At 34.8% G+C, this 57671-nt stretch carries 44 protein-coding genes, 1 pseudogene and 1 CRISPR repeat array (1 of these 46 running past the window's edge); of the genes and pseudogenes, 31 read left to right on the top strand and 14 right to left on the bottom strand.

The annotated features are described in order from the left end of the window. Nucleotides 1-1047: 1047 nt before the first annotated feature. Both LNP19_RS12935 and LNP19_RS12930 read right to left on the bottom strand, forming a co-directional pair. The gene (locus LNP19_RS12935) at nucleotides 1048-1890 is read right to left on the bottom strand and encodes a hypothetical protein (RefSeq protein ID WP_230062328.1); all 843 of its coding nucleotides are present in this window, start codon (nucleotides 1888-1890) and stop codon (nucleotides 1048-1050) included. Nucleotides 1891-1901: 11 nt separating this feature from the next. Beyond that, nucleotides 1902-2753 carry a hypothetical protein gene (locus LNP19_RS12930; protein ID WP_230062327.1) on the bottom strand — a complete coding sequence of 284 codons (852 nt, stop codon included), beginning with the start codon at nucleotides 2751-2753 and terminating at the stop codon, nucleotides 1902-1904. A gap of 261 nt (nucleotides 2754-3014) precedes the next feature. Here LNP19_RS12930 and LNP19_RS12925 point away from each other — a divergent pair, with 261 nt between their 5' ends. From LNP19_RS12925 to LNP19_RS12890, 8 genes and pseudogenes are all read left to right on the top strand, one after another. Beyond that, nucleotides 3015-3410, top strand: coding sequence for a helix-turn-helix transcriptional regulator (locus LNP19_RS12925; protein WP_230062326.1), 396 nt, complete (start codon nucleotides 3015-3017; stop codon nucleotides 3408-3410). 591 nt (nucleotides 3411-4001) lie between these two features. Beyond that, nucleotides 4002-8264 carry a type II CRISPR RNA-guided endonuclease Cas9 gene (gene cas9 / locus LNP19_RS12920; protein WP_230062325.1) on the top strand — a complete coding sequence of 1421 codons (4263 nt, stop codon included), beginning with the start codon at nucleotides 4002-4004 and terminating at the stop codon, nucleotides 8262-8264. A gap of 410 nt (nucleotides 8265-8674) precedes the next feature. Next, nucleotides 8675-9586: a type II CRISPR-associated endonuclease Cas1 gene (cas1, locus tag LNP19_RS12915; protein ID WP_230062324.1), complete on the top strand. Its 912-nt coding sequence runs from the start codon at nucleotides 8675-8677 to the stop codon at nucleotides 9584-9586. Beyond that, on the top strand, nucleotides 9579-9926 hold the full coding sequence (gene cas2 / locus LNP19_RS12910) for a CRISPR-associated endonuclease Cas2 (protein WP_230062323.1): 348 nt from the start codon (nucleotides 9579-9581) through the stop codon (nucleotides 9924-9926). The genes cas1 and cas2 overlap by 8 nt, the downstream gene beginning before the upstream one ends. A 126-nt stretch (nucleotides 9927-10052) precedes the next feature. After that, nucleotides 10053-15113: a CRISPR direct-repeat array (repeat unit 46 nt; unit sequence GTTGGGAATTATAAGCTAAAATACAATTTTGAAAGCAATTCACAAC). Nucleotides 15114-15922: 809 nt separating this feature from the next. Then, the gene (locus LNP19_RS12905) at nucleotides 15923-16444 is read left to right on the top strand and encodes a hypothetical protein (RefSeq protein WP_230062322.1); all 522 of its coding nucleotides are present in this window, start codon (nucleotides 15923-15925) and stop codon (nucleotides 16442-16444) included. 11 nt (nucleotides 16445-16455) lie between these two features. Further along, nucleotides 16456-16863: a helix-turn-helix domain-containing protein gene (locus LNP19_RS12900; protein ID WP_072943183.1), complete on the top strand. Its 408-nt coding sequence runs from the start codon at nucleotides 16456-16458 to the stop codon at nucleotides 16861-16863. Further along, nucleotides 16853-17308: a hypothetical protein gene (locus tag LNP19_RS12895; RefSeq protein WP_230062321.1), complete on the top strand. Its 456-nt coding sequence runs from the start codon at nucleotides 16853-16855 to the stop codon at nucleotides 17306-17308. Before LNP19_RS12900 ends, LNP19_RS12895 begins: the two co-directional genes overlap by 11 nt. 179 nt (nucleotides 17309-17487) lie before the next feature. Next, nucleotides 17488-18072: pseudogene (locus tag LNP19_RS12890) on the top strand (ATP-binding protein); the annotation flags it as partial. Nucleotides 18073-18780: 708 nt separating this feature from the next. Here LNP19_RS12890 and LNP19_RS12885 read toward each other — a convergent pair. The 3 genes from LNP19_RS12885 to LNP19_RS12875 are packed head-to-tail and all read right to left on the bottom strand — an operon-like array spanning nucleotide 18781 to nucleotide 20369. Continuing rightward, a complete protein-coding gene (locus LNP19_RS12885) occupies nucleotides 18781-19314 on the bottom strand; it encodes a PIN domain-containing protein (protein WP_230062320.1) in 534 nt (177 codons plus the stop codon). Beyond that, nucleotides 19298-20041 carry an ImmA/IrrE family metallo-endopeptidase gene (locus LNP19_RS12880; protein ID WP_230062319.1) on the bottom strand — a complete coding sequence of 248 codons (744 nt, stop codon included), beginning with the start codon at nucleotides 20039-20041 and terminating at the stop codon, nucleotides 19298-19300. Before LNP19_RS12880 ends, LNP19_RS12885 begins: the two co-directional genes overlap by 17 nt. After that, nucleotides 20031-20369, bottom strand: a complete 339-nt coding sequence (locus LNP19_RS12875; RefSeq protein WP_230062318.1) for a helix-turn-helix domain-containing protein — start codon at nucleotides 20367-20369, stop codon at nucleotides 20031-20033. The genes LNP19_RS12880 and LNP19_RS12875 overlap by 11 nt, the downstream gene beginning before the upstream one ends. A 177-nt stretch (nucleotides 20370-20546) precedes the next feature. On the opposite strand from LNP19_RS12875, the gene LNP19_RS12870 reads away from it, so the two are divergent. Further along, complete coding sequence (locus tag LNP19_RS12870) at nucleotides 20547-21623, top strand: hypothetical protein (protein WP_230062317.1); 1077 nt, start codon at nucleotides 20547-20549, stop codon at nucleotides 21621-21623. A 245-nt stretch (nucleotides 21624-21868) separates the two neighbouring features. On the opposite strand, the gene LNP19_RS12865 is transcribed toward LNP19_RS12870, so the two are convergent. Continuing rightward, entirely contained in the window at nucleotides 21869-23287 is a 1419-nt protein-coding gene (locus LNP19_RS12865) for an FAD-dependent oxidoreductase (protein WP_230064240.1), read from the bottom strand. Nucleotides 23288-23788: 501 nt separating this feature from the next. On the opposite strand from LNP19_RS12865, the gene LNP19_RS12860 reads away from it, so the two are divergent. From LNP19_RS12860 to LNP19_RS12795, 14 genes are all read left to right on the top strand, one after another. Further along, on the top strand, nucleotides 23789-25171 hold the full coding sequence (locus LNP19_RS12860; RefSeq protein ID WP_230062316.1) for a sensor histidine kinase: 1383 nt from the start codon (nucleotides 23789-23791) through the stop codon (nucleotides 25169-25171). A 6-nt stretch (nucleotides 25172-25177) separates the two neighbouring features. Next, nucleotides 25178-26056: an AraC family transcriptional regulator gene (locus LNP19_RS12855; RefSeq protein ID WP_230062315.1), complete on the top strand. Its 879-nt coding sequence runs from the start codon at nucleotides 25178-25180 to the stop codon at nucleotides 26054-26056. Between the two features lie 352 nt (nucleotides 26057-26408). Then, on the top strand, nucleotides 26409-27530 hold the full coding sequence (locus LNP19_RS12850) for a muconate/chloromuconate family cycloisomerase (protein WP_230062314.1): 1122 nt from the start codon (nucleotides 26409-26411) through the stop codon (nucleotides 27528-27530). 11 nt (nucleotides 27531-27541) lie between these two features. Beyond that, nucleotides 27542-27832, top strand: a complete 291-nt coding sequence (gene catC / locus LNP19_RS12845) for a muconolactone Delta-isomerase (protein ID WP_072945105.1) — start codon at nucleotides 27542-27544, stop codon at nucleotides 27830-27832. 47 nt (nucleotides 27833-27879) lie between these two features. Continuing rightward, nucleotides 27880-28806 (top strand): catechol 1,2-dioxygenase, encoded by a 927-nt coding sequence (gene catA / locus LNP19_RS12840; RefSeq protein ID WP_230062313.1) that lies wholly within the window; start codon nucleotides 27880-27882, stop codon nucleotides 28804-28806. 127 nt (nucleotides 28807-28933) lie between these two features. After that, entirely contained in the window at nucleotides 28934-30292 is a 1359-nt protein-coding gene (locus LNP19_RS12835) for an SRPBCC family protein (RefSeq protein ID WP_305070139.1), read from the top strand. Then, nucleotides 30285-30770: a benzoate 1,2-dioxygenase small subunit gene (gene benB, locus LNP19_RS12830; RefSeq protein ID WP_230062312.1), complete on the top strand. Its 486-nt coding sequence runs from the start codon at nucleotides 30285-30287 to the stop codon at nucleotides 30768-30770. Before LNP19_RS12835 ends, benB begins: the two co-directional genes overlap by 8 nt. Nucleotides 30771-30779: 9 nt before the next feature. Continuing rightward, nucleotides 30780-31799, top strand: a complete 1020-nt coding sequence (gene benC, locus LNP19_RS12825) for a benzoate 1,2-dioxygenase electron transfer component BenC (RefSeq protein ID WP_230062311.1) — start codon at nucleotides 30780-30782, stop codon at nucleotides 31797-31799. 16 nt (nucleotides 31800-31815) lie between these two features. Further along, nucleotides 31816-32604, top strand: coding sequence for a benzoate diol dehydrogenase BenD (benD, locus tag LNP19_RS12820; protein WP_230062310.1), 789 nt, complete (start codon nucleotides 31816-31818; stop codon nucleotides 32602-32604). 15 nt (nucleotides 32605-32619) lie between these two features. After that, the gene (pcaD, locus tag LNP19_RS12815) at nucleotides 32620-33399 is read left to right on the top strand and encodes a 3-oxoadipate enol-lactonase (protein ID WP_230062309.1); all 780 of its coding nucleotides are present in this window, start codon (nucleotides 32620-32622) and stop codon (nucleotides 33397-33399) included. 10 nt (nucleotides 33400-33409) lie between these two features. Next, nucleotides 33410-34756 carry a 3-oxoacid CoA-transferase gene (locus LNP19_RS12810; RefSeq protein ID WP_230062308.1) on the top strand — a complete coding sequence of 449 codons (1347 nt, stop codon included), beginning with the start codon at nucleotides 33410-33412 and terminating at the stop codon, nucleotides 34754-34756. 52 nt (nucleotides 34757-34808) lie between these two features. After that, nucleotides 34809-35327 carry an FUSC family protein gene (locus LNP19_RS12805; RefSeq protein WP_230062307.1) on the top strand — a complete coding sequence of 173 codons (519 nt, stop codon included), beginning with the start codon at nucleotides 34809-34811 and terminating at the stop codon, nucleotides 35325-35327. Nucleotides 35328-35343: 16 nt separating this feature from the next. After that, nucleotides 35344-36552: a 3-oxoadipyl-CoA thiolase gene (gene pcaF, locus LNP19_RS12800; protein WP_230062306.1), complete on the top strand. Its 1209-nt coding sequence runs from the start codon at nucleotides 35344-35346 to the stop codon at nucleotides 36550-36552. 36 nt (nucleotides 36553-36588) lie between these two features. Further along, entirely contained in the window at nucleotides 36589-37131 is a 543-nt protein-coding gene (locus LNP19_RS12795; protein ID WP_230062305.1) for a TetR/AcrR family transcriptional regulator, read from the top strand. A 134-nt stretch (nucleotides 37132-37265) separates the two neighbouring features. On the opposite strand, the gene LNP19_RS12790 is transcribed toward LNP19_RS12795, so the two are convergent. The 3 genes from LNP19_RS12790 to LNP19_RS12780 form a co-directional block, all read right to left on the bottom strand. Beyond that, nucleotides 37266-37820 carry a toxin-antitoxin system YwqK family antitoxin gene (locus LNP19_RS12790; protein ID WP_230062304.1) on the bottom strand — a complete coding sequence of 185 codons (555 nt, stop codon included), beginning with the start codon at nucleotides 37818-37820 and terminating at the stop codon, nucleotides 37266-37268. A gap of 184 nt (nucleotides 37821-38004) precedes the next feature. Further along, nucleotides 38005-39195 (bottom strand): sensor histidine kinase, encoded by a 1191-nt coding sequence (locus LNP19_RS12785; RefSeq protein ID WP_230062303.1) that lies wholly within the window; start codon nucleotides 39193-39195, stop codon nucleotides 38005-38007. 151 nt (nucleotides 39196-39346) lie between these two features. After that, entirely contained in the window at nucleotides 39347-40696 is a 1350-nt protein-coding gene (locus tag LNP19_RS12780; protein ID WP_230062302.1) for a sigma-54-dependent transcriptional regulator, read from the bottom strand. A 140-nt stretch (nucleotides 40697-40836) separates the two neighbouring features. Between LNP19_RS12780 and LNP19_RS12775 the strand changes: the two genes are divergently transcribed. The 5 genes from LNP19_RS12775 to LNP19_RS12755 all read left to right on the top strand — a co-directional run bounded on the left by LNP19_RS12775 (nucleotide 40837) and on the right by LNP19_RS12755 (nucleotide 49048). Then, nucleotides 40837-42075: an efflux RND transporter periplasmic adaptor subunit gene (locus tag LNP19_RS12775; protein ID WP_230062301.1), complete on the top strand. Its 1239-nt coding sequence runs from the start codon at nucleotides 40837-40839 to the stop codon at nucleotides 42073-42075. A 105-nt stretch (nucleotides 42076-42180) separates the two neighbouring features. Continuing rightward, nucleotides 42181-42894, top strand: coding sequence for an ABC transporter ATP-binding protein (locus LNP19_RS12770; RefSeq protein WP_230062300.1), 714 nt, complete (start codon nucleotides 42181-42183; stop codon nucleotides 42892-42894). Nucleotides 42895-42898: 4 nt separating this feature from the next. After that, nucleotides 42899-45328, top strand: coding sequence for an ABC transporter permease (locus LNP19_RS12765; protein ID WP_230062299.1), 2430 nt, complete (start codon nucleotides 42899-42901; stop codon nucleotides 45326-45328). Between the two features lie 2 nt (nucleotides 45329-45330). After that, nucleotides 45331-47751: an ABC transporter permease gene (locus LNP19_RS12760; RefSeq protein ID WP_230062298.1), complete on the top strand. Its 2421-nt coding sequence runs from the start codon at nucleotides 45331-45333 to the stop codon at nucleotides 47749-47751. Next, a complete protein-coding gene (locus LNP19_RS12755; protein ID WP_230062297.1) occupies nucleotides 47744-49048 on the top strand; it encodes a TolC family protein in 1305 nt (434 codons plus the stop codon). Before LNP19_RS12760 ends, LNP19_RS12755 begins: the two co-directional genes overlap by 8 nt. 45 nt (nucleotides 49049-49093) lie before the next feature. Here LNP19_RS12755 and LNP19_RS12750 read toward each other — a convergent pair whose 3' ends face one another. The 4 genes from LNP19_RS12750 to LNP19_RS12735 are packed head-to-tail and all read right to left on the bottom strand — an operon-like array spanning nucleotide 49094 to nucleotide 54393. Beyond that, the gene (locus LNP19_RS12750) at nucleotides 49094-50596 is read right to left on the bottom strand and encodes a fibrinogen-like YCDxxxxGGGW domain-containing protein (RefSeq protein WP_230062296.1); all 1503 of its coding nucleotides are present in this window, start codon (nucleotides 50594-50596) and stop codon (nucleotides 49094-49096) included. 28 nt (nucleotides 50597-50624) lie between these two features. Beyond that, a complete protein-coding gene (locus LNP19_RS12745) occupies nucleotides 50625-53291 on the bottom strand; it encodes a beta strand repeat-containing protein (protein WP_230062295.1) in 2667 nt (888 codons plus the stop codon). A gap of 2 nt (nucleotides 53292-53293) precedes the next feature. Further along, nucleotides 53294-53914, bottom strand: coding sequence for a hypothetical protein (locus LNP19_RS12740; RefSeq protein WP_230062294.1), 621 nt, complete (start codon nucleotides 53912-53914; stop codon nucleotides 53294-53296). Continuing rightward, nucleotides 53911-54393, bottom strand: coding sequence for a T9SS type A sorting domain-containing protein (locus LNP19_RS12735; RefSeq protein ID WP_230062293.1), 483 nt, complete (start codon nucleotides 54391-54393; stop codon nucleotides 53911-53913). The genes LNP19_RS12740 and LNP19_RS12735 overlap by 4 nt, the downstream gene beginning before the upstream one ends. A gap of 878 nt (nucleotides 54394-55271) precedes the next feature. Here LNP19_RS12735 and LNP19_RS12730 point away from each other — a divergent pair. The 3 genes from LNP19_RS12730 to LNP19_RS12720 all read left to right on the top strand — a co-directional run bounded on the left by LNP19_RS12730 (nucleotide 55272) and on the right by LNP19_RS12720 (nucleotide 56830). After that, a complete protein-coding gene (locus LNP19_RS12730; protein ID WP_230062292.1) occupies nucleotides 55272-55868 on the top strand; it encodes a helix-turn-helix domain-containing protein in 597 nt (198 codons plus the stop codon). Between the two features lie 242 nt (nucleotides 55869-56110). After that, nucleotides 56111-56599 (top strand): DUF2975 domain-containing protein, encoded by a 489-nt coding sequence (locus tag LNP19_RS12725; RefSeq protein WP_230062291.1) that lies wholly within the window; start codon nucleotides 56111-56113, stop codon nucleotides 56597-56599. A 3-nt stretch (nucleotides 56600-56602) separates the two neighbouring features. After that, complete coding sequence (locus tag LNP19_RS12720) at nucleotides 56603-56830, top strand: helix-turn-helix domain-containing protein (RefSeq protein ID WP_230062290.1); 228 nt, start codon at nucleotides 56603-56605, stop codon at nucleotides 56828-56830. 109 nt (nucleotides 56831-56939) lie between these two features. Here LNP19_RS12720 and LNP19_RS12715 read toward each other — a convergent pair whose 3' ends face one another. Next, nucleotides 56940-57671, bottom strand: the final stretch of a protein-coding gene (locus LNP19_RS12715) for a cation-translocating P-type ATPase (RefSeq protein WP_230062289.1). Its footprint extends 1863 nt past the window's final position; only the last 732 of its 2595 coding nucleotides appear in the window; its start codon lies beyond the right edge, outside the window — the gene reads right to left on this strand; the stop codon is at nucleotides 56940-56942.

Raw genomic sequence — 57671 nt, 5'->3', positions numbered from 1 at the left:
AAGATCAAGCCTGATCCCGATATCTATCGGGATTAAAAACTTAAAAACTACCTCAAAACTATGTTCCGCAGCCCGAGCCGTTCGCCTTTCAGGCTCAACTCGCGGACTGCTGCCACGTCGTTTTTTCGTTGTTTTTCTATGTTTTAATTTAAGGGCGGGGTGAGAAGTTGTGAGATTTGAGTTATGAGTTGTGAGATGGTTGAGTTCTTTGAAGGCTGCGCTCGGGTTAGGTATTCTTCAAACATTTGACGCTCGACTGCGGAAGCTAAGGACAATTGAATCCCAGAAATAACAGCAATTTGAATTTAATTGAGTAGAAGTATAAAAGGTCATTTAATATTGCTACCATTGATGTTTTTGTTAAAAGAAAAAATTAAGGTTACCAATTTTCTTTTTTGCTTGATCAAAAAAGAAACAAAAAAATCAAGTCTGAGCTTCCTCGTCGGTCAAATTAGTTTTTGAATCCTAAAAGAAAAGAACTCGCTTCGCTCAAACAGCTTTTCTTTTTACGTATTCTTCAAACATTTGACGCTCGACTGCGGAAGCTAAGGACAATTGAATCCCGGAAATAACAGCAATTTGAATTTAATTGAGTAGAAGTATAAAAGGTCATTTAATATTGCTACCATTGATGTTTTTGTTAAAAGAAAAAATTAAGGTTACCAATTTTCTTTTTTAGCTCGCTTAATTTTTGTTTTTTTTAGCGGTGCTCACTGACCCAAGCCTGAAAGGCGAACAGATGAAATAATCTTCGATTTGTCTTGATCAAAAAAGAAACAAAAAAATCAAGCCTGAATATTTTTATCCCGAAAATCTCGGGAATATTTATCTCACTAATCCCTTATTGTTATTGGTGTTCGATGAAGCTCACTTCGTTTCGGTTTCGCTATCGCGACCCCAGCCGCTCGTGTTTCACACTCGACTCGGGGGGCACTCCCGGCGGCCAACGCTTAAAATTCTCCCGTGATTTTATAATTAAAAATAGTAGGGCGATACTAAAATAGAAGGCCTGATTTTTTATCTTTACTTTTTTAGCTCACTTACCTTTTAATTGACACTCACTAAATCTTCTAATTTTATTTTTACTCTTTTTATATATTTATCGAATACTCTCCTGACCTCTTCCTTAAGTATTGCTAATTTTTCATAAGCTATATCGATAGTTTCTTTAGTAATTGGCTCTATTTCTTTGTTACATTGAATTGCTGTACGGGCTTCATCTAATTGCTTTAAAACAAACCACTCTTCTTTTTTTTCGGGGTCAAATGTATTAGCCAGCACAATGGAAAACTTACGAAGATATTCTTCCTGCTCTTCAAGACTTTCTGTACCTGTATAATCTCCTGCCAAAAACCAAGAAATATTTATAAACAAGTATCGAAATTGCTGATGCATATTATATGCAGCAGATAAATGTCTTCCATCGGTATTGTAGTATTTCAAATCCCGACCAATAATATTAATTTCCAAATTGTGTCTCTTAAATCTTTTCGTGACCTTCTTTATCAATTTTTCAGGTTTTATTTTTTTGAAATCAACTACACTCGTGAAATTAGAAGCGCTATATAGGAGTTGACTATCATCGCAATTCATAATAGCATAAAGATTACCTTCTTCTAGTTCTGCTTTTAACCATGCTTCATCATAAAAGGAAAACGAAAATTCAGGGTAGGACTTCATAATTTTCCATGAAAAATCATAAATCTCCTCGTAATAATGCGGATTGGATTTACTTACAAGAACCGTAATAATACCATTATTAGACGGCTCTTCCAAGTGCTTTGAAAAATAAATCGCATCGATTTTGATGAACGCCCTCAGTAGCTTAATTACCTTTTTTAATGGATCATATTCTGGACAATCTTGCTGAGTTAAAATATTGTGATACATAATGTTTTTTTTTAAGTTTCTTTAATATACAGATCTCCTAAACGCTCTAATTCGGATGCTATCAATTCGCTGGCTCTTTTGTGGAAAAGATTGCTTCTCTTTTCTAAAACCTCAGTATCTAGTCTACATGATAATTTTGGATTTGCCCAGCGAAGTTCGCTTGGATGTGCTTTTAATAACTTAAATAACCTTTTGTCTTCAGGAGAAGTTCGTGGAAATATATCCGAGGTTAGTGGTGTGACTATTTCACAGAGTTCAAACAAATAAGGCAATGAAAAATGATCAGGACGATAACCCAAGAATACATCTATAAGTCCAAGGCAGGTCTGTTCTACAGCTATATGTATCATGGATTCCTGAACAAATCCGTAATCGGTATAGTCAGTATGAGCTAAGTTTCCTAGGAAAGTTTCTGCAACTGTATTTCTGTTTTTCCAATGGGAATGGATGGACTTTATGTTGCGTTTTGGAGTTTCATCAAAAGGGATGTTTGGAGGTACGGTTACATTTTCGTAAACTTTATATCCTTTGGTTAAAACCTGATGATAGAAGTATAATTGATGTGGGGTGAAATTCCGTACTGATGTTGCTTTGTGCAGCAACAAAGTAACGGTATAACGACCTCCTAATTTGATCTTTATAGTATGACTAATATCTGCTATGGCATTGATTACATATTCATTGGTAAAAACCAACAAATAGAAATGCGTACGCTTTTGCTGAACAGAAGCTGTAGCTTGAAATGGATTTTGAACGGTTTGACTTTGCCTTTTTTCTCCGAAACAGTAAATACCACTTGTACTAATACTCTCCTTAATGATATTGCTTATCATTTGTAATCCTGTGTTATCAATTGTACTCATAATTTTAATTTTTTAATTGATACTTGTTTGAAAATTTGATTTTTGTTTAATACCCTGCCAAAAAAATTAATTGTGAAGGATATTTTATTCTTTTTCATATGTAGATAATGTTAGTATTTATTAGAAAAATTGTATTTTTGTTTAGGTCATAGCAAGTTCCGAACAGTTCCAGCCGTACCCAACCAATTGGTATTGTATTACACAATTCATCATTAGTATTTTACCAATAAAAATTTCGCAACGATTTAATACCTTTGAATTATGAACACAGCAACAAAACCAAAACATATTGGCAGAAATATCAGCCGAATCAGGGAATTACGCGAGATGAAGCAAGAAGCATTGGCAATTGCATTAGGTGTGAGTCAGCAAACGGTTTCTAATATGGAAAATAGTGAAACTATTGAAGATGAAAAATTACTTGAAGTTGCAAAAGTTCTTGGAGTTACATCTGAAGCTATAAAGAATTTCTCCGAGGAAAGTGTTTTCAATTTCTTCAATAACTTTTATGATAACAGTGCCAGTAATGGACAAGGTGCTTTTGGTCCGGTTTATAATTTTAATCCTATTGATAAACTTGTGGAGCTTTATGAACGATTAGTTCAGGCTGAAAAAGATAAAATAGCTTATTTAGAGAAGTTGTTGAAGGATAAATAATTTACAAAAGACATAATTAATTATAAAAGAGACTTTCTAGGTCTCTTTTTTGTTTTTAGTATTTTAGGATAATTTACTTTTTTTGATTGCTGTATATTGAAGTTATGATGTGCCATCAATTTTTTCAAATGATTCACAAAAAAACTCTTCCTGAAAGTAGTCAGAATTTTGTGAATTTAAAATAACATTGATTAGAAAAAGTAATCTTCCTGATGTAAAATATAATAATCGCTTGCAATTTTTTTTGAGATTTATAAAAATTCGTAGGAATAATATGTTATATTTAACATATCGAATAAAAAAAATCCCACGGAGTACGCAGGATTTAAGAATTTCTTCGGCTTATAGCCTTATTGTGAATTGCTTTCAAGTTACAAATATATAAAAAATCAATTCACAACACATACATTATTTAAAATATAGTTATGTAAAAAAGGCTAAGTCGAAAAAACCAGAAATTAGTTTTGGAAGCTAACTTCAACACATCATGCATTATATGTTTTTACCTTTCTAAATCAAAGATATAAATACTTTTTTATAATGTATGTAGAACCTTAATTTATTTTTATATTTGAATTAAAATATTAAGTTATGAGCAAAACAATCGGAATCGATCTAGGCACCAATTCAGTTGGTTGGTGTATCAGAAATACTTCTATGGATGACAACCAAATAACTGATTATGGGGTTTTGACTTTTGACAAAGGGGTTGCTTCTGAAAAGGGAAATGAGTTCCCTAAAGTTCAAAAACGTACCGAAAGTAGAGGAAAAAGGAGAAATTATCAGGCAGAGAAGTACAGAAAATGGAAGTTACTGGAATATCTTATTGAAAAAGAACTTTGTCCCTTATCCATAGAAGATTTAGATAAATGGCGAAAGTATGAAAAAGGGGGGAGACGTGAATATCCTCAATCCAATAGATTTATCCAGTGGTTGCGTTTTGACTTTAATGGAGATGGAAAACCTGATTTTCATTTGTTCGAAAAGGATGATACTGAAAGCTACTATGTTTTTAGGGCTTCTATAATTGAAGAGAAACACAAGCGTGTATTTCAAAACAATCCTCATGTTTTAGGAAGAGTTTTATATCAATTAGTACAAAGGCGAGGCTTTAGAGGAAGAGATGAAGAGGAAGCTAAAACGATGCTAAATGGCAGTGAAAAAACAGGAACACAAGGCAGAAATGTTATTGCAGATTATATCATTGAACATAAAACATTAGGAGCCGCTTTATTTTATTATCAAAAAGAAAATGGAGGCAGAATACGTCAGCGATATAATTTAAGAAGGGATTATGAAGACGAACTTAAGGAGATTTGCAAAATTCATAATATTATAGAAAAAGATTACCAACTTTTGTGGAAAGCGATTATCTGGCAGAGACCTTTAAGAACTCAGAAAGGACTTGTTGGGATTTGTATTTACGAAAAAAATAAAAAAAGAGCTCCAATAAGCCATCCCTTGTATGAAGAATATAGGACTTGGGTTTTTATCAATAATTTAAAAATTGAAGTCCCTGAAGGGATGGATAGAAATATATATTTGAAAGAAAAAATCTATCCTATTTTTTATAAATCCTCTAATGAGTTTGAATTAAGTTCAATTTTAAAACAATTAGCAAAGGATGGAGCTGTTATAAACTCCAAATTTCATTCAAAAACTAAAATTATTTCTGCTAAGTTGTTAAAATCTTTTGATGATATTTTAGGAGAAGATTGGAAAGAAAAATTCCAATGGAAATCCATTCATAACAGGGAATCTCAACCTAAAAAGAAAACAGACAACAAATTTACTTTTGAAGACATTTGGCATGTTTTAAATACATTTGATGGACAAGAAAACCTTCAAAAATTTGCATTAGAAAAATTAAATTTAGATGAAGAAAAAGCAACTAAATTTTCTAAAATAAAATTAAACCAAGGATACGCAACTTTGAGCTTATCCGCTATCAAAAAAGTTTTACCATTTCTTCAGAAAGGTTTTTTATATAGTCACGCCATATATTTGGCGAATTTATATAAAGTTTTAGGTTCGGAAGAAATTACGGAAGGATTGTCTCTCTACTTTGCCGATGAAGTTGATAAAATAATAAGAAACAACAAAGATCAAAAAACATTAAATGATATAGTAAACAATCTTATTCAAACTGAATTAAACGAAGAACACCGGTATTCAATAGAAGTCGACAGAGGACTTGACTCCTCTGAATTAAAAAGAATAAACAATAAGATTATAGAAGTCATTGGAGAAAAGACGTGGAATGATTTTGAAAATGATAGGAAATTAGAAACTACAAACTATATATACAATAAGTTTAAAGAGTTTTTAAGAAAATCCGTCCTATCAAAAAAGAATATATTTGTAGAGCAACCCCGTTTACACAACCAAATATTTGAATTTTTACAAGACACATACGATATCCCTCTCGAAAGAAAAAAATATTTATGGCATCCGTCTGAACAAGAAAACTATGCCGCTGCATCAGAATATCAAGAATACAAAATAAAGGATAATAGTATTTTTTTAACAGAAAATAAAATTCAACAATTTTTACAGAGAAATCCAAATGCGGAATATCAAGGTCGCTCATTGAAGTTATTGGGAAGCCCTGAACCAATTAGCAAAGGTTTTAAAAATCCTATGGCATTAAAATCGCTCCAGAAACTCAAACAATTATTAAATTACTTATTACAAACGGACAAAATAAATGATGATACTCGTGTAGTTATAGAAATCGCTCGTGAATTAAACGACGCCAATAAAAGAAAAGCTATTGAAAGATGGAATAACGAAAGAGAAAAAGAAAATGAAGTTTTTAGAAAAAAGATTAGAGAAATCAACGAAGAATGCAAAACGACTTTTGATGAGAACGATAAAACTTTACTAAAAAAAATCAGACTTTGGGAAGAGCAAGCCAGAAAGTGCCTTTATACAGGAAAAACGATTAATAGTTCCGATATTTTTAATGGAAGTTATTATGATATAGAGCATACTGTACCTGCAAGTATTTCATTTGATAGTGAATTGAAAAACCTAACTTTAACAGATACAAACTTCAATAGAATAGTAAAAGGAAAACTCTTTCCAACGCAACTTTCAAATTATAATACAGAAGCAATTATTAACGGTAAAAGCTATAATCCAATCATAAAAAATATCGAAATTATTTTTGGTAAAAGGACAGTAACCATTAAGAAGATTAAAGGAAAAGAAGTTGAATCAGTTGAATGGAAAAAGATTGAAGAATTGCAAAATTCATATGATGAATGGAAGAAAAAAGCATCATACGCATCAACTAAAGATGTAAAGGATGCTTGTATCCAACGTTATCACATGATTAAATTTGATTTGGATTATTTAAAATCCAAATTACACACTTTTACATTAGAAGAATACAAATCTGGTTGGAAAAATAGTCAATTGAGAGACACTCAAATTATAACGAAATACGCATTACCGTATCTAAAAACGGTATTTAAAAAGGTCGCTGTAGAAAAAGCAGAAGTTGTAAATTGTTTTAAAGAGATTTATGAAATCAAGCTACCTTTTGCAAAGAAAAATCGAAATGTACATAGTCACCATGCAATTGATGCCGCAATTTTAACTTTAATTCCACCATATTACGAAAGAGATAAAATTTTACAGAAATACAATGATGAAAAAGATAGAAAAACTGGCAAAATTTATCATGAAAAACCGAAAGATTGGGAAAATTTTTCAGCCTCTAAAGTTTTATTTATCGAGAAAGAAATTTTGATAAACAACCTTTCAGAAAATAAAACCTCATTATCGACATATAAAAAAGTCAGAAAAAAAGGAAAAATAGTATACTTAAAATATAAGGATAATCTGGGGGAATGGCATGACCGATTAGACAAAAATGGCAAAAAAACTCCAAAAATTGCTAAAGGAGATACGATTAGAGGTCAATTACACGGAGAATCCCTATACGGAGCTATAAAACAGCCATTGAGAGATCAGGACAATAAAATTTTATTTGATGAAAATAAAAAAATGATTCTACAAGATGAAACATTCGTAGTGATTCGTAAAGATTTGATTTATAAAAAGGATGCTAATTCGCCCGGCTTTAAAACATTGGAAGAAGTTGAAAAAATAATTGTGGATAATGCTTTGTTTGAAATGATAAAAAAACAAGTTAATGAATCTGATTTTAAAACCGCATTAGCAAATGGAGTTTGGATGTTTGATAAAAAAGGAAACATAGTCAATAAAATTCGTAGAATAAGATGTAAAGAAACCATTAAATATAGCACTGCCGTCAAAATTCATACTCATAGTTATAAATCCGACAAAACATATAAGTTACAGACTTTGGCAAAAAACGGGGAAAACACGTTGTGTTTATTCTATAAAAATGAGAAAGCTAAGGTTATGAATATATTAAGCATCGGACATGTAGCAGCGTTAAAAATTAAAAACGAAAAAGAATATTTTGGAATTCCATTATACAATCAAATTGAAACTGGAAAGGGAAAAAGCAAATCAACAATTCCACTTTATGCTATATTAAAATCAGGGCAGAAAGTTTTGTTTTACAAGGAAAGCATAGAAGAATTGAAAGAGTTAATGAGAGAGAAAAAACATAAGCAACTACTTTCTGACAGAATGTATAAAATTTACCAGTTTGAAGGCGATGGTAGAATAAAATTTAAGCATCATTTGGCTGCTGGTGTTGATACCGATTTAAAAAAAGAAAACAAAGAATATGCATATTTTGATGTAAGCGAAAAACCAGTTTTTTTACGCTTAAGACAAGCTAATTGGAGTTTTGCAATCGAAGGAATCGATTTTGAAATGGAATTAGATGGGAGTATAGTGTTTAAATCTTAACTTGATAAAGTTCGGAATTACATTAAGAACCAAGAGGAGCATTATAGCAAACAATCATTTGAAAATGAATATAATGAATTTATTGACAGATATAAATTCAGAAAAGAATAGGATTGGGCTAAAGCCATATAGTATTGTCCTATTTTCTCCTGTAGCTAAAGCTGGAGGCAATTCAAAAGCTTGAGGCAATTCATAAAAATGATTATAACATAATATGAATAGGATTGGGCTTAAGCCCATTCCATTAATAAAAAAATAAAAATGGGGCGATTCAAAAAATAATTGCAATTCAAAATCAATAGGATTGGGCTTTGCCTCATTCAACAAAAAAAGAAATTGGGTGCAGAAGTCTTTAGCCAAAATATTTTGTGGGTCATTAAAAGTAATTATGGATTTTTAAATTAAAAAAAATGATTAAGAGAACCCTTTTCTTCGGTAATCCTGCTTATTTGAGCACCAAAAATGAACAAATAGTCATTTCTTATCCTGACAAGGAGCAAGAAACTAAGACGGTGGCTATTGAAGACATTGGTGTAATCGTATTAGAAAACCAGCAAATCACAATTACCAATGGTTTGCTGGAAAAACTCATTCACAACAACGTGGCGTTGATTAATTGTGACCATCAGCATTTGCCTATTGGATTGCTTATGCCGCTAGACGGACATACCGAACAAAGCGAACGGTTCAAAAATCAGATTAATGCATCTGCACCACTCAAAAAGAATTTGTGGCAACAAACCATTAGTGCCAAAATCATGAATCAGGCGGGATTACTCAAAGAAAAAGGCATCCCGATGCGAAAAATGGAACTTTGGGCAAAGGAGGTCACTTCTGGAGATGCACTCAATCACGAATCTAGGGCAGCGGTTTTTTATTGGCAAAGTCTGAGCCCGACTCTTTGTAAGGGTGAGGAAACTTTCAATAGGGGACAAAAAGGAGTTCCTCCCAACAATTTACTCAATTATGGTTATGCTATTTTGAGAGCCATTACGGCACGAGCTATCGTAAGCTCCGGAATGTTGCCCACGATGGGTATTTTTCACCGAAATAAATACAATGCCTATTGCTTAGCCGATGATATTATGGAACCTTATCGTCCTTATGTCGATTTAATTGTTTGTCACATCATGGAAACCGAAGATGTAGTTGACGAATTGACCATTGCCATGAAAAAACAGTTATTGAATATTGCCACCATCGATGTATTTATAGACGGAAAAAACAGTCCTTTGATGGTCGCCATGAGTAGAACCACGCATTCGTTGCAAGCCTGTTTCGAAGGTTCGGCAAGGAAAATTTTATACCCCATTTATGTATGATGATCATTACACCCGCTTAAATCAATATAGAAGTTTGTGGATATTAGTCTTTTTTGACCTGCCTACTGAAACCCGTAAGGAACGTAAAATAGCTTCTGGATTCCGGAAGAAGTTATTAGACGATGGGTTTTCCATGTTCCAATTCTCCATCTACATGCGTTTTTGTGCAAGCAGGGAAAATGCCGAAGTACACTCCAAAAGAATAAGAAACAGCCTGCCCGAACATGGCAAGATTGGTGTGATGCAAATAACTGATAAACAATTTGGGATGATGGAGCTTTTTTATGGAAAAAAGCAAGTCGAAACGGATAAACCCTCCCAACAATTGGAATTGTTCTAGTCAGAAGATTTAGGACAGGATTTTAAAAAAGCATAACTAACTGTAAAACAATATACAAACGCCACTTTTTTTAATTTCAAAACTAACCTATAACTACCAATATACCAGACAATTAAGTCGTGGTATGTTGGGAATTATAAGCTAAAATACAATTTTGAAAGCAATTCACAACTTTGGTTGCATTGTGGTTTATGGAGTTTATGTTGGGAATTATAAGCTAAAATACAATTTTGAAAGCAATTCACAACAAAAGAGCTGTTTAAGTTCATAAGAAGCATGTTGGGAATTATAAGCTAAAATACAATTTTGAAAGCAATTCACAACTGTTCGTTTCCTTGAAGCAAAAACAGCTCCGTTGGGAATTATAAGCTAAAATACAATTTTGAAAGCAATTCACAACTTGTGTATGATCAGCGTATTCTAAGCTTTAGTTGGGAATTATAAGCTAAAATACAATTTTGAAAGCAATTCACAACTCAATGGGTTTAAGTACTCAAAACCAAGAGGTTGGGAATTATAAGCTAAAATACAATTTTGAAAGCAATTCACAACAATAGTGTAGCTATAAGTATAAATAATACAGTTGGGAATTATAAGCTAAAATACAATTTTGAAAGCAATTCACAACATGCTGGTTTAGATCTTTCTACAACAATCGGTTGGGAATTATAAGCTAAAATACAATTTTGAAAGCAATTCACAACGAGTGTCTGAGGTGATTAATCTTTTAATCTGTTGGGAATTATAAGCTAAAATACAATTTTGAAAGCAATTCACAACAACCAACGCTTTCAAAAGCCAATTCTACACGTTGGGAATTATAAGCTAAAATACAATTTTGAAAGCAATTCACAACTAAATAGCACAAAACCTATTATGCTCTATGGTTGGGAATTATAAGCTAAAATACAATTTTGAAAGCAATTCACAACGGATCAACAGGTATGATGTTTTTAGCCAATGTTGGGAATTATAAGCTAAAATACAATTTTGAAAGCAATTCACAACTCATTTCCGTTTGCAGTTCAATGTGTTTGCGTTGGGAATTATAAGCTAAAATACAATTTTGAAAGCAATTCACAACACCAAGTTACCACTTCCGGATCCTGATACTGTTGGGAATTATAAGCTAAAATACAATTTTGAAAGCAATTCACAACTCCAGTAGCCAGCATTGCACCGGCGAAGCTGTTGGGAATTATAAGCTAAAATACAATTTTGAAAGCAATTCACAACACCATGTAGGAACTATTACAGTTACTACTGGTTGGGAATTATAAGCTAAAATACAATTTTGAAAGCAATTCACAACTGCACGTTATGGCCATATAGCACACAACAGGTTGGGAATTATAAGCTAAAATACAATTTTGAAAGCAATTCACAACTAAGAGTTTAACGAAGTATGAAAAACTTGAGTTGGGAATTATAAGCTAAAATACAATTTTGAAAGCAATTCACAACTGATGGAAGACAACTTTATATTAAAAATAAGTTGGGAATTATAAGCTAAAATACAATTTTGAAAGCAATTCACAACCAATAAAATCATTTGGTGTGGGCGTAGCTGGTTGGGAATTATAAGCTAAAATACAATTTTGAAAGCAATTCACAACAAACCTTTTGATAAGTTGACAAAGGATCAGGTTGGGAATTATAAGCTAAAATACAATTTTGAAAGCAATTCACAACCAGTAACAGACAATTTATAACGGTCCTGATGTTGGGAATTATAAGCTAAAATACAATTTTGAAAGCAATTCACAACTGCGGGTGCTCTATAAAGTCATTTAAGAAAGTTGGGAATTATAAGCTAAAATACAATTTTGAAAGCAATTCACAACCTAAATCATCATTTGATTTAAAAATTCAAAGTTGGGAATTATAAGCTAAAATACAATTTTGAAAGCAATTCACAACTCATCTGGTAAAGAGAAAAATAGGAGGTAAGTTGGGAATTATAAGCTAAAATACAATTTTGAAAGCAATTCACAACTAAATCTATATGGATTTACTAAATTCATTGTTGGGAATTATAAGCTAAAATACAATTTTGAAAGCAATTCACAACAATACAGAGATAGAATTTGTACCGCTAATAGTTGGGAATTATAAGCTAAAATACAATTTTGAAAGCAATTCACAACAAAGCAATTATTTTAGAATTGGGAAATTTTGTTGGGAATTATAAGCTAAAATACAATTTTGAAAGCAATTCACAACGTTAAGGTAGAACCTTTATACAATGTGTTTGTTGGGAATTATAAGCTAAAATACAATTTTGAAAGCAATTCACAACCAAAGAATTTTACAAACAATTAGCGGATGAGTTGGGAATTATAAGCTAAAATACAATTTTGAAAGCAATTCACAACAACAATATCACAAACGGGTACGTCCGCACCTGTTGGGAATTATAAGCTAAAATACAATTTTGAAAGCAATTCACAACATAGGATGAGGAGTATTAGTAGCCGTTTCAGTTGGGAATTATAAGCTAAAATACAATTTTGAAAGCAATTCACAACTCTAACCGCAATAACTATCCTGGACATCAAGTTGGGAATTATAAGCTAAAATACAATTTTGAAAGCAATTCACAACCATATAAACGAACATTATAAGTATCAGTTAGTTGGGAATTATAAGCTAAAATACAATTTTGAAAGCAATTCACAACCCGCTTACAGTAGATGTTGTGTTCGAGCCAGTTGGGAATTATAAGCTAAAATACAATTTTGAAAGCAATTCACAACCAAAAGAAGAGTGTATAGCCAACGCAAAACGTTGGGAATTATAAGCTAAAATACAATTTTGAAAGCAATTCACAACTGGTGTAAGCTTCGAATTTATTTTTATTTTGTTGGGAATTATAAGCTAAAATACAATTTTGAAAGCAATTCACAACGAGGTTTTGACGTTAATAAATAATCATAGAGTTGGGAATTATAAGCTAAAATACAATTTTGAAAGCAATTCACAACCATGATGGCGATTTGAAAGAAATTGGATTGGTTGGGAATTATAAGCTAAAATACAATTTTGAAAGCAATTCACAACAAAGAGCCAGATGCCCAATAAATCTCTCCGGTTGGGAATTATAAGCTAAAATACAATTTTGAAAGCAATTCACAACTAGATTCTTGCGTAAACATTATATTTATTAGTTGGGAATTATAAGCTAAAATACAATTTTGAAAGCAATTCACAACGCGGTGAAAGGAGTTCCAATCTGCGTATCGGTTGGGAATTATAAGCTAAAATACAATTTTGAAAGCAATTCACAACAGTTATCATAGATAAGTCCTATTTATATTTGTTGGGAATTATAAGCTAAAATACAATTTTGAAAGCAATTCACAACCGTTATCCTTTCAACAAAACACCTTATAGGTTGGGAATTATAAGCTAAAATACAATTTTGAAAGCAATTCACAACTTAACGATAGAGGTACATGGGATGCTTCTGGTTGGGAATTATAAGCTAAAATACAATTTTGAAAGCAATTCACAACAACGCTTACAGCTCTACGCCTTACTTGCCTGTTGGGAATTATAAGCTAAAATACAATTTTGAAAGCAATTCACAACAGTCTAAACCTTTGGTAGCAATCCACGTTTGTTGGGAATTATAAGCTAAAATACAATTTTGAAAGCAATTCACAACGTTAGAAGTTGGAAAATGGTATAAAAGACCGTTGGGAATTATAAGCTAAAATACAATTTTGAAAGCAATTCACAACTTAGGTAACAGTGTTTTGACCCAATCAGGTGTTGGGAATTATAAGCTAAAATACAATTTTGAAAGCAATTCACAACTAATATTCAATCTTAGTAATGCTGTCATTTGTTGGGAATTATAAGCTAAAATACAATTTTGAAAGCAATTCACAACTTATATCAGCACGCAACAACACATTGATATTGTTGGGAATTATAAGCTAAAATACAATTTTGAAAGCAATTCACAACATAGCTGTGGTTTCTACTTGCTGTATTCCAGTTGGGAATTATAAGCTAAAATACAATTTTGAAAGCAATTCACAACACCATACCTAAAATTCAAAGATAATCTTTTGTTGGGAATTATAAGCTAAAATACAATTTTGAAAGCAATTCACAACAAAAGGCTTTGCAGTCTTTAAATCCTGTTGGTTGGGAATTATAAGCTAAAATACAATTTTGAAAGCAATTCACAACTGGTTGAAAAGGCAACGAACATCATCATCTGTTGGGAATTATAAGCTAAAATACAATTTTGAAAGCAATTCACAACCTCAGCAAGATCTAAGTGGGTTGAAATTTTGTTGGGAATTATAAGCTAAAATACAATTTTGAAAGCAATTCACAACTCTAAGAAAAGCACAATAACCATGGAAAAGTTGGGAATTATAAGCTAAAATACAATTTTGAAAGCAATTCACAACCAACTGTTGACATACAGAAAACTCCGTCTTGTTGGGAATTATAAGCTAAAATACAATTTTGAAAGCAATTCACAACCATTTTAATGATTTCCAATTCTGTCTTTTGGTTGGGAATTATAAGCTAAAATACAATTTTGAAAGCAATTCACAACTCTATACTAGAACAAGGAGTTGACGCTGGCGTTGGGAATTATAAGCTAAAATACAATTTTGAAAGCAATTCACAACTGAGCAATAAGATTAAAAACACCATTAAACGTTGGGAATTATAAGCTAAAATACAATTTTGAAAGCAATTCACAACGGCATCGATAAGCTCGATTGTTGATCCTCCGTTGGGAATTATAAGCTAAAATACAATTTTGAAAGCAATTCACAACGTAGCCGCTTTGTAGTTTTCGCGGGCTACTGTTGGGAATTATAAGCTAAAATACAATTTTGAAAGCAATTCACAACACGAATACCGATGCATTACCTGAAGGAACCGTTGGGAATTATAAGCTAAAATACAATTTTGAAAGCAATTCACAACACCTATGATGTGATTTACACGAGTTATTATGTTGGGAATTATAAGCTAAAATACAATTTTGAAAGCAATTCACAACCAGATCATTCTACTTCATCAGCTTTAAGAAGTTGGGAATTATAAGCTAAAATACAATTTTGAAAGCAATTCACAACTGCTTTTAATATGTTTAATTCGGAACAGTAGTTGGGAATTATAAGCTAAAATACAATTTTGAAAGCAATTCACAACAATATGGGTTTTCAAAATCGCCAGCATAAATTATTGTAAAGCATTTAATGAAGTTAGCTTTGTCATTCGCAGAGAATTTTTTAATTCTTCCAAGAATTGCATCAAGTTCGGTGACTGATAATGTTTTCGTTGATGGCGCGACACCCTTGAGGTAAATAAAGAGAATGAATTTTTTTGTGTTGTTCTTTATATATTGTTCAAAGAGTTGAACTAATGGTTTTTTTATTTTCTGCTTTTGCTGAGATGGATTGTCGGTATTATGATATTTTACCTGAACTAAATAGTCGTCATAACTGTAATCTTGAAGTTGCTCTATTTAAATCGTCTTGGTCGAATTATTAAATATTTCCAAGATAGTTCTATCAAACTGAAATTTATATCCTCTAAGTGCTATATATGCTCCGTCCATTCGTTAAATATTTTAGTCTATAGTTTCTGTTTTAGCACTGTTCTCATAGATTGACGCACAATTTGTACATAGTCGCTATTTTAATATCATTCGTTGTTTTCTCAAATATATAAATTAATACCGAAAAAACTGATAAAAAACATTTAGTCTTAGATCTATTTTCAAAATTAACTTCTTTTAATTCAGCGATGTTACGGGAAACCGTAAGGGCGTTTTTTTTTTAGTATATTCTTTATTGATTCCGGTAGCTGCAGGAAGCCTTTGAGTATGGAAGAGTGTTTTTCTCGTAGGAGGAAAGTTGACCAACAGCTAGCTCTTAATCAAGAAATAAAAAAAAAGTATACTAAATAATCATAAAATACACTTAAAAGTGTATTTTTGTTTGTAAAATGCTAGTAAAGTGAATATATTTGCTCTAGAAATATGGGATGATGAAGGTGCAAAGTGCACTTTTTACAGCGTGAGATATGATGATCTTCAAGTCAATGAAACCGATTTATTTTTCGAGAAGTATGATTCCTTAGCAGAGTACAAACAAGCCAATCAGGAATTATTGTCATTTATAATATATGCTATTGGAGAAGAACATGGCGCTATTAATGAATTGTTCAACAGAAATGAAAACGAAGTAAAAGGATTGCCTGTTCAAGGTAAAGTGGTACTCGACGAAATCAGCTATCACTATCCCAATTTTCCCTTACGAATATATGCCTTAAAAATCACAAATGATATTGTTATTCTTTTTAATGGAGGTGTTAAAGATGAACAAACAAATCAAAAAAGTTCACTACACTTGATCTGGAGAGAAGCATGTGAATTTGCCAAACGAATTCTCGAGGCTATTCGTAACGAAACAATTATTGTAGATAAAGAAAACAGAAAACTTACTAATTATGATGGTTCAGATGAAATCATCCTCTAAAAACCAAAATTATGAGAAGCAAAGTAGCCCAAAGAATTTTAGCAGAAACAGCCGAAGAAACAAAAATCTTCGCTAAGTTATACGCTGACATTGTGGTACGTGTAAATCAGTTATTAAAAGAAAAAGGATTCAGCCAAAAAGATCTGGCTGAAAAATTAGAAAAAAGACCTTCGGAAGTGAATAAATGGTTAGTGGGAGAACACAATTTTACTTTGCGTTCGCTTGCAAAATTAGAAGCAGAATTAGGGGATACCATTATTACTGTTCCTCATAGAAAGCCGGTGTCCTCTTTGATAGGTGGTAAGAGGTATATTACTGTTTATAAGAATGCACATGTTACTACCAAAGATGTTGCTTACACCCATGTGTGGAAAAAATCAAAAACCAAACCTAAAACACCATTAGCCAATGTCAGCTAATATTTTACAGCCTGAAAAAATACAAATTGTAGATTTCAAAATCATTAAAGGGCAAATCAACAGCCCTTTTGATTTTGAAAATGAAAAAGTGGTCGGCCATACTTTTAATGTTGATTTCGAATTGGGATTTAATCTTGGAGACAAATTGGTGCGAGCTGATTTTTCTGTGTATGTGGAGACTAAAAGCGATATCGACACTATTGAGGAAGCCGTCGGAAATTTCAGTTTTGTCTATGTTTTTTATGTGGATAATCTAGAGGAACTGACCACTCTGGAAAAAGAGGAAACCATTACTGTTCATCCTGCTTTAGGAAACGCATTGGCTTCTATAACGTATTCCACATCAAGAGGGATTTTAATGACGCGTTTCCAAGGAACCGTTTTAAGTGATTTTATTCTGCCTGTTATTAATCCCAATGACTTATTGGAAAAAGGAAGCAAATAAAACCCGATAGCGCGGATTTACTTCGTCCGTTCGCTATCGCTGGAGTGCAAGCAGTGTCCATAAAGAGTAGTCATTTCAATTTTATAAAAAAGCTAGAGGAATTATTTTCTTGTAGCTTTTTTTTGTGTTCACTTTATGGGGTAATGTTGCGGGCAAGGATTGCAAATCCGTGCTATCGGGATGCTATTGTTTTGCGTGAAGCAGTAATAAATGCAATCATTCACAACGATTACACCAACGAGGTACCACCAAAATTTGAAATTTTCGATGATAGAATTGAAATCACTTCTGCAGGCGGATTACCTGACGCATTAAATAAAGAAGAATTTTTTGATGGAGTTTCTATTCCTAGAAATAAAGAACTAATGCGAGTTTTCAGAGATTTAGATATGGTAGAACAATTAGGTTCGGGTGTGCCAAGAATTTTAGAAAGTTATCCTAAAGAATGTTTCAAATTCTCTGAAAATTTTTTACGTATGATTTTTCCAGTAGTGCAAGCAGAGAATCAAAAAGGAGAAGATGGTGCTGATACTTCAGGTGGTGCAATAGGTAGTGCAATAAAAGATTTAACAGATAGACAAAAAGAAGTATTAGCTATTATAAAACAGGATAATAAAATTAGTTATCGTGCTATTGCTGATAGATTAGAAATTAATGAATCAGCTGTATCTAAAAATATAGAATTATTAAAAGACAAAGGACATATAGAAAGAGTTGGAGGTACTAGAGGTTATTGGAAAGTAACTACTTCTAATTTAGATTAAAAAGAAAATATTTAAACTGCCCATAAAGAGTAGTCATTTCAATTTTATAAAAAAGCTACAGGAATTATTTTCTTGTAGCTTTTTGCCTGTGTTCACTTTATGAGGTATTGTTGCGGGTAAGGATTGCAAATCCGTGCTATCGGGTACAAATTAGGAATTTACAAATGGGTATTAAAAAAAAGACATGGAGTTGAGAACGGTAGGAGAGAGAGTCAATGCGAGGTGCCGAATAAATTCATTTTACTATGTCCGTTTCAATGATTTTTTAGGGTTTGCTTTTGATAGTGAGGTTGCTTCGTTCCTCGCAAGGACTTAGATTGAAGATTTGTATTGTTTGCTTTGCGTGTGTGGTGAGCCCGATATCGCGGATTTACTTCGTCAGCTGCTACCGCTCAGTTGTAAGCGATCCCCACAACGATTAGTAATTTCAATTTTATAAAAAAGCTAGAGGAATTATTTTCTTGTAGCTTTTTGCCTGTGTTCACTTTATGAGGTATTGTTGCGGGTACGGATTATAGCCAAGAATAGCGAATTGATAAAGTAAATCCGCCATAGAACTCGAAGAAAATATCCGCGTGATCTGGTGAATAGCTTTTATAAAATATAGAGTGTAGCAAGCTAGAATAAGCGCTACATTCCAAATTACTCATAACAAATAAATTACTTTTCTTAGCAAACTCCTTTAAACAGAGTACTATCTTGCTTCGGTTATTTTTTTTCTCTTTGTTCGTATTGCTTAATAGTATCAATCCCATCTATTAACTTACTGTCTTTTGTTTTCACTTCTCGGATAAAAATATCGCATTCAGCTTCAGTCAATATTTTCTTTTGATAGGCCTCTAAAAGAATATCCATGGTTGTCAAATAAACAATTCCATAATGATTACAGTACTCTTTGATATCTTTTAAATTACTGCTCGCAATATAGTCTTTGGTATGTTTAGCAACAGCCATGCAGGCTGCTTCACCATCACCCATATTATACTTCAACTTAGCATACTCTTTTATTATAGCGATATCCTTTGGAAAAGGAATCACTTCAATTTTTGACCATTCAATAAAATTATCTAACGCAACTATACTTTTTTTTCGCTTATCCAATTCGGCTTTTATTTTATCCAAAATAACAAATCGGTTAGGGAATATTTTAGACAAAAGCAATTGCTGTCCAGCTTTAGTAAAATGGATAATAACATCACAATCCAGTAATATTCTTGGTTCCGTATTAGTTTTCTTTCCCATCATCATTAAATTTTGGGTCATCCATATCTAAACCTATATCCATCATCAAAGAATGATAATGACTTTCAGAAATTTTACCCACATCAAATAATGCTTTAACTTTAATTCCATAATCCCCAACGACTTTCTCTTCATCATTTCTTTGATAGAGAGCAGCAGCATATCCATGCTCAACAGCGCTTTTAATAACACCTTTTAAATAAGGTTTGTAATCATCATAATGGATATACTTCGCTTTGCTTAATCGAACCAAAAGGGCGGCTCTTGAAACTCCAAAATACTGCTCCATTTTTATAATGGTGGCCAAAGAAAGAGTTTCTCCCCATCCTAATTCCTTTTCAGGTATCTGTTTGATTAATGCTGCCTCTGGCATTAAAAAATAAGAGCTAAAAATATCAGCGTTATATTCTTCTCTGTCTTTTTTATCAAATTGACCGGCATTGCACATTTGAAAATTAAAGTTCTCTTGTATAAAAAGGTGGTACAATTCGTGGCCTATAGTGAAATTTTGTCTTCCTACAGGTAAAGCAGAATTAATCAGCATGAATAAATTTTCATTAGTTTTAAGTGCCATCCCAGAAAATTCACTTTCCAAAGGCATATATACCGTCAGAACACCTAAAGTCAATAATAGTTTTTCTAAATCTATTGAGGTCTCGGTACCTAATCCTAATTCTCTTCGGAATTTATTTGCCTTGGCTTCTAATATTTTCTCGTTAAATGCCATGATACAAACGATTTATCTTAATATAATTTTTTACAATTTTACCAAAATCAGAAAGTTTTTCCATATCACTTTCATTGACAGAATCTTTTCTAAATGCAAAAACAACTTCTGCCATGGCTTCTTCTACTGTTTCACTAAAAAAAACTGCTAATTCCACACCAAACAAATCCGATAGTTTTTCTAAAACTTCTAAAGAAACCTCTCTTTCATTATTTTCATAGAAACTGATCATTTCTCTTTTTACATCCAGAAAACCAGCTAATTTTTCCTGTGTATATCCATATCTTTCGCGCAATCCTTTTATTACCAATCCTGTAGTTGCTTCCATGATTTCTTGAGTTTTGATTTAAATGTATTCTTTTAAGGAATAATTTCAAGTTACAAAAGTAATCAAATTTTATAAATTACAATAAAATGTACAATATTGAAATAAAAATTTTTCCATTATGACTTTTCATAATTATGTAAATTTGTTTTTTAAATTTTAATGTAAAATATTAAAAACATGAAAACTACAGAACTGACAAGAAAGGAATTATATGATATGGTATGGTCAATGCCCGTTTCTAAATTGACACAACAGTTTGCACTTTCAAATGACGGGATAAAAAAAATCTGTAAGCAATTTGAAATACCAATGCCAGATGGAGGATATTGGATGAAATTAAAATTCAATAAAAAAGTTAATATCCCTAAATTTAATCCCATCTCCGGAGGTGTGGGTAAAATCGTCTTAACACTAAGGGAAGAAGGGAATAGTGTTACTATAGACCAAACTCCATTAACCATTAGAACCAAAGAAATTGAGAATGATCCTAATGCTCCTTTAATTGTTTCCGATAAAATCACAAAACCCGATATTATAACTATTCAAACCCAAGAGTATTGGAAAGAAAGTAAAGGTGATGCTTTTTATGGAAAATATAAAAAGTTACGATATCCTATCAGAGTAGGCGAAAAACACAAACAGAGAGCCTTATGTTTTATGGATGCACTAATCAAATTACTTCGATACAGAGGCCATACATTGGGAGAAGAACATCAAAACACCTGTATTTTAATTGATACCATTTACATTGATTTTGATTTAAGGGAAGCTTCCAAAAGAGTACCCGCAACAACTACTTATGGTACTTCCGAATATATTCCAACTGGGGAATTTATTTTAAAAATAGGTCGCTACTCAGGAGAAAAAGAATGGCGGGATGGTAAAGTAAAAATCGAAAAATTATTAGCTCGTATTGTTGCCAAACTTGAAATCTATGCTCAAGAAGAAAAGAAACAACAAGAAGCATCACGCTTATGGAGATTAGAATCCGATGCCGAAGTAAAACGTAAGGAAGAAATCAAAAAACAAAAAGAGAAAGAAGTTGCTAAATTTAATAAATTGGTTGCTCTTTCGGAACAATACAATAAATCCCAATTAATTCGGCAATACATTCAAGCCGAATACCAAAAAGCTATTGAAACCAAGACATTAACTACCGAGCTTCAAGAATGGATAAACTGGGCTAATGATAAAGCAGATTGGTATGATCCTACAATAAACAAACCAGATAACATACTGGATGCTAAGATTTAAAGACACTGTCCCATAAAGTGTGTAAGTTGAAAAGTTGAAGCTTCGATTTTATAGTCGGAGCCTTTTTTCAAATATAAGGGTAAATTGGTTTAAAACAATTCTCCAATTTCTTAAAGGCATCGTCCATTTTTTAGTTACTTCTCTTAATAGCAATTCACAACAAGCATAAATAATTGCCGCCCGCTGGCCCGCCCTCAGTGGAGGGGAATTTTTGTAATGGGGTGTAGGCTGAGTCTCTTTTAATGTTAGGCGTCTTTTTTCTTTAGGCAGCGTCCTCTCGGCTCATCACCTTCATGAAGCACAATTTCGGAATGGAGGAAGTTGGCGGCGGCGGCTGAATCTTTCACTTTGACAGCAGAGCGTGCCAGCATTTCGGCTTCAAATTCCGTTAATACATCTGCTCTTAGTCCCGCATTTCTCCATTGAGATGCAACTCTGCATCCTTTTGTGATGGCACGAGCCAGTGTAAGTGCGTCCAATAGCGCTTGGTTTGCGCCCTGTCCTTTGAACGGACTCATAGGGTGCGCCGCATCTCCAATTAGCGTCACTGCTCCCGCTTTTTCCAACAATGCGGAATCGAGTAATTCCCGGTCATAGACGGGATAGCCTGAAATTTGAGTCTCTAATGTAGCCGCTAAAATCTGAGGAATAGGATTGTGCCACTGAGTTCTGCGGCAGCCTTCTTCCTTAAGTGCTTGTGGTCCTTGAGCACTTAAGGCCTTAGCCTCATTTTCTGCCATTGGAAAACTAAGTTGCCACATGATCGAATCTGCGGTATAAGGCATCATGTAAATGCGCTCGTTGCCATTGGCGGTTTGAAATACAGTGGCTGAATCCAGTAAAGAACTATCAAGCCCTTCGAGAGCCTTTAAAGGGCAAATACCCAAGATCACAATACAACCCAGGTAACGCAAAGGGCTGGTGTCCTCAGCAATCAGCAAACTGCGCACGGCGCTACGAATACCATCAGCACCCACTACAAGATCTGCCTTGGCATTCTTTATTTCTCCGTTGACTTGAAAACGCAGATCGAGGCCTTCACCCTCAGATTCTTTAAAATGGACTAATTGATGACCCCATTGCACAGCATCATGTTCGCCGAGTTGTTCCAGTAGTGCCAAGCGCAAAGACTGTCGGGCGATATGTATATTGGAACGTTTTGTAAATGTTTTTGTATCGGATGGTATCCACTTTCGAACGCCCCATTCCCCGATCACTTTTCCTTCTGTAGTATGAACCAGATGTCTTGTTGAAATTACCCCTTCTTTTAGCGAGAAGATACCCAATCCTTCAATTGCCTTACTGGCTTGTTGCAAGGTGAGTCCGTAGCCCTGAGATCGAGCCTCAAAGTTGCTGTCGCGCTCATAAAGAGTAAAAGGGATTCCGCGGTGTAAACAAGCCACAGCCAGAGCCACGCCTCCGATACCGCCACCAATAATAGCCAGATGTGGGTAATTTCCTTTATCGGCTATAGGAGGGCTAGCTGAAGGGATTAAGCCGGATCCGCCACAATGTGAGCAGGAGTAGAGGTGCGCCTTAGGACGAACCGGAGCTGTTCCTTCTTGCGTTTTTTGAAATTGTTCGACTGCCATCTGGTAGCTGCGTCGCGCTTTATCGCTAAGCCCACGGCTTTTTTTACCGCGTCCCTGACATTCCTGACACATAGCCCAAGTTGTTTCTTCTTTTTTCAATTTTTTTCTGTATTTAGCTTGCTCTTAAATCCCCTCTATAAGAAAAAAATTAGTCGATACAATGGATGCTGAGTTAATCATGTTCTGCTGTTTGAGACAGTGCTGCAAATTTAAGGCAAAACATTAGCAGTACAAAACGGCTTTATAATTTTTGGAGGAAACGCTATAATCGGTTCTGAAATCACTGTCGAAGGATACTTTCTAATTGCAACACCCAGAAAATTACTTTTTTGCCATGTATTGTTCTTTTAAACCACAAATCCACCTCATTTTATAATCCAATGAAAAAAAGCAGAGACTATTCTATTTTAACAAAGAAAGCAGCAAAGCACTTCGTGGAGGTGCAGCATTGGTTGTCAAAGTGATTTGCCGGATTCCTAAAAATAGAATTATGCACTTACAGCACTCTTGATTGTATCCTAAATTTGTATATTTGAAACATGCTTTTTTTTCTTTAACACACTAAAATCTATAATGTTTCAATTTTTACCGTTAGATCCAAAAACCGTTTTTCAACTCTATTTTTGGGCAAACTTGTTTATCAGTATTCTTATTTTTAGTTATTCCTTTTCGTATGCTACCACAGAGAACAGAAAAGTCTTAAAATGGTTTGCTTATGGAAAACTATTAATGACCTTAGGATGGCTCATGCTGCTTTTACGAGGTATAGTTCCTGATTTTGTCTCTATCAATATAGCCAATATGATTATTTTATCGTCAGCTTGTTATGAAACGATAGCGATAACAGCGATGCTCAAATCAAAATTAAGAAAACGGTATCGTTTACAAATAGGGATTACTCTTGCAGCTGCCTTGCTTTTCAATATGGCAACCTTATTAGAGAGTACGGTTAACACGCGCATATTAGTTGTGTCTATTGGATTGTTTGCCATTTATTTGCCACCAACCATTGGCTATTTTATGGAAAAGAAGCACAATTTTTTCCGGCTTTTATACGGGCTTTGCTATGCCGGATTTGAAATACTGATTGTTTTAAGAATGATTTATATTTATTTGAATCCACAGAAATACTTTTTTTCATCTAGTGTTTTTGAGAGTTTTTATAATATTTGCTTGTTTCTACTCACTCTTATTGGTACGGTTGGTTTTTTATTGCTTGTAAAAGAAAAGCAAGAACTTAAGATCCAGAAACTTTTAAAAGACAAAAACCAGTTCTTTTCTATCATTGCCCATGACCTGAGAGGACCATTGGGATCATCAGTCGAGCTGTCCAAGATAGTAGCCAATAACATTGAGGATTACAATCGTGAAGAAATTATAGAAATTATAGAAATGCTTCATGAATCGAACAAAAACAGCTACAAATTGCTCGAAAATCTTTTGGATTGGTCACAAGTGCAAACTGGAACGATAGATTACAGTCCGAAAAAAGTAGCATTAAACACATTAATCAAAGAAAATATTGAACTGAATAAAAATATAGCATTAAATAAAAACATTAGCCTTTCGTTTGAAGCGACTGAACTGATCGAAATTGAGGCAGACAAAAACATGATTGATACCGTAGTGCGCAACTTGCTGACCAATGCAATTAAATTTACAGAAAAACAGGGTGAAATAGTTGTAAAGTTGCAAAAATACCCTCAAAAAGTTGAGGTATCTATCATAGACAACGGTATAGGAATTCCTGATAAAATAAAAGAAAAATTGTTTAAAATTGACAAAAAAGTCACCCAAAGAGGAACAGAAAACGAAAGTGGAACCGGGTTGGGATTATTGGTTTGCAGCGAATTTATAAAAAAACACCAAGGAAAAATCTGGGCAGAAAGCGAATTCGGAAAAGGGAGTACCTTCAAATTTAGCTTACCTTTAGAGACAATAAAAAAGTACGGATAGGCAGACATGGGAAATAAATTATTTTTTAAGGGAATTTATGGTGATAGCTCTATCGATATGGTTAGGGATATTATTCATATTACTCCTATGGAAATGACTGCAAAACGCCACCAATGGTATATTAAACCTCATGCCCACAGTGAACTTTTCCAAATTTTTGTTGTCGAAAGCGGTTCTCTGGAATTAATAATTAATGGCGGAAGTACCATTGTAGAGAGCCTTTCTTTTTTTTCTATTCCAAAGAACAGCAGTCATGGATTGCGCATGAATGCTGATACTAAAGGATGGGTTATCTCACTTTATGATAAGTCATTGGAAAACATGTTAAAGCTCGATACGGATATCATCAATACGATAGACGAAATTCATATTTCAAAACTGGACGAAAACGATAAATTAATCACCGATACTTTTGCTACTATCCAAAAATGCATTTCGGAATATTATGATGATTTGCCAGGGAAACAATATGCTTTACACTACTTGGTAGGTATGATGCTGTTGCGTTTGTATCGTATATTTGAAACTAAATCTGTTATTAATGTTTCAGATAATAAAAATAAAATATATTACCGACGCTTTGTTCAATTGATAAAGGAACAAAAGTCTTTTAAAATAAGTATTGAGGACTATGCTAGCCGTTTAAATATTTCAAGCGGACATCTCAACCGAATTTGTAAGGATGTTTCCGGTTTATCGCCAAAAGACATTGTCATTAATTTTTTTATTGACGAAGCTAAAATTTATCTCCGCAATTTTGATATGACAATTGCCGAAATCTCCTATGAATTAGATATGGAAGATCCGGCTTATTTTACCCGTTTGTTTAAGAAAAAAAGCGGAACCACTCCCAAAGAATACAGAAATCAAGTAGCAGGCCAATAATTTCCCATTGGTCTTTTACCTCCTCAATTATGAAAATGAGATAGTGATAAGTCGTACTGATGAAGCGGTTTTCACAATTTTATTTTCCATTTTACAGCAAAAGATCTCGTTTGTCCTACTTTTTAAAGGAAAACAGGTCTTTTTTGTCTTTTTTTTATATTTAAAGCTATTATAAACAAATGGTTATGTTTTTGTCTATTTGTTTGATTTGTCTCATTAATAACAAATTTATCCAATTTTTGACCCTGCCTTTAGTTCTAAATTTGTGATAATCAAACAGTAAGTGAGCGCTCAATTATATAGGAGTAAGTACTCACTTCTGTCGAAATCATATAAATATAGATACTAAGAAATGAATAAGCCTACTATTGAAAAAATTGAAGCCATCTTGGTTGATTTGCCAACCATTCGCCCGCATCATCTCTCGATGACGGTGATGAAAAAACAAACGATGGTTATCATTCGTTTGTTCTGCAGTGATGGAATGGAAGGAATTGGCGAAGCAACAACCATTGGGGGATTGAGTTATGGAGAGGAATCTCCGGAAAGTATGAAACTCAATATTGATACTTATTTTGCTCCTTTATTAGTGGGTCAGGATGCTACCAATATTCACAAAGCCATGTTTTGGATTGAAAAAAACATTAAGGGCAACCGAATTGCAAAATCAGGAATTGAAACAGCACTTCTAGATGCGCAGGGAAAACGATTGGGTGTTTCTGTCGCTACTTTATTAGGAGGTGCAATTACCGAAACTTTACCCGTTTTATGGACTTTGGCCAGCGGAAATACACAACAGGATATTGAAGAAGCCGAACATCTTTTAGCCATTGGAAGACACACTACTTTCAAATTAAAAATAGGATGGCAAGCTCCGGAAATTTCAATTGCGCACGTTGCTGCTATCAAAAAAGCGTTGGGAGACAGAGCAAAAGTAACGGTAGATGTAAATCAGGCTTGGGACGAAAGCACCGCAAAAATCAGTATTGCTAAACTTCAAGAAGCTGGAATTGATTTGATTGAACAGCCCATAGTTAAAGAAAATTTTGAAGGTTTGGCTCGTTTGACCAAAATGTTTACCGTGCCTATCATGGCCGATGAAGCCTTGAACGATAGTTCCGATGCTTACAAATTAGCTAAAATAAGAGGAGGCGATGTTTTTGCATTAAAAATAGGAAAATCAGGCGGATTGCATAATGTTTTAAAAGTGGCTGCGATTGCAGAAGCTGCTGATATCAGTTTGTATGGCGGTACATTATTGGAAGGAACAATCGGTTCTGTGGCTTCGGCGCATGCTTTTAGTACTTTGAAAACAATGTCTTGGGGAACGGAACTTTTCGGACCGTTATTGTTAACGGATGATATTGTAAAAACCAAAGTAGAATTTTCAAATGCTTCGATGAAAATTCCACAAGGTCCGGGTTTAGGCTTGGAATTAGATTTAGATAAACTCAATCAATATAAACGTAAATAAAAATCAGCATTATGTTATTCCACGTAGAAATGACCGTAAAAATTCCGCATGATTTAGATGTGAATTTTGTAAACGAATTAAAAGCAAAAGAAAAAGCAATGTCCCAAGATTTGCAACGCAGCGGAAAATGGGTTGACATTTGGAGAATCGTCGGGAAGTATTCCAATATCAGTATTTTCAATGTAGAAAGTCCGGCGGAACTTCATGAGATTCTGAGCAATTTACCCCTTTTTCCGTTTATGGAAATTGAAGTAAAATCATTATGCAAACATTATTCTTCTATTAAAGAAGGAGAATTGTAAGCTATCAAATAATCAAAAAAACTATCATAAATTATAAAATCACTATCATGACTAGAGCACAAATAGACGGATTACTCGAAAAAATTGAGAGTACTGAAAAAGTAGAAGCGGGAAGCGAAAGAGCAAAAGCAATTGTAAACAGAATCCTTCGTGATTTGTTTTATACCATCGAAGATTTAGACATCCAACCGGATGAAGTTTGGACAGCAGTTAATTTCTTAACGCAAGCGGGTCAAAATGGAGAATATGGTTTAATTGCAGCGGGATTAGGAATAGAACATTTCTTGGACTTGCGCATGGATGAAGAAGAAGAAGCGGCAGGAATAACAGGAGGAACACCAAGAACGATTGAAGGGCCACTTTATGTTGCAGGTGCACCAAAATCAAAGGGTTTTGCACGCATAGACGATGGAACTGAAGTAGAGCAAGGGGAAATTTTATTCATGCAAGGAAAAGTTTTGGATGAAGATAATAATCCAATTCCAAATGCATTAGTTGAAGTTTGGCATGCGAACCTAAAAGGGAATTATTCTTATTTTGACCAATCGCAAAGTGATTTCAATTTACGCGGAACAATAGTAACGGATGAAGCTGGAAACTATCAATTCCGCAGTATTCTTCCTTCTGGCTACGCAGTTCCTCCAGGTGGTTCAACGGAAACACTTTTAAGTGCTATTGGCCGTCATGGAAATCGTCCTTCTCACATTCATTTCTTTGTTTCAGCACCAGCGTTTAGAAAACTGACAACTCAAATTAATTTTGAAGGAGATCCTTACTTATGGGATGATTTTGCTTTCGCAACCCGTGAAGGTTTAGTTCCGGATCTTAGCGTAATTACGGATGCGGAGAAAATCAAAGAAAAAGGATTAGACAAGCCATTTTCCTCAATCGATTTCGACTTCACTTTACACAAAGAAGTGGAAGGAATTCATGATGCTGAAGTAGAACGATTAAGAGCCGAATCTGTAGCATAATCACTTAATAAAAGGTCTATTACCATTTTTCGAATCTGAAGAACCCCAAGAGAAGGAATAAATCGAATCGATTTTCTCGAAAATAACTCCGGAGCGGATCGGTTATGACTACTAATAAACAACAGAAATGGGAAAATTAAATAAAGAATATCTAGAAAGCCTATTGGAGCACAACGTTGCAAAAGGTTTGTATCGTCATAACAGAGAATCCTTTACCAATCCGGAGTTGTTCGAATTGGAAATGAAATATATTTTCGAAAACAATTGGGTGTATTTGGCACATGAAAGTCAGATTACAGAATTGAACGATTATTTTACGACTCATATTGGCAGACAATCCATTTTCATTTCACGCAATAAAGAAGGTGAATTGAATGCTTTTATCAATGCGTGCAGCCATAGAGGAGCCCAACTTTGTCGTTATAAAAAAGGAAATAAATCAACTTATACCTGTCCTTTTCATGGGTGGACCTTTAATAATTCGGGCAAATTATTAAAAGTAAAAGATGGAAAAGATGCAGGATATCCAGAAGGATTTAATACTAATGGTTCACATGATCTAAAAAAAATAGCCAAGTTTGAATCCTACAAAGGATTTTTATTTGGCAGCCTAAATCCGGCTTCTTCTTCGTTGGAAGAATACTTGGGAGATACCAAACTGATTATCGATCAAATGGTAGACCAGTCTGAATTTGGATTGGAAGTAGTAAAGGGATCATCTACCTATACCTACGACGCCAATTGGAAATTACAAATGGAAAATGGAGCCGATGGCTACCATGTAAGTTCGGTACATTGGAATTATGTGGCTACTATGGGGAACCGTAGAGAAGAAGGAGTGCAAGCGGTAGATCCAAACGGCTGGTCAAAAAGTGTGGGTGGAGTATATGGTTTTGAAAATGGCCATATGCTGCTTTGGACCAAGATGCTAAATCCGGAAGTGCGACCATTGTACAGTCAGTTGGATCGACTAAATAATACTCTTGGCGAAGAAAGAACCAATTTTATTGTCAATGAAACACGCAATCTGGCTCTTTATCCCAATGTGTATTTGATGGATCAGTTTTCTACCCAAATTCGGGTATGCCGTCCTATTGCCGTAGATAAAACAGAAGTAACTATTTATTGTTTTGCTCCGAAAAATGAAGCTGCGGCAGACCGAGCTTTGCGTCTTCGCCAATATGAAGACTTCTTCAATGTGACCGGAATGGGAACCCCTGATGATTTGGAAGAATTTAGATCCTGCCAAGAAAGTTATTTATCGAAAACGATGCCTTGGAACGATGTCAGCCGTGGTGCTGAGAATTGGGTTTATGGTCCTGATGAACATGCTATTGCTATGGGAATCAATCCAAAATTAAGCGGAATCAGAACGGAAGACGAAGGATTGTTCCTGATGCAACACCAGTATTGGGCTGAAACTTTGGCAGCAGCTTTGGACAAAGAGGAATTGATTAACAAAGAAAACATTTTGCAAAATGAGTAATTACGAGAAAATACAAGCATTTGTTTATCAGGAAGCAAGATATTTAGATGACAAACAATGGGATGAATGGCTCCAGTTATATGATGAAAATGTGGAATTTTGGATGCCCTGTTGGGACGATGAAGATAAATTAACAACCAATCATGAAACAGAAGTTTCGCTGATTTATTATCCAAATCGTTACGGATTGGAAGATCGGATTTTCAGAATCAGAACGGAACGTTCTAGCGCTACACTACCAGATACCAGAACGAATCACATGATTTCAAATATTGAAATCTTGGAAGAAAATAAGGAGGAGGTTAAAATACGTTTCAACTGGAATACATTGAGTTTCCGATACAATAAATTGGATCAGTTTTTTGGTACTTCCTTTTATACTTTGAAAAAAGAGGGAGATTCCTTTTTAATCACCAATAAAAAGGTCATTCTGAAGAACGATTACATTCGACAACTGCTTGACATATATCATATTTAAACAAAAATAATGGCAAAAATAGCATTAAATTTTGAGGACGGACTTACCCGATTTATAGAGAGTCTACCCAATGAAACCGTGGCAGAAACGGCGTATCGTGTGGGGATAAACATTCCGTTAGATTGCGCTGATGGCGCTTGTGGTACTTGTAAATGTAAAATGAGATCAGGAACTTTTGATGCAGGAGACTATATCGAAGAAGCCTTATCAGATGAAGAAGCCGAAGCGGGTTTTGCGCTTGCTTGTCAAGTGAGACCAAAATCAGACCTTGTGGTGGATATTTTGGCCAGTTCAGCTGCTTGTAAAGTAAAATCTACAGCCATAACGACCCAAATCAAGGAATTAAACCGATTGTCTTCAGAAATATACCAATTAAAACTAGGTGCTGCTGACGGGAGTTCTTTCGAATTTCTTCCGGGACAATATGTAAATATTGAGGTTCCGAGAACTTCACAAACCCGATCGTATTCATACAGTTCACAACCTGATACAGCTGAAGGGGAGTTTTTAATCAAATTAGTTCCCGGAGGATTGATGAGTACTTATTTAAAAAATGAGGCAACTGTAGGTGGGGAATTAAATATTGTAACTCCTTTGGGGAGCTTTTATTTAAGAGAGGTTCAACGTGATTTAATCTTTATTGCAGGCGGTACAGGAATCGCTCCTTTTATGGCCATGCTTGAAAAGCTAAAAGCAGAAAATAATACGACACCAATTCATTTGTTTTACGGAGCTACGACTAGGGAGAATGTGGTGGAATTGGAACGTTTGAAAGCGTTTAGTGAAATTATGCCATTACAACTATTCACTTGTACTTCTGATGAACAAGCCGAAGGACATGATAAAGGATTTGTTACCCAATGGATTAACAAAGAGCTTCTGGGTGATAAAGCCTACGATATTTATATCTGCGGACCCAATGCGATGGTTGAAGCGGTAAAAACGACACTTGACAAAGAGGCCATTCAACATGTTAATTTTTACATGGAAAAATTTGTTCCAACGGGGCAGGAAAGTGTAAAAGCATAATTTTTAAATACTAAAAATGATTCACTCCAATAGATTTTCAGGAAAAGTAGTCCTTGTTACCGGTGCCGCTCAAGGAATCGGAAAAACCGTTGCCCTGCAAGTTTTAGCAGAAGGCGCTTCGGTTGTATTAATTGATCGCTCTCCAATTGTAAAGGAGATAACTTCAGAATTGAGTGAAGACCAAAAAAATAAAACACTTGCAGTCATTGCCGATTTGGAGCAATTCTCAGGCTTTCAATCGGTAGTGGAACAAGCTGTTGCAAAGTTTGGAAGAATAGACATTTTGATTAATAACGTGGGAGGCACCATCTGGATGAAACCTTTTGCAAGCTATGAAGAAGATCAGATAGAAAAAGAAATTCGGCGTTCCCTTTTCCCAACGCTTTGGGGCTGTCGTGCCGTTCTTCCAGTAATGTTGGAACAAAAAGCAGGGGTAATCGTGAATGTTTCTTCGGTGGCTACCAGAGGAATTAATCGGGTTCCTTATGCTGCTGCAAAAGGGGGTGTAAATGCCCTCACAGCCGCTATGGCATTTGAATATGCTGAGAAAAATATTCGGGTTAATGCAGTTGCGCCAGGCGGAACCGAAGCTCCAGAACGCTTGATTCCCCGCAATGAAACTCCAGATTCGGTTCAGGAAAAAATATGGAGACAAGAAGTAGCCAATCAAACGACCGAATCGAGTTTAATGAAACGCTACGGAACTATTGAAGAACAAACTTCAGCCATACTTTTTCTGGCATCTGATGAGGCTTCGTATATCACAGGAATTACAATTCCGGTTGCTGGTGGCGATTTGGGTTAATATAAAAATGAAATAATGTCAAAAATAAAAATGCAGCATACAACATTGAATTACGTATTTGATGATTTCAAGAAAGAGCAAACTATTGTTTTTTCTAATTCATTGGGAACTGATTTGACGATGTGGGATAAACAAGTGGAATTGCTGGGTCAGGAATTCAATATCTTACGTTACGACACTCGAGGTCATGGAAAAAGCAAAGTTGTTGAAGGGGAATATTCTATTGAAATGCTGGGGAAGGATGTATTGGATTTATTGGATTATCTGAAAATCGAAAAAGTAAATTTCTGCGGATTGTCTATTGGCGGATTGACCGGACAATGGCTCGGAATTCACGCACCAGAACGCTTGAACAAACTGATAATTTGTAATACTGCCGTAAAAATTGGAAACAAAGAAGGCTGGAATTCCCGAATAGACGCCGTTCGACAAAATGGTTTGAACAGTATCGTTTCAGGAACCCAAGAGCGCTGGTTTACAACTGAATTTGTTACAGAAAATAAAGCGGAGGTTGATGCGGTTTTAGCAACGTTTGTACAAACGCCGTTGGCCGGATATATTTCTTGTTGTGCCGCGGTTCGGGATGCTGATTTTACAGCTGAAGTTTCCAAAATTTCAGCGCCAACCTTAATTATTTCCGGCACAGAGGATTTGGTAACAACCATAAAAGATGGTGATTTTCTAATGGAAAAAATCCCAAATTCGATTTTGGCTGCTTTAAAAACAGCTCATATTTCAAATATTGAAGAAGCTGATGATTTTACAAAACTACTTATTGAATTTATTAAAAATTAAAAAATATATAATGAAAACAGTTCCACAAATAACAACCGAACAAGCTGCAGCATTTGTAAAAGATGGCGATACCTTATTGCAAGGTGGTTTTGGGATGACGGGAAATCCAGTCCATTTAATGGATGCTTTATCGAAAACGGAAACTAAAAACATCACTTTTATTGGAAACAATGTAGGCGAAGCGGGAATTGGGGGCGGACGTTTGTTAAGAAACGGACAATTAAAAAAAATGATTGGTTCTTTTTTCACCTCTAATCCCGAAGCGGTGAAAGCGGCTCAGGATGGAATTGTGGAATATGAATTGATACCGCAAGGAACTTTGGCAGAAGCCTTACGAGCCGGAGGGGCAGGAATAGGTGGTTTTTATACGCCAACCGCAGCCGGAACGCCTATTGCAGAAGGGAAAGAAACCAAAATAATTGATAGTGTTGAACAGGTTTTTGTGAAAGGAATTCGCGGAAACGTAGCTTTTATCAGAGCGTGGAAAGCGGATACGGCTGGGAATTTGATCTATCGTATGACAGAGCAAAATTTCAATCGCGCTATGGCAACAGCAGCAGATTTAGTTATTGCTGAAGTAGAAGAAATCGTACCGGAAGGCACTTTAGATCCCAATTACATTCACACAGCAGGATGTTACATCGATTACTTGGTTCAAGCGACACTTACTTTGGAAGACTTAGGTTCATCAGCATCGGTGAGTAAAGGAAAAAAAGTAAGCGAAGACCGTATGAATATGGCTAAACGCGCGTTACAGGAATTGAAAGAAGGAGATGTAGTCAATTTAGGAATCGGAATTCCAACCTTAGTAGCGGATTTAATTACACCCGAACACGGTGTTATTTTACACACTGAAAACGGAATGTTAGGTGTTGGTCCAGAACCTGTAGATGGAGGAGGAGCAATGAATTATCCTGTTAATGCAGGGAAAATTCCAGTTACGGCAGTACCGGGAAGCAGTTATTTTGACAGTGCAGACTCTTTTGCTATGATTCGTGGAAAACACGTTGATGTTGCTGTAATGGGCGGTTTAGAAGTGGATGAGCATGCCAATCTTGCCAATTGGGCTGTTCCCGGACAACCTTTATTGGGAGTTGGCGGCGCAATGGATTTGGCCTCAGGAGCAAAAACGCTGATTATTACCATGAATCACAACAACAGAGACGGAAGTTCTAAAATTGTACCGACATGTACCCTGCCTTTAACGACTTTAGGGTCGGTAGATATGGTAATTACGGAATTGGCCGTTTTCAAATATATTGATGACAAATTGACTTTAATAGAATTAATGCCGGGAGCAACTTTAGATGAAGTTCGGGAAAGAACAGAAGCAAAATTTGTAGAACAATTAGCATAAAAAGAAGGATAGAATAGAATTATCTTAGTCTTTTAATTTTAATCCTAATCGAATGCTAAACAAGTTAATACGCTACAGTATCGGGTCTGATTTAATTATTTATGGGTTCAAATGCCTTATTGGGTTTTTAATTGGCTATCAATTGTATTTGAGTTTCCCCGAATATGAACTGTATTGGACTCTGCTCTCTATTATTTTGGTGATTTCGCCCGAAGCAAAAGATGCGCGGCGTTTATCGATTGAACGGTTTAAATCGAACCTAATTGGCTCCGGAATAGGATTGCTTTGTTTTTTTATTCATGCACCCAATGTCTATATGTTATTATTGGGTATAATACTTTCCATAGCCACTTGTTATTTTTTTAATCTAATGAATGTGGCGCGAACCGCCATTGTGGCACTCATCATTGTATTGATTCATGAACAGACGCAAATGTCATGGATAGGAGCGGTAGAACGGTTTATATCAGTAACAACGGGCTGTTTTATTGGATTATCGATTACCATTAGTACATCGACAGTAATTAATTATTGGAGAAAAAAAGCAAATATTCCACAAGAAGAATTATAATTTAAAAGCAATAAAAATGAATACAGAAGCCTATATAATAGATGGAATCCGAACGCCAATAGGAAGTTTTGGCGGAACACTTTCGGCTGTCAGAGCAGATGATTTAGCCGCAATTGTTATTGCGGAATTAGTAAATAGAAATCCAAATATTCCACCCGATGCCATTGATGATGTTATTTTAGGCTGTCACAATCAAGCCGGAGAAGACAATCGCAATGTAGCTCGAATGGCTTCATTGCTGGCAGGATTACCGGTTACGGTTCCGGGAGAAACGGTTAATAGACTGTGTGCCTCAGGAATGTCGGCAATTATTGGAGCATCAAGAGCTATTAAAGCGGGAGATGGCGCTGTTTTTATTGCCGGTGGAGTAGAGCACATGACACATGGCCCCTTGGTGATTTCAAAAGCATCAAAAGCGTATGGAACCGATTCTAAAATGGAAGATTCCAGTTTTGGATGGCGTTTTGTAAACCCAAAAATGAAACAGATGTATGGCGTAGATCCTATGGGAATTACCGCCGAAAATTTAGTGGATTTGTATGATATCAGTCGGGAAGATCAGGATTTTTTCGCTTACAATTCACAAATGAAAGCGGCAAAAGCACAAGAAAATGGTGTCTTGGCACAAGAAATTATTCCCGTTAGTATTCCGCAGCGAAAAGGCGAACCGATTGTTTTTTCTGAAGATGAATTCGTCAGAGCGAGCACAACTATAGAAACATTGGCTAAATTAAAACCCGCTTTTAAGGCAGACGGAACGGTTACTGCCGGTAATGCTTCGGGATTGAATGATGGTGCTGCCGCTACTTTTATAGCTTCTGGCGAAGCAGTAAAAAAATACAATTTAAAACCCTTAGCCCGAATCGTAAGTTCGGCTGTGGTGGGTGTTGAACCTCGAATTATGGGAATTGGCCCCGTTACGGCAACGCAACAAGCTTTGGCGAAAGCCGGATTGACATTGAATGATATCGATATTATTGAATTGAATGAAGCCTTCGCAGCTCAAAGTTTGGCCTGTACAAGAGCTTTAGGACTTCAAGATAATGATACTAGAGTTAACATAAATGGAGGAGCAATTGCCTTGGGACATCCATTGGGAATGTCAGGAACCAGAATAGTGTACAGCGCTGCTTTATCCTTGCAACGTTTAGAAAAGCGATATGCCTTGGCAACCATGTGCATTGGTGTTGGACAAGGGTATGCGGTAATCATTGAAAGAGTTTAAAAATATAAAAACGCTCGCAATCTAAATAATTTACTGATGAGCAAAAAAAAAGACATACTCGACGCGGCTCTTAAACTCTTTACAGAAAATGGAGCGCGGGCTACCTCTACAAAATCAATAGCTTCTGAGGCGGAAACTTCTGAGGCTTTGATTTTTAAGCATTTTGGTACCAAAGAAAAATTATTAGAGGAAATTATCAAACAAGGTTATCAAGAGGCCACAAGATTAATTTCTAATTATTTGAATAATGAAAACGGATTAGAATACATTTTAAAAATTGTTGAGGTTCCCAGAATTTTAGTGGATTCACATCCCGATTTTTGGAGAATGCAACATAAAATCATTGCACTCAATTTGATTTCTCAAAAATACCATGATACTTTCATGAAGCCTTGCTATGAAAAATTAATAGTCATTTTTTCGAAATTAAAGTATGAGAATCCAACTTTGGAAGCAGAACTATTATTGATTTATATCGATGGGATGTGGAAACATTTTGCCTCACAACAATTGGATTCCACAACTGAAACGGCCTTAACAAAATTAGTACAACAAAAATATAAGACTGCCCAGTTCTAACAATATACAGACAGTAGATTTTAAATAGATTATCATTAAAATCCTATCGTTCTTCCTGTGTTGATTTTGTTTGTGAATACAAGCAATACTTTATAAATAATTTAAACGTTATTTTTACAGGCTGTCAGCAATCGTTAATTTATATATTCGCCATTTTCATAACGTATTGTTTCTAGCAACTTTCCGTTGATATCATATAGTTTCATTGTGCCATTTCCGTTAGATAAAGTTCCTTTATCTAGTCTGGTACCTTGCCCATCGTAGCAGGATATAATTTGAACTAGTTTTCCATTATTCCATTCCCTTTCTGTGTAGATGGAACCGTTGAGGTGATACCATTTCCAAATTCCAACTTTTTTCCCATCTATAAGAGTGCCAATTCCTTCTCGATTTCCGTTGGAGTGAAAGAAATTCCACTCAGCAGTTTGTTTCCCATTATTAAATTTTCCAATTTGTCTCAATTTACCATTTTCGTGAAATATTTTCCATTCGCCTATTTCCTTTCCATTGGAGTAATTTCCAAGTTGAAACAAATTTCCGTTATCATAGAAAAGTTTCCACTTTCCCTTTTTTAGTTTATTAGAGATTTTTCCTTTTGCTTTGAGATTCCCATTTTCGTAGAATTCCCTTTGTATATTGCAAGAAGTCAAAGTTAAAAATGTAATAAACATTAGCAATAATCTATTCATAAATGCTGTTCTTAGGGTTTGTTTTTTAATGTTTTCCAACAACGTATCAGAATAGCCTCCGTTGTATTATTATCAAATATAACAAAATGCCAATATAAAAAGAGGATAATTCTTATTTTAAGAAGGCTACAGCTCACCGGAATTTCCCGCTAGCAAACGTGTTTTTCGATTTTAGCAGATACAATTAGTTAACTATAAGGCAAATCACAAAAGTAGTTTTATCATCTTCATTTTTTCTATAGGCGAGATAACCGCCATGCGCTTCGATAATATTTTTAGACAAGGTGAGCCCAATGCCGGCTCCTTCTTTTCGGGTGGTGAAAAACGGTAAGAATATTTTATTTTCTATTTCGGGTTCAATGCCTTTTCCATTGTCTGCAATAGTGATAAAAGTCCTGTTCTCTTTGGTTTCAGCCGAAATAAATATTTGTTTTTTTTCGCTCTCTTTTAAAGCATAAATACAATTGGTCAATAAGTTGATGAATACTTGTTCCATTTGTTTTAAATCTATTTCCAACCAATTATTGCTATCAGAAATAGCATTCACAACTTCGATTTCTTCTTTTTGAAAAAGTGGATTCATGATTTTAAAACAGCTGTAAATTAAGTTCTTAAGACTCGTTCTTTCTTTTTTAGGTGTAGGCAACATGGCCAACTTTCGATAACTTTCCACAAATTGCTGCAAATGATCACTTCGTCTCAACATCGTGCTCACGCTGGTTTTCATGTCGTCTAAATCTTCTGATGAAATGGTTTCTTGTTGGACTAGCTCGTGTAGATTTTGCGAAAGCGATCGAATAGGTGTAATCGAGTTTAATAATTCATGGGAAATCACTTTCATTAAATTACCCCAGGCTTCTTTCTCTTTTTTCTCTATTACATTCTGAATTGAATCCAGCAATACAACAAAATAATCCTGATTGTAAATTGCACTTCTCGAAGTCTGCAATACAAATGTTTGTGTGTCTTGCTGATTTACCCGTATCTCTAATGATGTTTTAATTTCCTGAAAATCCTGTTCCTCAATAATTGTACACAAAGAAGGCAACTGACTTTTCAGATATTTCCATTTCGAAACTTTTGGCACATCAAAATGTTCAGAAAAATAATCGTTCATCAAAAAGATATTCCAATCATTTTCCTGCTTTTGTAAAATAATAATTCCGGTTTCTATCGTGTTTAAAATCGATCGGTAAACGATGTCTTTTGAAACCTCTTCCTTTTGTTTGTTTTTCAGATTTTCATATAAATGAAACAAGTCAGCATAGTTTTTATACGCCTTATGTTTAGAAAAATCAGAGGTAAAATCATTTCTTAATATGGCACTAATCGTTCTTTCATAAAGCGAAAAAGCACTTTTAATATAAAAATACATTTCTATGATAAGTAAGCTAATGATGAAAACTACAAACAAAGTGGTAAAAACCAATTTGTCATAAAAGATAAAGATTGAAATTCCTGAACAGAGGATAATAAAAATCAATCGTAAAAAAAGCTGGTGATATATTTTTGAGGATTTAAACATATTAATTGGTACTGATGTTGTATTTGTCCAAACGCCTGTATAATGCGCCTCTTGACAAGCCTAATTCTTCCGCTGTTTTACTGATATTATTATTGTTTTTAAGAAGTGCTCTTTCGACAGTTGCCTTTTCAATTGAAGAAAGTTGGATATCTTCCAGATTTTCTTCATAAATAGTTATCTGTTCCAAATCCAAATCGGAAACCGTGATGAGATTATTTTCGCAAAGTATCACGGCGCGTTCTATTCGGTTTTCCATTTCGCGAATGTTACCATTCCAAGCGTGCTTTTCTATTGGTTCTATTACTTTTTTATCAAAAGTAATTTCGTTTCGCTCATATTTGTCCATCATTTTTTGCAGAAGATATTCGGCTAACGGCAGTTTATCTTCGATTCGTTCCCGCAAAGGGGGCAAGATGATTTCCATCGTATTAATCCGGTAGTATAAATCCTCTCTAAAGTTTTTATCGGCCACTTCTTGTTTTAAATTTAGATTCGTCGCGCTAATAATACGAACATTCAACGGTCTGGGTTTTGATTCACCTAATCGGGTAACGGTTTTGGTTTGGATTATCTGCAACAGTTTAGATTGTAAATGCAAGGGAACATTTCCTATTTCATCTAAAAAAATAGTCCCATTTTGAGCCATTTCAAAACGCCCCGGAGTATCAGTTTTGGCATCTGTAAAAGCACCTTTGGCATAGCCAAATAATTCGCTTTCAAAAATATTCGCATTCAAAGAACCCAAATCAACATGAATAAAAGGAGCATTTTTCCTGTCGGACTGGCTGTAAATATGATGCGATAAAACAAATTTACCGGTTCCGTTTTCGCCAAGGATTAAAACATTCGCATCCGTTTTCGCCACTTTATCTGCCAATGAATAGGCTTTCTTTATCGCATCCGAATTGCCAATAAAAAAACGAGCAATCGGTTCGGCAGGATTGGATTTCTTCTGTTCTTTCCGACTTATATCGACAGCTTGTTTTACAACACTGAGCAATTTTTGATTCTCCCAAGGCTTTAGAATATAATCAAAAGCACCCGATTTTAAACCTTCAACCGCAGTTTCCACTTTACCAAAGGCTGTCATTAAAATAACAACCGTTTTTGGCGAAAGCGTTTTTATTTCTTTCAGCAAATACAATCCTTCTCTGCCATCTTCAAAACCTATTCTGTAATTCATGTCTAATAAAACGACATCGATGGTATTTTTTGCCAATAATTCGACCACCAATTTTGGGTTGTTCAGCGTAAAAATGTTTTCAAAATGCTTTTTAAGAAACATTTTAGAAGCAAAAAGAATGTCTTCTTGGTCGTCTATGATTAAAATGGAGGCGTTTGTTTTCTTCATTAGTGTTCGATTGCGGACAAAAGATGTCCAATAATGGACAGCTTAAAAATAGCATTAAAAATAAAAAGGTATAAATAAGGCAGTTACAAATTTTAATTTTTCGGCACGATAATCACTTTATCTACAACAAATAAGCAACAATGGACACCATAATCAAAAGTAAAAATAACAAAAAAAAGTATCTAATAATCGCATTGCCCATTATCTTAGTTTTGGGTTATATCGTTTTTACATCGGCTACCAAAAAAAGAAGTCTGAATGTAAAAAAAGAAGAAATTACGATCAAAACAGTTGAAGATGGTTTCTTTGAAGATTTCATGTCTTTTCAGGCCAAAGCGGTTCCTGTAAATTCAATGTTGATTAATATAATTGAAGGCGGAGCGGTACAGGAAATATTTGTCGGAAACGGAGATATGGTTACCAAAGGGCAATCGTTGGCAAGATTATACAATCCAAATGCTGAATTAGCTTATATGCAACAGGAGACGGCTATTATTGAACAGATAAATAATCTGAACAAAGCCAAACTCGATTTAAGAAATCAGGAATTGAATTTAGGCAAAGATTTGATTGCGATTGAGCACGATTATCTGGATGCTAAAAATTTATTGGACACCAATAAGAATCTTTTTGAGCAGGAGATTCTCGCTAAAAGCGAATGGGAAAAAACCAAAGAAAATTACCGTTTTCAAAAAGAGCGAATGAGTATCATCAAACAAAGTGTGAGCAAGGAAAAACAGGCGAATCAAATTCAGATTGGACAACTCAATCAATCGATTGGTATTATGAACAAAAGTCTCGGAATTCTGCGAACTAATAAAAAGAATTTTTTGGTTACAGCGCCAATTTCCGGAAGACTTTCATCATTTGAACCGATACTGGGAAAGACCTATGCCCAAAACACCAGCATTGGTTTTATTGACGACCAAAAAGGATATAAATTAGTGGCTGATGTTGATGAGTTTTATTTGGACAGAGTTTCGGAAAACCAAAAAGGAACGGTAGATTTTGAAAACAAATCCATCGATGTAAAGATTACGAAAGTTATTCCGGAAGTAAAAAATGGCAGATTTCAAGTGGAATTAGATTTTATCGTTACAGATAAAATGGATTTAAAGCAAGGATTAAGCTTTGGAGTAAAATTAAATTTATCCGAAAAAACAAAGACAAAATTACTTTCGAAAGGAAGCTTCAATGAAGAGACCAATGGCAAATGGATATTTGTTGTAAACGGAAATAAAGCTGAAAGAAGAGCTATTAAATTAGGAAGAGAAAATCCGCTCTATTATGAAGTTTTAGACGGATTAAAACCAGGAGATAAAGTTATTGCTTCCTCTTATAAAGATTATAAACTATCAGAAGTTTTGAACTTAGAATAAAGAAAAACAATTATGAATTATGAATTGTAAATTATGAATGTAATAGAATATCAATTAAACGATTAAACAATTTTAAAAACATCAATCAAAAAACGAACAATAATTATGATCAACATTAAAAACCTTTCGAAAATTTTTAGAACAGAAGAAATTGAAACAAAAGCCCTAAGTGATGTTTCCTTGACCATTAATCAAGGTGATTTTGTCTCCATTATGGGTCCTTCAGGAAGCGGAAAATCCACTCTGTTAAATATTGTAGGACTGCTTGACAGCGCCTCTGGAGGGAGTTATCAATTGCTGGATCAGGAAATGATTGGATTGAAAGAAAAAGGAAAATCAAAGGTTCGAAAAGAAAATATTGGCTTCATTTTTCAAAATTTCAACCTGATTGATGAATTATCAGTTTATGATAATATCGAATTACCGCTAATTTACAACAAAGTGCCATCATCAGAAAGAAAACAAAAAGTAGAAGCAATCGCTCAAAAACTGAACATTTCACATCGATTGAAACATTATCCGCAACAACTTTCCGGAGGACAACAACAACGTGTGGCGGTGGCAAGAGCTTTAATTAATGATCCCAAAATTATTCTTGCCGATGAACCTACAGGAAATTTGGATAGTAAAAATGGAAACGAAGTAATGGAATTACTAACCGATTTACATACCAACGGCGCCACAATCCTAATGGTTACGCACTCTGATTATGACGCTTCATTTTCACAGAAAACTATTTTGATGAAGGATGGAATTGTACTTTCTGAAAAATTGAATCGTAGAAATGTAGATGTTTTAGTAACTACTTCCAACAACTAGAATTATGCTAAAAAACTGGATTAATATATTCTTATATCACACCAAAAACAACAAGCTCTTTACGGCTTTGAATGTTTTAGGGTTGGCTATAGGAGTTGCGGGATTGATTTTCGCTATACTATATTGGAATGACGAACACAGCTACAACGAATGGAATCCAGAGAAAGATACCGTTTTTCAAGTTTTAGTCGATTTAGGGGAAAATAATGTTTGGACAAATGCACCAGTGACATTTGCCCCATTTTTAAAAAATGATCCTACTATTGAAAAGATGCTGTATTGCGAAAATTGGTACCAATCACCACTTTATAAGTACAATGGCAAAAAAATAATTATTGAAAAACTGTTCAACAGTCAGAATGATTTTTTTGAATTTTTCCCTTTTGAGTTTGTGAAAGGAAATCCAAAAACGGTCTTGCAATACGAAAATAGTATGGCAATGAGTGAAAAAACAGCGGCACTTTTTTTTGGAGCTGAGAATCCAATAGGCAAACAAATTCAATTTGAAAACCAATTTTTAACGGTCACTGCGGTATACAAAATTACAGGAAACTCTTCTATAGCTCCTGATGCTGTGGTCAACAACATGAAGGCAAGAATAGACTTAGACCAAAATAGCTGGGGTAATTTTAACTCTGGTTGGTATATCAAATTAAAAGATCCTTCAAAAACGAGTCAACTCTCGGCTAAACTGAATGCAATTTATTATCAGAATAAAATACTAAAAGAAGCAAAACAAGAAGGAATTAGTCCAAAAGAATATCAGGAGAAGTATGGCACTTTCAATTTCATTCTAGAACCGCTTTCTGTTTCGAGGTTGCATACCTTAGGACAAGGATCACCCGAAGGTAAAGGGAATTATCAGTTTTTGTTAATCATGTTAGGATTATCAATTTTGATTTTAATCTTGTCCATTGTGAACTATGTCAATCTAGCTACAGCCAATGCCATTCGTCGTGCCAAAGAAGTAGGCGTGAGAAAAATTGTTGGAGCCTCAAAGTTGGATATCATCAAGCAATTTTTATTTGAGACTGTAATTACGGTTTCCATTTCTATTTTACTGGCGCTGGTCATTGTTGAACTGGCATTACCGCACTATAATGAGTTCTTGGATAAAGAATTAATCATCTATGGAAGTCAGTTTTACCTGCAAATTGCATTCATTTTTTTAATTACAATCATTTGTGCAGGTCTATTTCCAGCCATTTATGTCTCTAATTTTGAATCCTTAAAGGTTTTAAAAGGAAATTTTGCAAGAAGCAAAAGTGGTGTATGGCTGCGAAACGGCATGCTGATTTTACAATTTGCTATTGCCTCTTTCTTTATTATTGGTTCCTATATCGTCTTTGAACAAGTCCGTTATCTAAGTAATAAAAACCTAGGTTTCTCGGGAGAACAGGTTTTAGAAATCTTTTATTTTAAACCCGAAGCCATTCGAAATGCAAAAAATGCAGAAGAACTGATCTTCAATCGTTACAAAACGGTAAAAACAGAAATTTCAAAAATCAAAGGAGTAGAGCAAGTAGCAACCGGAGCATTCAAATTTGGTGGAGGAAACGATTCTTCTTCGAGTTTTAGTTATAAAGGAATCAACATTCAGGGGCAAAATATAGGAATTGATTTTGGCATGCTCGAAATGATGAAAATTGGTATGGCCCAGGGTCGCTATTTGAATCCAAAAATTGCTTCCGATACCATTAATTCAATGATGGTGAACGAGACTGCTTTAAAGATGATGAACGAGAATAATCCAATTGGGAAAATGGTCAATTGGAACGGGAGCAATCTTAAAATTGTTGGAGTTGTCAAAGATTTTAGCCTCTATAGCCCACAGGGCAGAATACCGCCAATGGTGTTTTTTCACTTCAAAACTATCGATTGGATGATTGGAAACATCAATCATGTTTATGTCAAAATAAAATCAGATGATACCGAACAAACAATCGCTGATATAGAAAAATTTTGGGTTAAACATGTGGATGCTGATTACCCTTTTCAATATAGTTTTATTGATAAAAACTACAAGCGAACGTATAAAACCTATGTAAAACAAAAAAACCTTTTCTCTTTGTTGAATGTAGTCGTAATTCTAATCGCCCTTTTTGGGTTGTTTGCCTTGGCTTCCTATTCTATTGAAAGGCGAATGAAAGAAATTGCCATCCGAAAAACCCTTGGTGCCGAAACTAATGTTTTGCTGAAAGAACTCTCCAAGCAATATGTCATTTTTAGTGTAATCGGATTTGGGATTGCTTTATTTCCGGTGTATTATTTGCTGAACCAGTGGTTAGATAATTTTGCTTATCGAATTGATATTTCTATTTATCCATTTATAATTGGATTTATCGGTTTACTGTTTTTGACCCTTTTGGTAGTCTTATCAAGAGCCTATCAAGCCACAAGAGTGGATGTTTTACACTATTTAAAATACGAATAATAATGATAAAAAATTGGACTAACATATTTATTTACCATATCAAAAACAACAAGCTTTTTACGGCTTTGAATGTTGTAGGATTATCAATTGGAATTGCAGGATTGATTTTTGCTTTGCTGTATTGGAACGACGAACAGAGTTATAATGACTGGAATCCTGAAAAAGAGAAAGTCTATCAGGTTTTGGTTCAATTGACCGATATGCCTGTGATGGCAGAACATTCGGCACGATTGAAAACCTATCTCGATAAAGATCCTAATGTCGAAAAGATTGTTTTTGCCGAGAATTGGTATCAAAAAGGCAAAATTATTTATAATGGAAAGAAAGAAGCAGTAGATAAAATTATTAATGCAGAAAGTGATTTCTTTTCTCTCTTTCCTTTTAAAATCATAAAAGGGAATGCTGTTTCGGCTGTGACAGATGAAACCAATATTGCTATTTCTGAAGAACTTGCCCAAAGAGTTTTTGGAGACGAAAACCCAATTGGCAAACAGCTAAATTACTTGGATGCTATGAGTGTTGTTCGCGCGGTTTACCGCATACAAGGAAATTCGTCCATAGCACCAGATATTGTAGTTAATAGATTGAAAGATTTAACGAATCCCGAAAACCAACAGGGTCTTTTTGCGCTAAAACTTTTATTAAAACTGAAAGATCCATCAAAAGCGGAAGCCACCAGATTGTTGCTAGAAAAAGCATATTATAACGAAGTTATTGTCCCGAGTGCAAAACAAGCAGGCTTTTCGCTCAAGGAAATGGAAAAGAAAATAGGCCATTTTACGGTCTTTATGGAACCGCTGTCCACAGCCCGACTGCATTCTGTCACAGATGCTTATCCTGAAGGAAGAGGCAATTATCAATTTTTGCTAATTATGGTGGGATTATCAGTTTTGATTCTCATTTTGTCCATTGTCAATTACATTAATTTAGCTACAGCCAATGCCATAAAACGAGCCAAAGAAATAGGTATCCGTAAAATTGTTGGTGCTTCTAAGGGCAATATTATCAGGCAATTTATTTTTGAAACCATTTTAATGAGTTCCTTTTCTATCTTGTTGGCTTTAGTGGTTGTCGAGTTGACTTTGCCGTATTACAATGAATTTTTAAATAAAAACTTAATCGTTACCGGCAGTCAGTTTTATATGCAGTTGATTCTTATTTTTATCATTACGGTGATACTTGCAGGAGTATTCCCGGCAGTTTATGTTTCAAATTTCGAAACATTAAAAGTTTTGAAAGGGAATTTCAGCAGAAGTAAAACTGGACTTTGGCTACGCAATGGCATGTTGATTTTCCAGTTCTCTATTGCAACATTTTTTATAATTGGGTCTAATATTGTTTTTCAGCAGGTGAAATATTTAAGCAATAAAGATTTAGGTTTCAAAGCCCATCAGGTAATTGATATTAGTTTGAATTTTTCGAAATCAGATTATGAAACAGAAGATGTTGGGCAGCATATCTACAACAAATACACAACTATCAAAGAAAAGCTTTCTAAAATAAAAGGAGTCGAGAATGTTTCAACAGGAAATATTTCTTTTGATGGACAGGACAGTTCATTAACCCCTATTTTATATAATGATGTTTTGTTTAAAGAAAAAAATGTTGGAATTGATTTTGGAATGCTGGAATTGATGAACATAAAAATGGTAAAAGGAAGAGGTTTTAGTAAACAATTGGCCTCAGATACACTTAATTCTGTTCTGATAAATGAAACTGCTCAAAAGCTAATGAATATAAAAGATCCAATTGGCCAAGAAGTTGTAATGAGAAATCAGAAATTAAAGATTATCGGTGTTGTAAAAGATTTTAATTTACTAAGTCCGGAAGTAAATGTTCCGCCAATGACCTTTTATCATTTAAAAACCTTGGATATGGCGGGCGAAATAAGTCATGTTTACGTAAAATTGAAGTCGGATAACATGGAAAACACACTATCAGATATCGAAAAATTATGGGCAACTGTAGATACTGAATATCCATTTAAATACGATTTTGTGGACAAGCAATATGCCAGAACCTATGAAACGTATGTGAAACAGAAAAATCTCTTTTCGCTACTGAATGTTGTGGTGATTTTGATTGCTCTTTTTGGGTTATTTGCTTTGGCTTCCTATTCAATTCAAAGGCGCATGAAAGAAATTGCCATCAGAAAGACGCTGGGTGCCGAAACCAATATTTTACTGAAAGAGCTCTCTAAACAGTACATTTTGTATTGCATAATTGGATTTTTGATTGCGGTAATTCCGGTCTATTATTTATTGAATAGATGGTTGGAGAACTTCGCTTTCAGAATTGAGATAGCTATTTATCCTTTCTTAATTGGGTTTATTGGTTTGCTGGCATTAACGTTGCTAATTGTGCTTTCACGAGCGTATCAGGCAACAAGAGTTGATGTTTTAAAATATTTGAAATATGAATAAAAAACGAATCATAACGTTTGCCTTTTTTTTATTTTTTGCTTTAGTAAATGGCCAAGGAAATCCTTGGTCGCTTACTAAATGCATGGATCTGGCATTGCAGAATAATATCGAAATTAAAATAAAAACACTTGAAATAAAAAGAACTCAGCAATCACAAAACTCGGTTTTAAACCGAATGCTGCCTTCGGTTAATTTGTATGGGGAACAGAGCTACAATTTTGGTTCTACCATCGATCCTTCGACTAACGGTAGAGTAAGTTCGAATATTCAAAACGATAATTTCTTTTTGAATGCCAAAACCAATCTGATTGATTTTAGCGCTTTTGCCAATGCGAAAAAAGATAAAATTAGTATTGAACTCGCTAAAGCTGAAAAAGAAGTGGTTGAAAACGAATACAAACTACAGCTTTTAGAGAGTTATTATCAAGCGCTTTATACCCAGGAATTATTAAAAATTCAGAAAGAACAATTGCAGCAAGCGGCTTTCAATTTAGATCGAATTACTAAGGAAGTGGCTATTGGAAGCAAAGCCCAAAGTGATTTGTACGACATGCAATTGAGCTATTCTGAAGAAGAAAACAGCTATATAGCAACACAACAAGTATACGGTATTCAAAAAAAGCAATTGTTTCAGTTGATGAATGCGACTGATATCGAAACCGACACGGTTGTTCTGGAGATTTATTTCAATGAAAATGCTTCCGATTTGGTGGAAAACACAACTTATAACCCAAAAATAAAACGTGCTGAATTTCAGTATCAAAATAGCCTGAAAAGCATTGCTGCATCCAGGGCAACTAATTTACCCGTGCTTACGGCCTATTATGGCTATTCCACTTTTTATTATAAAAACATTAAGAATGCAAATGGTTTTACAGATTCATTTTCGAATCAATTATCCGATAATAAAAGCCAGCAACTAGGCATGCAACTAGCGATTCCTATTTTTAACGGATTTAGGAATAACAAGCGAATAATGGCATCAAAAATAGAAAGCGAAAAAGCCAAATTAGTTACAGAACAAGTAAAACAAGAGTTGGATAAACAATTGGTATTAGAGGAACAAAATAAAAAGAATTGTTTGCAATTGCAACAGAAATTAAACAACCGACAAAAGTATGCCAAAGCTTCCTTTACCACCATGCAAGCAAAATTTGCAAGCGGTAGAGTAGAAGCCATCGTTTTTTCGGCTGTAAAAAATCAATTGCTGAAAGCCGAATACGATGGCTTAAAAAACAATCTTCAATTGCAATACATCAATTTAAAAATCAAGCTGTTGAAAAACAATAGTTTGTAGCTATTACCTCAGTTATTTAACCGAAAATTATTAAAAAATGTAGGGTTATCGTACCCAATACCAAATGATGTCTGGATTTGGATTACTTACTCCACCACCTGCATTATCTATCCAAGGAGTTGGATTCCAACCGTTACACGTAGAAATCAATGTACCCCACCAATTTCCTCCTCCATCATCTGTAGTTATGGTTCCGCAATCGTTTTGATGCCACGGCATTCTTTCACTAATACCATCATTACTGACATAATTCCAAGTTCCGAATTTTGTGTTAAGTGTTATATTTGTTTGAGAATTATCTGTTTTTACAAAACTATAATTTCCATTAGCCGTCCAAATACCCCCAAAACTCATTCTAGTAGTTGCATCAATCATGTATTGAAAACCACTACTGCTTTTTTTAATATAGTCAGCCCAACCAATAATAGAATAATTGGAAGTAATACTGGGAGAAGAAGTGTTTAATGAAATAGCATTGCTATAATCCCATCCAGCAGTGCTTGCATTACACATAATCAATGTCCATCCTCCTCCATCGGTAGTCATGTCGGCATAAATCTGAAAAGGAATTCCTCCATTAATATTAGAGTTGCTTATCCAATACAATCCATCCGGAGACGATGGATAGTCTTGTTTGATTTGATAAGCGCTTGTTGCTGCTGTTATTGCTGTCAATCCATTCTTTACCGGCGAAATTACTTTTCCGTTTTGGGTCAATCCATTTCCATAACCTACAATCCCATTTTTATTTATGGATTTAGGAATATTTGCCTCTATTTTTCCATATTTATCTACTGTTGGAATTTGTTTAAAAATGGCAATTTCATCAATACTACCCGATCTAATAAAAATATCAAATCGATCCATTGCTGGAGCAAAACCAGTTGCTGTTGCAGATGGACTCGTTGGATTCAAATAATTAAAAGTGGATAAGTCCGGATTAATCCACATTTCTGTTTTATTCAAGTTATAGTCTATACGAACCACTACCAAATTTTGTGCACTCAAACTTCCTGAAGAAGAACTCAAATTAGCAAGAGAAGCCGCTAAAATAGACATATTTGAACCACTAGTCGATCCAATACCGCCAGTTGGTGTTGCTCCATTAAAAAGTCTGATGGTAGGAGTTCCTCCTCCTGGAGAAGCTTCAAAAATCGACATAAATTGAAAATAAACAACCCCTTGATTTTGCAACGGAAATGATCTTTTTAAAGCAGCAATAACTGTTGTACAAGTGCCATAACAAGTACCGTCAAATACTGCCTTAAGCCCGGTTGTGGTCAAGCCTGAATAAGTAAATCCAGTTGTTGAGGTTTTTAAATATTTATTATCATAAGTCTTTATCCAATTAGTAGTCCAACCTGTGCCTCCACTGGCATTCAATAATGATGAATTGCTAGTATAGTCAAATCCCTCATAAGCTACAAGATTAAAACCAGCTGGTGTTTGTGCATTTCCTGAGTAAATAAAGGTTATTAAAATTAGCAACAAACAATTAATGTGATTGGAAAATTTATCTACCATAAACGTCAAATTAAATCTATTCATCTATTTGATTCTTTAAAACATTGTTAGTTTAATAATAAAAATCAATTTGAATTCTATCTCCTGCTGTTAAACTATAATTACCATTATTAACTGGATTATATGTTAAAGTTGTTTCAGATACAGAATAAGCAGTATTGCTAATTCTAATTCCATTTACATACATTTTAACCTTACTATTTGATGATGGAGCTTGGGTTAGAGTAAAAGCCGTTTGTGATGCAGTTGCCGTAAATTCATCGCTAACTTCTATAATGGCATTAGAAATTGCTGTTTTTACAAAAGCCGTAGTTGCCACAGCCGTGGTATTATTTCCTGCTGTTTGTGTCACGCCAATTGTTCCTGTTGGTAAAGATGGCGTTCCCGTAAAGATTGGAGAGTCCGATAAAATGACAGTTCCCGTTCCGGTTTCGTCTGAAATGATTCCGGCTAGTTCTGCCGAAGTAGTAGCCGCCAATGCGTTTAATTTATCAGTCGTTACCACCAATGTTTTTGATGTAGGAATCGCTGTTCCGTTGACACTCGTTGCTGTAGCGACACCCAAAACCGGAGTCACCAATGTTGCTGCCGTATCCATTACAAATTTTGAACCTGTCCCCGTTTGGGAAGCTACTGAGGTAGTATTTCCAACACTTGTTATAGGTCCCGTTAAATTGGCATTGGTTGCATTGGCATTATCAACATAAGTTTTCACCGATTTCACACTTGGATATTTGATATCTGAGGCTCCATCAGTTGTCACATCAGTACTTTTATTCACTAAATCTTCTTTTAACACATCGGCATTGGTTCTATTGGTCACTTCCGTTGCCAAATTGGTAGACAAAGAGTTGTCTGCATTGGTACGGTTTGTTGTTTCTGTAGCAATACTTGTGTTCAAAAGGCCTTCGGCTGCAGTGGCTCTAGTTGTCTCCGCAGTGATTGCTGTGGCATTGGCCAATTCTGCTGCTCTGGCTGTTGCCGCTTCTGCCGTAATTGCGTTTTCATTTGTAGTTATGGCTGTAGTATTTGCAGCTATCGCATTGGCGTTGGTTAATTCTGCCGCTCTGGCTGTTGCCGCTTCTGTCGCAATTGCGTTTGCATTTGTAGTTATTGCTGTAGTATTTGCAGCTATCGCATTGGCGTTGGTTAATTCTGCCGCTCTGGCTGTTATTGCTTCTGCTGCAATTGCGTTGGTATTTGCAGTAATTGCTGTAGTATTTGTGGCTATCGCATTGGCGTTGGCCAATTCTGCTGCTCTCGCTGTTGCTGCTTCTGCGGTCAATTGGGTTGTCAAACTAGCGTCTGCTGTGGCTCTTGTGCCGGCTTCATTTGCGATGCTTGTGGTCAAAACACCTTCGGCTGCAGTGGCTCTTGAAGTTTCCGAACTAATAGCATCTGCATTGGCCAATTCCGCTGCTCTTGCCGTTGTAGCTTCTGTTGCCAAATTATTCGTTAAAGCTAATTCTGCCGCTCTGGCTGTTGCCGCTTCTGCCGAAATTGCGTTTGCATTTATAATAATTGCAGTAGTATTTGTGGCTATCGCATTGGCATTGGCCAATTCTGCCGCTCTGGCTGTTGCCGCTTCTGCCGCAATTGCGTTTGCATTTGTAGTTATTGCTGTAGTATTTGTGGCTATTGAATTGGCATTGGCTAATTCCGCTGCTCTTGCCGTTGTGGCTTCTGTTGCCAAATTATTCGTTAAAGCTAATTCTGCCGCTCTGGCTGTTATTGCTTCTGCTGTTATTGCTGTAGTGTTTGAAGCTATTGCATTGGCATTGGCTAATTCTGCTGCTCTCGCTGTTATGGCTTCTGTCGCAATTGCGTTTGTATTTGTAATAATTGCTGTAGTATTTGAAGCTATCGCATTGGCATTGGCTAATTCTGCCGCTCTGGCTGTTGTTGCTTCTGCCGCAATTGCGTTGGCATTGGCAGTAATTGCTATAGTATTTGAAGCTATCGCATTGGCATTGGCTAATTCTGCTGCTGAAGCTCTTGCTGTTTCTGCAGCCAGTCCTGCCGATCCTGTTGATGTGTTTGCGTCAATATAAGTTTTAACTGCTTGTACCGTTGGATATTTAACATTCGAATTAGCATCTATAGTAAGATCTGTACTTTTGTTAGCGGAATCTTCTTTTAGATTTAATATTATTTGGGTGGCCGTACTAATTGGTTTACTCAAATCACTGGTGTTATCGACCTTTTCAAGAGCCAAATTAGTCTTAGCTCCCAAAACGGTAACAGCATTTGTACCACCGCTTTCAATGGATACCACGCCAGTAACGTTTTCAGCGTTTTGTGCAGAAAAAGCAGAAGGAACCGAAGTGAAAATCTGGTTGCTGATTTCTACAAAAGTGGCGCATTTTCCATTGATATCCAATGCTACTTTCAAACTTTTTTGATCAGACGTCCAGTATATATTTGAAAATGATGCAGCATAACCGGCCGATTGATTTCCCGAACCTATAATGGTATTTACCATCCCAAATGCATCTGTCGTTGTATTTATGGTTTCCTGGTATTCGGTTCTGGTGTCACTATCAATAATGGTGAATTGCAAACAGATGTTTTTATTGGCCAAAGGTTCATTGCTGTTATTTATCCCGGGAACTTTCCCTCCATTTGGATTAAAAATAATGGCCTGATAGCTGATGCCGTTTTTCTGAGAATAAATTACCGATGAAACAAATAAGAATAAAAGTAAAGTTATCTTTTTCATAATTATTTTTTATTAATTGCAAAATGAATACCGAATAGAATTTGATTCGTATTAAAGGATAGTTTTTCTGGGAAAGTGTTAAATGGTTTTAGACTTTGTGAAAAAGCGTACCCAAGACTTAAATAGCCCAAATCATTTACTTTATAACGTGTTTGAACCCCAACGAAGGGCGAAAGTACTATTCCTGAAAATTCAGCTTGCCTCATTAAATCATAAATAGCTCCATTGCTATTTTGCTTGCCGTAAATAATTGTCGAAAGAGTAACTCCTCCTTTTAAAGTCAATTGAAAATCATTGAAAACATCGAAATTATAAGTTGCCGCATTTTGAACTCCTATATATTTGGTGTCCCATCTATAACTTTCAAACTGAGAACCCGCCACAGCGTTGTACTCGTTTAATGTTAGGGCTATGTTGTAATAAAATTTTTCTGTTTTCGTTGGTGTAGAAAATCCCATTTCATAGCTTGAACCAGTACCGCTTTGAAGTGGTGTGGCCATAGTTCCATTTGAACTTTTGAAAACATATTTGGTAAAATTACTCCCGGCCAAAAAATAGGCTTCTTGAGAAAACAATTGGAAAGACGTGATTAAAAAGGCAATTAGTAGGTAGTTTTTTATCATCGTTTAATAATTTTTGTATAGTAGTTGAGGTTAGTGGCATTCAATCGGACTAAATATTCGGAAGTGGGTAGTGATGCCAAATCAATAGTCAGAATAGTATTGTTCGATTTTTTCTTTTGTTCGTAAATCAAGCGTCCCATGATATCAAAAATTGAAATGGATATAACATCCATAAGCGGTTTTGAAAATTGAAAATTAATGCTTGTAATAAAGGGGTTGGGGTAGCTTGTGATTTTAATGCCCTCGATTGTAGCTATAGCGTTGGAAGCAATATATTTGCCCCACAGACCTTGCTGAAATCCTTGCATAACAACATAATCTTTATGGGTAGCAGTCCCTGCCAAACTTTGCTGACCAATGGTTTGTTTTATGATCAAACCATCAACTGTTTTAGTTGACAGTCCTTGAGAAGAAAGCATTTGATGGTGCAGGACTTGCCCTTGAAAAGTGATACTGAACAACAAAAGTAAATACTTCATGCGAATTTAATTTTGAGCAATAGTAAAACAAAAAAATCGATGTTTAGCAACATAAATCCGATGAAATGCACAAATAAAGAAAAATAGTAAGAGTTTTTTAGTTTTTAGTAACTTTTTAAGCACGAAAATTCTGAAATAAAAAACAGTTTAGGAATAAAAAAAGAGATGCTGTTACTGTCGATTTAAAAACAAATTAGTTAATTTTTAATTTTTTTGTTACCCAAAAGATGGAATTACTACTCGATATATTTATATTTTTGCATTCTGGCAATTGGAATAAAAATTGCTTTTTAATTTCATTTCAAAAAATATAAATTTTGATTGTAAACTTACTTTTCATCATTACCGGCTTATTTGGTATTTTAACCGTAATCATTACGCTATCAAACTACAGGGTAAATAGAATGATGAATTTTTATTTAACTCTGATTTTTGTTTTAATTTCAATTCGTTTTTTATTAAACGGATTTTTCTCCTTTGGTTATTTAGGTTTTTTAAAAGAATATTATATTAATTACAACAAGTTTCTAATACTGATCATCCCCAGTTATTATTTGTATTTTAAAAATTTAATTGCCAATCAGAAGTTATTTATAAAGAAAGATCTTGTCCATTTTGTTTTTCCGATTGTATTTTTGGCCCTAAATATATCCATCGTCAGTGCAAATGATGAACTTCCTGCTTTTTTTTATTTCTCTACCTTTTTCGTATTATTTCTGTATAATATAAGCTATTGTTTTCTGGCTTATTACCTCTTGAATAAGAATGTTTGGAACCAAAAAGACAGCCCCATAATTAATGCTAAATACGCTAGCTTAATTAAAAAATGGACTCTTTTTTTGTTTATCATCCTACTACTGAATTCGATCAAACTTTTTATGACTCTCTTTTTAGAAGACAATCGTCAGGGTTTTGTTGCTGGCGAACGTTTTCAGTGGCTTGGTGCGATAGTATGGATATTGACCTTTTTTAAAGTTTTAATTTCGCCGGAAATACTTTATGGATATACTATTTTTAATACTCCCATAAAAGAATCCGCTACCTTCAATTTACCATTAGATACTGATTGGATTATGGAATCCAACAAAGACCAAAAAAACCTTCAAGATAGCAAACTAAAAGAGAAAATTGATCCAAATATTGAACGCTATATTAGTGAAATCGAGAAAATTGCTGTAGAATTTGAATTGTTTAAAGACTCGAAATTTTCAATGAATGATTTAGCACTAAAATTAAATATCCCAAATAGCCATTTAAATTATCTGTATAAATATCATTCTAAAATCTCCTTTTCAGATTACAAAAAGAAAATCCGAATTCAGCATTCCATTCTATTAATTGAATCAAACTATTTAAAAACAAATACAATTGATTCCTTGGCAAAAGAGGTGGGATTTGCCTCCTATAATCCTTTTTTTACCAGTTTTAAAAGTATTACAGGAATCTCACCGCAAAAATATATACTGTCAATATGAATCCATCTGTTAGTGCTAAAGCGATGAATTGTTCCATCCGCTTTAGTGTTGCTAAGTACGGTTTTTGCCTTGGTATGATCTCCTGACCTCGAATTACCAGCAAACGCTGGGCTATCCGGTAAAATAGAGTTTTTCTAAACTCATAAAGACGATATAATTTGCTTAAAATAATAAAAATTAATCGTTTTTCAATAAATTTTTATTATTTTAGCAGGATAATACTAATTTATAAACTTCTTGATATGTTGGAAAAAAGTGCTAATCTGCTGTTAAAAACTACCTTGGTTTTTATGGGGTTAATCGTTTTGATGTTGGCTGTTTTTGCTTTGCCGAATTTATACAAAGGTGCCTTGGCTGAATTTCCTTATGCACCGACTGCTATTTTGGGAATTGTAATAGTACTGTATGCCGTTACTATTCCATACTTTTTTGTTCTTCAGCAATCTTGGAAACTTTTAGTGTTAATAGACCGGAACTTAGGCTTTTCAAAATTTTCCGTGACAGCATTTCGGAGCATAAAGTATGCTTCTCTAATTGGGGGTTTATTATTAATGATAGGTTTTGTACCCTTACTATTTCCTATTGCAGAAGAAGATGATGCCCCAGGTTTGTTGCTTTACGGTTTCCTTTTTGCTTGTATTCCTTTTGTTGTGTCGGTATTTGCCTCAGTTTTGGAAAAGCTTTTTCAAAATGCCATTGAGATGAAATCTGAAAATGACTTAACCATTTAAGCTATGGCAATTATTGTAAACTTAGACGTTGTAATGGCTAAACGGAAAATGTCTCTCAATGAACTTTCAGACAAAGTCGGTTTGACTTTATCCAACCTTTCAATATTAAAGACTGGAAAAGCAAAGGCCATCAGATTTAGTACCTTAGAAACAATATGCAATGTTTTGGATTGTCAGCCAGGAGATATTTTGGAATATGTAGACGACAAAGAAATAAAAACGAGCCGCTAACAGTTAAATTTTCGATGCTTGCATAGTAGGAACACCCGAGTCCCGATAATTGTCGGGGTCAACGTATAGCTGTCAATTCGGGAGAAAACCCGATGGCTGGCAGGAATATTTAATTTTCTCCCGCATTTTTTAGTCTTGATTTTTCTTTTTTTCTTTTAACCCATTTTTCAGTTTCCACTGCCCAAAATACAATACTTGAGAAAGTGAGACAAAGAAACAACTCAAACAAAGTAAGTGCTTGCGTTCTGAATATCTCTTGTAAAAAAGGAATATAAATAACTGACATTTGCAAAACGAATGTCAGTAGTACTGAAAAAAACAATTGTTTGTTCCCGAATATACCTTGTCTAAAAAGGGATTGCCAATCGCTGCGGATCGCCATCGCATGTCCCATTTGAGACATACTCAAAACGGTAAATACCATTGTCATCCATTTATCACTGCCTGTATGAATTGCCCAACCCTGTACGCCAATACAAATTGCCCCCATCAGCAAACCAACCCAGAGGATGTGAATGCCAATGCCAGCTGCAAAAATGCTTTCATCAGGTTTTCGTGGCGGCCGATTCAAAATATTCTTTTCTGCAGATTCTGTTGCGAAAGCAAGTCCAGGCAAACCATCGGTAACAAGATTTATCCATAGGATATGGATAGGTAGTAGCGGAATGGGTAAGCCGATAAGCGGCGCAAGAAAAATAGTCCATACTTCGCCACTATTGCTGGTCATGGTGTATTTAATAAACTTGCGGATATTGTCAAAAATCCTACGTCCTTCCTTTACAGCACGGATGATGGTGGCAAAATTATCGTCCAGCAAAATCATGTGCGCCGCTTCTTTGGC

Origin of the sequence: Flavobacterium acetivorans (genome assembly GCF_020911885.1) — a bacterium.
Taxonomy (GTDB): Bacteria; Bacteroidota; Bacteroidia; order Flavobacteriales; family Flavobacteriaceae; genus Flavobacterium; species Flavobacterium acetivorans.
Note: the sequence above shows the minus strand (reverse complement) of the source record. Positions and strands in the feature narration are given on the sequence as shown.

What these genes read in the sequence shown, in the direction of transcription:
- LNP19_RS12760 (WP_230062298.1), top strand. Translation starts at nt 45,331, where the DNA reads ATGATAAAAAATTGGACTAACATATTTATTTACCATATCAAAAACAAC.
- benB (WP_230062312.1), top strand. Translation starts at nt 30,285, where the DNA reads ATGAGTAATTACGAGAAAATACAAGCATTTGTTTATCAGGAAGCAAGA.
- cas9 (WP_230062325.1), top strand. Translation starts at nt 4,002, where the DNA reads ATGAGCAAAACAATCGGAATCGATCTAGGCACCAATTCAGTTGGTTGG.
- LNP19_RS12865 (WP_230064240.1), bottom strand. Translation starts at nt 23,287, where the DNA reads ATGTGTCAGGAATGTCAGGGACGCGGTAAAAAAAGCCGTGGGCTTAGC.
- LNP19_RS12885 (WP_230062320.1), bottom strand. Translation starts at nt 19,314, where the DNA reads ATGGGAAAGAAAACTAATACGGAACCAAGAATATTACTGGATTGTGAT.
- LNP19_RS12775 (WP_230062301.1), top strand. Translation starts at nt 40,837, where the DNA reads ATGGACACCATAATCAAAAGTAAAAATAACAAAAAAAAGTATCTAATA.
- pcaF (WP_230062306.1), top strand. Translation starts at nt 35,344, where the DNA reads ATGAATACAGAAGCCTATATAATAGATGGAATCCGAACGCCAATAGGA.
- LNP19_RS12850 (WP_230062314.1), top strand. Translation starts at nt 26,409, where the DNA reads ATGAATAAGCCTACTATTGAAAAAATTGAAGCCATCTTGGTTGATTTG.
- LNP19_RS12875 (WP_230062318.1), bottom strand. Translation starts at nt 20,369, where the DNA reads ATGGAAGCAACTACAGGATTGGTAATAAAAGGATTGCGCGAAAGATAT.
- LNP19_RS12790 (WP_230062304.1), bottom strand. Translation starts at nt 37,820, where the DNA reads ATGAATAGATTATTGCTAATGTTTATTACATTTTTAACTTTGACTTCT.
- LNP19_RS12725 (WP_230062291.1), top strand. Translation starts at nt 56,111, where the DNA reads ATGTTGGAAAAAAGTGCTAATCTGCTGTTAAAAACTACCTTGGTTTTT.
- LNP19_RS12855 (WP_230062315.1), top strand. Translation starts at nt 25,178, where the DNA reads ATGGGAAATAAATTATTTTTTAAGGGAATTTATGGTGATAGCTCTATC.
- LNP19_RS12735 (WP_230062293.1), bottom strand. Translation starts at nt 54,393, where the DNA reads ATGAAGTATTTACTTTTGTTGTTCAGTATCACTTTTCAAGGGCAAGTC.
- catC (WP_072945105.1), top strand. Translation starts at nt 27,542, where the DNA reads ATGTTATTCCACGTAGAAATGACCGTAAAAATTCCGCATGATTTAGAT.
- LNP19_RS12895 (WP_230062321.1), top strand. Translation starts at nt 16,853, where the DNA reads ATGTCAGCTAATATTTTACAGCCTGAAAAAATACAAATTGTAGATTTC.
- LNP19_RS12900 (WP_072943183.1), top strand. Translation starts at nt 16,456, where the DNA reads ATGAGAAGCAAAGTAGCCCAAAGAATTTTAGCAGAAACAGCCGAAGAA.
- pcaD (WP_230062309.1), top strand. Translation starts at nt 32,620, where the DNA reads ATGTCAAAAATAAAAATGCAGCATACAACATTGAATTACGTATTTGAT.
- cas2 (WP_230062323.1), top strand. Translation starts at nt 9,579, where the DNA reads ATGTATGATGATCATTACACCCGCTTAAATCAATATAGAAGTTTGTGG.
- LNP19_RS12925 (WP_230062326.1), top strand. Translation starts at nt 3,015, where the DNA reads ATGAACACAGCAACAAAACCAAAACATATTGGCAGAAATATCAGCCGA.
- LNP19_RS12935 (WP_230062328.1), bottom strand. Translation starts at nt 1,890, where the DNA reads ATGTATCACAATATTTTAACTCAGCAAGATTGTCCAGAATATGATCCA.
- LNP19_RS12780 (WP_230062302.1), bottom strand. Translation starts at nt 40,696, where the DNA reads ATGAAGAAAACAAACGCCTCCATTTTAATCATAGACGACCAAGAAGAC.
- benC (WP_230062311.1), top strand. Translation starts at nt 30,780, where the DNA reads ATGGCAAAAATAGCATTAAATTTTGAGGACGGACTTACCCGATTTATA.
- LNP19_RS12795 (WP_230062305.1), top strand. Translation starts at nt 36,589, where the DNA reads ATGAGCAAAAAAAAAGACATACTCGACGCGGCTCTTAAACTCTTTACA.
- LNP19_RS12785 (WP_230062303.1), bottom strand. Translation starts at nt 39,195, where the DNA reads ATGTATTTTTATATTAAAAGTGCTTTTTCGCTTTATGAAAGAACGATT.
- benD (WP_230062310.1), top strand. Translation starts at nt 31,816, where the DNA reads ATGATTCACTCCAATAGATTTTCAGGAAAAGTAGTCCTTGTTACCGGT.
- LNP19_RS12730 (WP_230062292.1), top strand. Translation starts at nt 55,272, where the DNA reads ATGACTCTCTTTTTAGAAGACAATCGTCAGGGTTTTGTTGCTGGCGAA.
- catA (WP_230062313.1), top strand. Translation starts at nt 27,880, where the DNA reads ATGACTAGAGCACAAATAGACGGATTACTCGAAAAAATTGAGAGTACT.
- LNP19_RS12745 (WP_230062295.1), bottom strand. Translation starts at nt 53,291, where the DNA reads ATGAAAAAGATAACTTTACTTTTATTCTTATTTGTTTCATCGGTAATT.
- LNP19_RS12805 (WP_230062307.1), top strand. Translation starts at nt 34,809, where the DNA reads ATGCTAAACAAGTTAATACGCTACAGTATCGGGTCTGATTTAATTATT.
- LNP19_RS12765 (WP_230062299.1), top strand. Translation starts at nt 42,899, where the DNA reads ATGCTAAAAAACTGGATTAATATATTCTTATATCACACCAAAAACAAC.
- cas1 (WP_230062324.1), top strand. Translation starts at nt 8,675, where the DNA reads ATGATTAAGAGAACCCTTTTCTTCGGTAATCCTGCTTATTTGAGCACC.
- LNP19_RS12740 (WP_230062294.1), bottom strand. Translation starts at nt 53,914, where the DNA reads ATGATAAAAAACTACCTACTAATTGCCTTTTTAATCACGTCTTTCCAA.
- LNP19_RS12860 (WP_230062316.1), top strand. Translation starts at nt 23,789, where the DNA reads ATGTTTCAATTTTTACCGTTAGATCCAAAAACCGTTTTTCAACTCTAT.
- LNP19_RS12720 (WP_230062290.1), top strand. Translation starts at nt 56,603, where the DNA reads ATGGCAATTATTGTAAACTTAGACGTTGTAATGGCTAAACGGAAAATG.
- LNP19_RS12880 (WP_230062319.1), bottom strand. Translation starts at nt 20,041, where the DNA reads ATGGCATTTAACGAGAAAATATTAGAAGCCAAGGCAAATAAATTCCGA.
- LNP19_RS12870 (WP_230062317.1), top strand. Translation starts at nt 20,547, where the DNA reads ATGAAAACTACAGAACTGACAAGAAAGGAATTATATGATATGGTATGG.
- LNP19_RS12930 (WP_230062327.1), bottom strand. Translation starts at nt 2,753, where the DNA reads ATGAGTACAATTGATAACACAGGATTACAAATGATAAGCAATATCATT.
- LNP19_RS12810 (WP_230062308.1), top strand. Translation starts at nt 33,410, where the DNA reads ATGAAAACAGTTCCACAAATAACAACCGAACAAGCTGCAGCATTTGTA.
- LNP19_RS12755 (WP_230062297.1), top strand. Translation starts at nt 47,744, where the DNA reads ATGAATAAAAAACGAATCATAACGTTTGCCTTTTTTTTATTTTTTGCT.
- LNP19_RS12750 (WP_230062296.1), bottom strand. Translation starts at nt 50,596, where the DNA reads ATGAATAGATTTAATTTGACGTTTATGGTAGATAAATTTTCCAATCAC.
- LNP19_RS12835 (WP_305070139.1), top strand. Translation starts at nt 28,934, where the DNA reads ATGGGAAAATTAAATAAAGAATATCTAGAAAGCCTATTGGAGCACAAC.
- LNP19_RS12770 (WP_230062300.1), top strand. Translation starts at nt 42,181, where the DNA reads ATGATCAACATTAAAAACCTTTCGAAAATTTTTAGAACAGAAGAAATT.